This is a genomic window from Catellatospora sp. KI3, assembly GCF_029948125.1.
Classification (GTDB): Bacteria; Actinomycetota; Actinomycetes; order Mycobacteriales; family Micromonosporaceae; genus Catellatospora.
Genome location: NZ_JASAMB010000002.1, coordinates 394,589 through 452,259, shown reverse-complemented (window position 1 = coordinate 452,259; position 57,671 = coordinate 394,589). Strand labels below are relative to the sequence as shown.

Annotated in this window: 44 protein-coding genes and 1 pseudogene (2 of these 45 running past the window's edge); 19 read left to right on the top strand and 26 right to left on the bottom strand. The window is 72.1% G+C overall.

Features of this window, described 5'->3' with window-relative positions; genetic code table 11:
• Both QEZ54_RS05915 and gabT read left to right on the top strand, forming a co-directional pair.
• Positions 1-117: the 3' portion of a gamma-aminobutyraldehyde dehydrogenase gene (locus QEZ54_RS05915; RefSeq protein ID WP_281303424.1), read on the top strand. The gene continues 1,323 nt to the left of window position 1, outside the view; only the last 117 of its 1,440 coding nucleotides appear in the window; its start codon lies beyond the left edge, outside the window; its stop codon occupies positions 115-117.
• 2 nt (positions 118-119) lie between these two features.
• Entirely contained in the window at positions 120-1,397 is a 1,278-nt protein-coding gene (gene gabT / locus QEZ54_RS05910) for a 4-aminobutyrate--2-oxoglutarate transaminase (protein WP_281303423.1), read from the top strand.
• Between the two features lie 96 nt (positions 1,398-1,493).
• Here the strand turns inward: gabT and QEZ54_RS05905 are convergent, their stop codons facing one another.
• From QEZ54_RS05905 to QEZ54_RS05875, 7 genes are all read right to left on the bottom strand, one after another.
• Positions 1,494-2,756 carry a saccharopine dehydrogenase C-terminal domain-containing protein gene (locus QEZ54_RS05905; protein WP_281303422.1) on the bottom strand — a complete coding sequence of 421 codons (1,263 nt, stop codon included), beginning with the start codon at positions 2,754-2,756 and terminating at the stop codon, positions 1,494-1,496.
• A 118-nt stretch (positions 2,757-2,874) separates the two neighbouring features.
• A complete protein-coding gene (locus QEZ54_RS05900) occupies positions 2,875-4,287 on the bottom strand; it encodes an FAD-dependent oxidoreductase (protein WP_281303421.1) in 1,413 nt (470 codons plus the stop codon).
• 149 nt (positions 4,288-4,436) lie between these two features.
• Positions 4,437-5,270 carry an ABC transporter permease gene (locus QEZ54_RS05895; protein WP_281303420.1) on the bottom strand — a complete coding sequence of 278 codons (834 nt, stop codon included), beginning with the start codon at positions 5,268-5,270 and terminating at the stop codon, positions 4,437-4,439.
• Entirely contained in the window at positions 5,270-6,193 is a 924-nt protein-coding gene (locus QEZ54_RS05890) for an ABC transporter permease (RefSeq protein WP_348650513.1), read from the bottom strand. Before QEZ54_RS05890 ends, QEZ54_RS05895 begins: the two co-directional genes overlap by 1 nt.
• A 2-nt stretch (positions 6,194-6,195) precedes the next feature.
• Positions 6,196-7,281, bottom strand: a complete 1,086-nt coding sequence (locus QEZ54_RS05885; RefSeq protein WP_281303419.1) for an ABC transporter ATP-binding protein — start codon at positions 7,279-7,281, stop codon at positions 6,196-6,198.
• Between the two features lie 3 nt (positions 7,282-7,284).
• Positions 7,285-8,463, bottom strand: coding sequence for a spermidine/putrescine ABC transporter substrate-binding protein (locus QEZ54_RS05880; RefSeq protein WP_281303418.1), 1,179 nt, complete (start codon positions 8,461-8,463; stop codon positions 7,285-7,287).
• A 100-nt stretch (positions 8,464-8,563) separates the two neighbouring features.
• Positions 8,564-10,045 carry a gamma-aminobutyraldehyde dehydrogenase gene (locus QEZ54_RS05875; protein ID WP_281303417.1) on the bottom strand — a complete coding sequence of 494 codons (1,482 nt, stop codon included), beginning with the start codon at positions 10,043-10,045 and terminating at the stop codon, positions 8,564-8,566.
• A 292-nt stretch (positions 10,046-10,337) separates the two neighbouring features.
• On the opposite strand from QEZ54_RS05875, the gene QEZ54_RS05870 reads away from it, so the two are divergent.
• Positions 10,338-10,832, top strand: a complete 495-nt coding sequence (locus QEZ54_RS05870; RefSeq protein ID WP_348650512.1) for an Lrp/AsnC family transcriptional regulator — start codon at positions 10,338-10,340, stop codon at positions 10,830-10,832.
• 152 nt (positions 10,833-10,984) lie between these two features.
• Here the strand turns inward: QEZ54_RS05870 and QEZ54_RS05865 are convergent, their stop codons facing one another.
• Positions 10,985-12,211 (bottom strand): spermidine/putrescine ABC transporter substrate-binding protein, encoded by a 1,227-nt coding sequence (locus QEZ54_RS05865; RefSeq protein ID WP_281303416.1) that lies wholly within the window; start codon positions 12,209-12,211, stop codon positions 10,985-10,987.
• Positions 12,212-12,491: 280 nt separating this feature from the next.
• Here QEZ54_RS05865 and QEZ54_RS05860 point away from each other — a divergent pair, with 280 nt between their 5' ends.
• Both QEZ54_RS05860 and QEZ54_RS05855 read left to right on the top strand, forming a co-directional pair.
• Positions 12,492-13,838, top strand: a complete 1,347-nt coding sequence (locus QEZ54_RS05860) for an aspartate aminotransferase family protein (protein ID WP_281303415.1) — start codon at positions 12,492-12,494, stop codon at positions 13,836-13,838.
• A gap of 10 nt (positions 13,839-13,848) precedes the next feature.
• On the top strand, positions 13,849-15,156 hold the full coding sequence (locus tag QEZ54_RS05855; protein ID WP_281303414.1) for an FAD-dependent oxidoreductase: 1,308 nt from the start codon (positions 13,849-13,851) through the stop codon (positions 15,154-15,156).
• Positions 15,157-15,305: 149 nt separating this feature from the next.
• Here the strand turns inward: QEZ54_RS05855 and QEZ54_RS05850 are convergent, their stop codons facing one another.
• Positions 15,306-15,668 (bottom strand): DUF3499 domain-containing protein, encoded by a 363-nt coding sequence (locus QEZ54_RS05850; RefSeq protein WP_281303413.1) that lies wholly within the window; start codon positions 15,666-15,668, stop codon positions 15,306-15,308.
• A 186-nt stretch (positions 15,669-15,854) separates the two neighbouring features.
• Between QEZ54_RS05850 and QEZ54_RS05845 the strand changes: the two genes are divergently transcribed.
• Positions 15,855-16,235 carry a metallopeptidase family protein gene (locus QEZ54_RS05845; RefSeq protein WP_254548813.1) on the top strand — a complete coding sequence of 127 codons (381 nt, stop codon included), beginning with the start codon at positions 15,855-15,857 and terminating at the stop codon, positions 16,233-16,235.
• Between the two features lie 45 nt (positions 16,236-16,280).
• On the opposite strand, the gene QEZ54_RS05840 is transcribed toward QEZ54_RS05845, so the two are convergent.
• Positions 16,281-16,538 carry a WhiB family transcriptional regulator gene (locus QEZ54_RS05840; RefSeq protein ID WP_203755039.1) on the bottom strand — a complete coding sequence of 86 codons (258 nt, stop codon included), beginning with the start codon at positions 16,536-16,538 and terminating at the stop codon, positions 16,281-16,283.
• A 451-nt stretch (positions 16,539-16,989) separates the two neighbouring features.
• On the bottom strand, positions 16,990-19,524 hold the full coding sequence (locus tag QEZ54_RS05835; protein ID WP_281303412.1) for a bifunctional FO biosynthesis protein CofGH: 2,535 nt from the start codon (positions 19,522-19,524) through the stop codon (positions 16,990-16,992).
• A 103-nt stretch (positions 19,525-19,627) separates the two neighbouring features.
• Here QEZ54_RS05835 and cofD point away from each other — a divergent pair, with 103 nt between their 5' ends.
• Both cofD and QEZ54_RS05825 read left to right on the top strand, forming a co-directional pair.
• The gene (cofD, locus tag QEZ54_RS05830; protein WP_281303411.1) at positions 19,628-20,584 is read left to right on the top strand and encodes a 2-phospho-L-lactate transferase; all 957 of its coding nucleotides are present in this window, start codon (positions 19,628-19,630) and stop codon (positions 20,582-20,584) included.
• 14 nt (positions 20,585-20,598) lie between these two features.
• Positions 20,599-21,333, top strand: a pseudogene (locus tag QEZ54_RS05825) (coenzyme F420-0:L-glutamate ligase); the annotation flags it as partial.
• A gap of 67 nt (positions 21,334-21,400) precedes the next feature.
• Here QEZ54_RS05825 and QEZ54_RS05820 read toward each other — a convergent pair.
• The 4 genes from QEZ54_RS05820 to QEZ54_RS05805 all read right to left on the bottom strand — a co-directional run bounded on the left by QEZ54_RS05820 (position 21,401) and on the right by QEZ54_RS05805 (position 26,037).
• A complete protein-coding gene (locus QEZ54_RS05820; RefSeq protein ID WP_281303410.1) occupies positions 21,401-22,384 on the bottom strand; it encodes a winged helix-turn-helix domain-containing protein in 984 nt (327 codons plus the stop codon).
• Positions 22,385-22,637: 253 nt separating this feature from the next.
• A complete protein-coding gene (locus QEZ54_RS05815; protein ID WP_281303409.1) occupies positions 22,638-23,660 on the bottom strand; it encodes a hypothetical protein in 1,023 nt (340 codons plus the stop codon).
• A 61-nt stretch (positions 23,661-23,721) separates the two neighbouring features.
• Positions 23,722-24,822: a sugar phosphate nucleotidyltransferase gene (locus tag QEZ54_RS05810; RefSeq protein ID WP_281303408.1), complete on the bottom strand. Its 1,101-nt coding sequence runs from the start codon at positions 24,820-24,822 to the stop codon at positions 23,722-23,724.
• A gap of 66 nt (positions 24,823-24,888) precedes the next feature.
• Positions 24,889-26,037 carry a glycosyltransferase family 1 protein gene (locus QEZ54_RS05805; protein ID WP_281303407.1) on the bottom strand — a complete coding sequence of 383 codons (1,149 nt, stop codon included), beginning with the start codon at positions 26,035-26,037 and terminating at the stop codon, positions 24,889-24,891.
• 157 nt (positions 26,038-26,194) lie between these two features.
• Here QEZ54_RS05805 and QEZ54_RS05800 point away from each other — a divergent pair, with 157 nt between their 5' ends.
• Positions 26,195-26,911 carry a TIGR03089 family protein gene (locus QEZ54_RS05800; RefSeq protein WP_281303406.1) on the top strand — a complete coding sequence of 239 codons (717 nt, stop codon included), beginning with the start codon at positions 26,195-26,197 and terminating at the stop codon, positions 26,909-26,911.
• 186 nt (positions 26,912-27,097) lie between these two features.
• Here QEZ54_RS05800 and QEZ54_RS05795 read toward each other — a convergent pair whose 3' ends face one another.
• A complete protein-coding gene (locus tag QEZ54_RS05795) occupies positions 27,098-29,044 on the bottom strand; it encodes an acetoacetate--CoA ligase (protein ID WP_281303405.1) in 1,947 nt (648 codons plus the stop codon).
• A 144-nt stretch (positions 29,045-29,188) separates the two neighbouring features.
• Positions 29,189-29,641: a hotdog domain-containing protein gene (locus QEZ54_RS05790; RefSeq protein WP_281303558.1), complete on the bottom strand. Its 453-nt coding sequence runs from the start codon at positions 29,639-29,641 to the stop codon at positions 29,189-29,191.
• 127 nt (positions 29,642-29,768) lie between these two features.
• On the opposite strand from QEZ54_RS05790, the gene QEZ54_RS05785 reads away from it, so the two are divergent.
• Positions 29,769-30,353 carry a hypothetical protein gene (locus QEZ54_RS05785; RefSeq protein ID WP_281303404.1) on the top strand — a complete coding sequence of 195 codons (585 nt, stop codon included), beginning with the start codon at positions 29,769-29,771 and terminating at the stop codon, positions 30,351-30,353.
• A gap of 11 nt (positions 30,354-30,364) precedes the next feature.
• On the top strand, positions 30,365-31,510 hold the full coding sequence (locus QEZ54_RS05780; protein ID WP_281303403.1) for a hypothetical protein: 1,146 nt from the start codon (positions 30,365-30,367) through the stop codon (positions 31,508-31,510).
• Positions 31,511-31,585: 75 nt separating this feature from the next.
• Here QEZ54_RS05780 and QEZ54_RS05775 read toward each other — a convergent pair whose 3' ends face one another.
• Positions 31,586-31,960, bottom strand: coding sequence for a MerR family transcriptional regulator (locus tag QEZ54_RS05775; protein ID WP_281303402.1), 375 nt, complete (start codon positions 31,958-31,960; stop codon positions 31,586-31,588).
• 51 nt (positions 31,961-32,011) lie between these two features.
• Here QEZ54_RS05775 and QEZ54_RS05770 point away from each other — a divergent pair, with 51 nt between their 5' ends.
• On the top strand, positions 32,012-33,004 hold the full coding sequence (locus QEZ54_RS05770; protein WP_281303401.1) for an aldo/keto reductase: 993 nt from the start codon (positions 32,012-32,014) through the stop codon (positions 33,002-33,004).
• Between the two features lie 38 nt (positions 33,005-33,042).
• On the opposite strand, the gene hrpA is transcribed toward QEZ54_RS05770, so the two are convergent.
• On the bottom strand, positions 33,043-36,987 hold the full coding sequence (gene hrpA, locus QEZ54_RS05765; protein WP_281303400.1) for an ATP-dependent RNA helicase HrpA: 3,945 nt from the start codon (positions 36,985-36,987) through the stop codon (positions 33,043-33,045).
• A 219-nt stretch (positions 36,988-37,206) separates the two neighbouring features.
• On the opposite strand from hrpA, the gene QEZ54_RS05760 reads away from it, so the two are divergent.
• Positions 37,207-38,274: a hypothetical protein gene (locus QEZ54_RS05760; RefSeq protein ID WP_281303399.1), complete on the top strand. Its 1,068-nt coding sequence runs from the start codon at positions 37,207-37,209 to the stop codon at positions 38,272-38,274.
• 48 nt (positions 38,275-38,322) lie between these two features.
• On the opposite strand, the gene QEZ54_RS05755 is transcribed toward QEZ54_RS05760, so the two are convergent.
• From QEZ54_RS05755 to QEZ54_RS05745, 3 genes are all read right to left on the bottom strand, one after another.
• The gene (locus QEZ54_RS05755) at positions 38,323-39,738 is read right to left on the bottom strand and encodes a glycoside hydrolase family 18 protein (protein WP_281303398.1); all 1,416 of its coding nucleotides are present in this window, start codon (positions 39,736-39,738) and stop codon (positions 38,323-38,325) included.
• Between the two features lie 142 nt (positions 39,739-39,880).
• On the bottom strand, positions 39,881-40,726 hold the full coding sequence (locus QEZ54_RS05750; RefSeq protein WP_281303397.1) for an NAD(P)-dependent oxidoreductase: 846 nt from the start codon (positions 40,724-40,726) through the stop codon (positions 39,881-39,883).
• A 68-nt stretch (positions 40,727-40,794) separates the two neighbouring features.
• Positions 40,795-41,562 (bottom strand): VOC family protein, encoded by a 768-nt coding sequence (locus QEZ54_RS05745; protein ID WP_281303396.1) that lies wholly within the window; start codon positions 41,560-41,562, stop codon positions 40,795-40,797.
• A gap of 120 nt (positions 41,563-41,682) precedes the next feature.
• On the opposite strand from QEZ54_RS05745, the gene QEZ54_RS05740 reads away from it, so the two are divergent.
• The gene (locus tag QEZ54_RS05740) at positions 41,683-42,174 is read left to right on the top strand and encodes a TspO/MBR family protein (RefSeq protein ID WP_281303395.1); all 492 of its coding nucleotides are present in this window, start codon (positions 41,683-41,685) and stop codon (positions 42,172-42,174) included.
• Positions 42,175-42,233: 59 nt separating this feature from the next.
• Positions 42,234-42,824, top strand: coding sequence for a DNA starvation/stationary phase protection protein (locus tag QEZ54_RS05735; RefSeq protein ID WP_281303394.1), 591 nt, complete (start codon positions 42,234-42,236; stop codon positions 42,822-42,824).
• A 96-nt stretch (positions 42,825-42,920) separates the two neighbouring features.
• Here the strand turns inward: QEZ54_RS05735 and QEZ54_RS05730 are convergent, their stop codons facing one another.
• A complete protein-coding gene (locus QEZ54_RS05730; protein ID WP_281303557.1) occupies positions 42,921-44,771 on the bottom strand; it encodes an ABC transporter ATP-binding protein in 1,851 nt (616 codons plus the stop codon).
• A 207-nt stretch (positions 44,772-44,978) separates the two neighbouring features.
• Here QEZ54_RS05730 and QEZ54_RS05725 point away from each other — a divergent pair, with 207 nt between their 5' ends.
• Both QEZ54_RS05725 and QEZ54_RS05720 read left to right on the top strand, forming a co-directional pair.
• Positions 44,979-45,860 (top strand): MBL fold metallo-hydrolase, encoded by an 882-nt coding sequence (locus QEZ54_RS05725; RefSeq protein ID WP_281303393.1) that lies wholly within the window; start codon positions 44,979-44,981, stop codon positions 45,858-45,860.
• 169 nt (positions 45,861-46,029) lie between these two features.
• The gene (locus QEZ54_RS05720; RefSeq protein ID WP_281303392.1) at positions 46,030-49,008 is read left to right on the top strand and encodes a S8 family serine peptidase; all 2,979 of its coding nucleotides are present in this window, start codon (positions 46,030-46,032) and stop codon (positions 49,006-49,008) included.
• Between the two features lie 50 nt (positions 49,009-49,058).
• Here the strand turns inward: QEZ54_RS05720 and QEZ54_RS05715 are convergent, their stop codons facing one another.
• Together QEZ54_RS05715 and QEZ54_RS05710 are read right to left on the bottom strand one after the other, a co-directional pair.
• Positions 49,059-49,430, bottom strand: a complete 372-nt coding sequence (locus QEZ54_RS05715; protein WP_281303391.1) for a DUF1801 domain-containing protein — start codon at positions 49,428-49,430, stop codon at positions 49,059-49,061.
• 115 nt (positions 49,431-49,545) lie between these two features.
• Positions 49,546-50,700: an acyl-CoA dehydrogenase family protein gene (locus QEZ54_RS05710; RefSeq protein ID WP_281303390.1), complete on the bottom strand. Its 1,155-nt coding sequence runs from the start codon at positions 50,698-50,700 to the stop codon at positions 49,546-49,548.
• Positions 50,701-50,959: 259 nt separating this feature from the next.
• Here QEZ54_RS05710 and QEZ54_RS05705 point away from each other — a divergent pair, with 259 nt between their 5' ends.
• Both QEZ54_RS05705 and QEZ54_RS05700 read left to right on the top strand, forming a co-directional pair.
• Complete coding sequence (locus QEZ54_RS05705) at positions 50,960-52,312, top strand: UDP-glucose/GDP-mannose dehydrogenase family protein (protein WP_281303556.1); 1,353 nt, start codon at positions 50,960-50,962, stop codon at positions 52,310-52,312.
• Positions 52,313-52,627: 315 nt separating this feature from the next.
• A complete protein-coding gene (locus tag QEZ54_RS05700) occupies positions 52,628-57,511 on the top strand; it encodes a permease (protein ID WP_281303389.1) in 4,884 nt (1,627 codons plus the stop codon).
• Between the two features lie 154 nt (positions 57,512-57,665).
• Here the strand turns inward: QEZ54_RS05700 and purE are convergent, their stop codons facing one another.
• Positions 57,666-57,671, bottom strand: the 3' portion of a protein-coding gene (gene purE, locus QEZ54_RS05695) for a 5-(carboxyamino)imidazole ribonucleotide mutase (RefSeq protein WP_281303388.1). It continues 495 nt past the right edge of the window; 6 of the gene's 501 nt are visible here — the last part of the coding sequence; its start codon lies beyond the right edge, outside the window — the gene reads right to left on this strand; the stop codon is at positions 57,666-57,668.

Below are 57,671 nucleotides of genomic sequence, written 5' to 3'. Positions count from 1 at the left end.
GTCGCGGAGATGCCGCACGGCGGCTTCAAGCAGTCCGGATACGGCAAGGACCTGTCCGCGTACGGCCTGGAGGACTACACGCGGGTCAAGCACGTCATGCACAACATCGGAGAATGACCTTGAGCGCCTCTTCGGACATCCACGCCCGCCGCACCGCCGCCGTCGCCAGGGGCGTCGGCTCGACCATCACCTCCTACGTCGAGCGCGCCTCCGGTGGCACGCTGCGCGACGTCGACGGGCGGGAGTGGATCGACTTCGCGGCCGGGATCGCGGTCACCAGCGTGGGCAACAGCGCCCCGGCGGTGGTCGAGGCGGTCAAACGGCAGGTCGAGCTGTTCACCCACACCTGCTTCATGGTGGCGCCGTACGAGTCGTACGTATCGGTGTGCGAGCAGCTGAACGGGCTGACCCCGGGTACGCACGAGAAGCGGTCGGCGCTGTTCAACTCCGGTGCCGAGGCGGTCGAGAACGCCGTCAAGATCGCCCGGTACGCCACCGGGCGGCAGGCGGTCGTGGTGTTCGACCACGGCTACCACGGGCGCACCAACCTGACCATGGCACTGACGGCGAAGAGCATGCCGTACAAGCACGGGTTCGGGCCGTTCGCCCCGGAGGTCTACCGGGCGCCGATGTCGTACCCGCTGCGCGACGGCCTGACCGGCGAGCAGGCCGCCGCCCGTGCCATCGACGAGATCACCACGCAGGTGGGCGCGGCGAACGTGGCCGCGATCGTGATCGAGCCGGTGCAGGGCGAGGGCGGGTTCGTCGTGCCCGCGCCGGGGTTCCTGCCCGCACTCGCGAGCTGGGCCAGGGCCAACGGGGCGCTGTTCGTCGCCGACGAGATCCAGACCGGGTTCTGCCGTACCGGCGACTGGTTCGCCAGCGAGCACGAAGGCGTGGTGCCCGACCTGGTCACGGTCGCCAAGGGCATCGCGGGCGGGCTGCCGCTGGCCGGGGTCACCGGCCGGGCCGAGCTGATGGACGCGGTGCACGTGGGCGGGCTCGGCGGGACGTACGGCGGCAACCCGATCGCCTGCGCCGCCGCCCTGGCGTCGATCCAGACCATGCGCGAGCTGGACCTCAACGCCGCCGCCCGGCGCATCGGCGGGGTGCTCACCGACCGGCTGACGAAGCTGGCCGCCGCCCACCCCCGGATCGCCGAGGTACGCGGCCGGGGCGCCATGGTCGCCATCGAACTGGTCAAGCCCGGCACCCTGGACCCGGACCCGGTCCTGACCGGCGCGGTCAACAAGGCCTGCCACGCGGCCGGCCTGCTGACCCTCACCTGCGGTACCTGGGGGAACGTGTTCCGGTTCCTGCCGCCGCTGGTGATCTCCGACGCCGACCTCGACCGCGGCCTCTCCATCCTGGAGGAAGCCTTCACCACCACCGCCTGACCCAGGCTGCAGTTTCGGGGAAAGTGCCCGAAAAAGGCCCCGGGTTGCTGCAGTTTCGGGGAAACCGCAGCAACCCGGGGCCGCGAGCGCAGCGGGTCAGGCGGCCACCTGCTGGCGGAGCTGGTTGCCGGTGGGGCGGAAGGGCTGCTGCTCGCGCATGCCCCAGGGGGAGCCGTACTCGGTGAGCTTGGTCAGGAACGGCACCGGGTCCAGCGCCTCCGGGCCGAGCACCCCGGTGCCCTGCCAGATCCGCTCGCTGAGCAGCTCCAGCGCGACGACCGGGTTGACGGCCGTCTGCCACACCACGGCCTGGTGGCCGTACTCGCGCATGGACCACTCGTTGTCGACCACGTGGTACAGGTAGACCTCCCTGGCCTTGCCGTCCAGCCCGCGCCCGCGCACCCAGGTGCCGGCGCAGGTCTTGCCGCGCATGCGCGAGCCCAGCGTGGCCGGGTCGGGCAGCTGCGCGGCGAGCACGTCGCGCGGCGACACCATGACCGGGGACTTGCCGCCGCCGATCGCGATGGGGCGGGTGGAGTCCAGGCCGAGCTTGTGCACCGTCTTCAGGATCTCGATGAACTCGCTGCCCAGGCCGTACTTGAAGGTGACCCGCCGGGCGTCGACCCAGCGCGGGATGAGCAGGACCTCCTCGTGCTCCACGTTGACGCACTCGACCGGCCCGATGCCCTCGGGGAAGTCGAACACCTCGGGCTCGCTGAACGGGGCGGTGGTGAACCAGCCGCGCTCGCGCTCCCAGACGATCGGCGGGTTGAGGCACTCCTCGATGGTGGTCCAGATGGAGAACGACGGGGCGAAGTCGAACCCGTCCACGGTGATGTTGGACCCGTCCCGCACCCCGATCTCGTCGATCTCGGCGAACAGGTGGTCGGCGGCGTACCGGGCGAAGATGTCGGACAGGCCGGGCTCGACGCCGATGCCGACCAGGGCCAGCCGCTCCTTGGCGGCCCAGTCGACGGCCTTGGCGAACTGCTCCTCGCCGAGCATGACGCCGGTCCGGGTGTACGGGTCGGTCGGGTGCGGGCGCGACAGCGACATGGCCATGTCGAGGTAGTCGGCGCCCGCGGCGTACGCCCCGTCGAAGATCGGCATGACGAAGCGGGGGTCGACCGCGTTCAGCACGTGGGTGATGCCGTGCTCGCGGCACAGCGCGGCGACGTCGTCGACGTTGGTGGCGTCGAGCCGGGCCGCCACGAAACGGGCATCCAACCCGGAGACGGCACGCTGGGCCCGCTCCAGGGAGTAGTCCGCCACGACCATGAGCTGGAAGAAATCACGGCGTGCGGCGATGGAGGCTGCTGCACTGCCGACGCCGCCAGCGCCGACCAGCAGGATACGCATAACAGTCCCTTCAACGACGCGGCTTTCGAACCGCGTGCGGGTGGCTATTCAAAGGTGTGCCGTCCCAGCCCGCCGGCGCGTCACGCAAGGGGCTGGGGGTGCCGGTGGGGTTACCGGGTCAGGAGTCGAAACCGAGGCCGGCGTGGTCCAGGGTGCGCAGCCACAGGTTGCGCCTGCCCTGGTGCTCGTCGGCGCGCGCCAGCGACCAGCGGGTGAGCTGGATGCCGAGCGAGCGCAGCGGCTCCGGCGGCAGCGGCCAGGGCCTGCTGCGGACGAAGTCGAGCCTCGTGCGTTCGGTGTCGAGTCCGTGCAGCTGGTCGAGCATCACCTGGGCCCCGAAGCGGGTCGCGCCCACGCCGAGTCCGGTGTACCCGGCCGCGTACGCCAGCCTCCCGCCGAAGGCGGTGCCGAAGAACGCGCAGAACCGGGTGCAGGTGTCGATCACCCCGCCCCAGCTGTGGGAGAAGCGAAGCCCCTCCAACTGCGGGAACGTGGTGAAGAAGTGCTCTGCCAGCCGCTCGAAGGTGGCCTCCCGCTGCTCCAGCGTCGGCGCGATCCGGTTGCCGAAGTGGTAGATCGCGTCGTACCCGCCGAACAGGATCCGGTTGTCGGCGGTGAGCCGGTAGTAGTGGAACTGGTTGGCCGAGTCGCCCAGGCCCTGCCGGTTGCGCCAGCCCACCGCGGCCAGCTGGGCGTCGCTCAGCGGCTCGGTCATCAGGGCGTAGTCGTACACCGGGATCAGGTAGCGCTTGAGCTTGCGCACCAGCGGCCCGAAGGCGTTGGTCGCCAGCGCCACCCGGCTCGCCCGCACCTCGCCGTGCGGCGTGCGCAGGACGAGGCCGTCGCGCTGGGTGGCCACGCCGAGCACGGGTGTGCCCTCGTAGATGCGCACCCCCAGCGACAGGCACGCCTGCCGCAGGCCCCAGGCCAGCTTGGCCGGGTCGAGCATGGCGACCCGGTCGCGGTCCCACCACCCGCCCAGGTAGGTGGGCGAGTCGACCTGCGCCCGCACCTGGTCGGCGTCGAACACCTCGGCGTGGTAGCCCATGGACCGGGTCAGCTCCGCCGACTCGTGCAGCCAGTCCAGCTGGTACGCCGAGGTGGCCACCTCCAGCTCACCGGTGCGCTCGAAGTCGCAGTCGATGCCGTACCGCACCAGCGTGTCCTCGATCTGGTCGAGGTTCTCCCGGCCGAGCCGTTCCAGCTCGGTTATCTCGCCCGGGAATCGGTCCACCCCGTTGGCCAGCCCGTGGGTCAGGCTCGCGGAGCAGAAGCCACCGTTTCGTCCGGAGGCGGCGTGGCCGCACACCCCCGATTCCAGGAGCACCACGTCGGTCGACGGGTCGCGCTCCTTGGCCGCCAGCGCCGTCCACAGGCCGCTGTAGCCGCCCCCGATCACGGCCAGCTGCGCGGTGGTCGCGCTGGTCAGTGGGGGTACGGGTGCCGGCCGCTCCGGCCGGTCCGTCCAGTACGGCGTCGGCGACGCATCTGCTAGCGCCGACGCCCACAGTTTTGATCCTTTGGCCCGCATGAGCCGATCTCCTCCTTCTACCAATCCCGAGGGTTTTTGTGCCCTCTTATCCTGAGTTTTCCCCGGATAAACGTTTTGTCCGGGAATACCAAACGGCCGCCGAGCCGGTACACGCTTGACGCGTGCCGGGTCGGCGGCCGTTCAGACGATCAGCTGGTCGCGGCGCGACGGGCGGAGCGGCGACGGGTGCGCAGCTGGCCCGCGATGACGAACGCGAACGAGATCAGGAACATGGCACTGGCCACGGCGTTGACCTGCGGCGGGATGCCGCGCAGGTTCGAGCCCCAGATGAACATGGGGAACGTGTCGTAGCCGCTGGTGCCGGTCACGAAGTTCGTGATGATGAAGTCGTCGAAGCTGAGCGAGAACGCCAGCAGCGCCGCCGCCATGATCCCGGGCATGACCAGGGGCAGGATGACCAGACGGAACGCCTGCCACGGCGTCGCGTAGAGGTCCATCGCCGCCTCCTGCAGCCTCGGATCAAGTCCGGCCAGCCGTGCCTTCACGGTGACCACCACGAACGATATGCAGAACATGACATGCGCGATCAGGATCGTCAAGAAGCCCAGCGGCAACTTCGCCCCGATGAACAGTGTCAACAACGAAGTACCCATGACGATTTCCGGCGTGGCCATCGGCAGGAAGATCAGGGTGTTGGTGGCACCCCGCCCGATGAACCGGTAGCGGACCAGGGCGAACGAGATCAGAGTGCCCAGGATCGTCGAAAGCACCGTCGCGCAGAACCCGATGATGATGCTGCGCTGCAGCGAGTCGCACAGGCCCGCCGCGCCGCACATGTTCGTCCAGTTGTCCATCGTGAAGTGCAGGTCGTTGAAGTCCAGCACGTACGTGGTGTTGCGGCTGCCCGGCTGGTTGAACGACAGCAGCAGCACCACCGCGATCGGGACGAACAGGTACCCGAGCAGCATCAGCCCCAGCAGGAACACCCACTTCTCCGCGAACCAGCGCCAGAGGGAGCGCATCAGACGACCTCCTCCGTGCCCGCGGTGCTGACGTAGATCGTGACCAGCACCAGAATCGTGGCCATGAGCATCACCGACAGCGCCGACGCGATCGGGTAGTCGTTGACCACCAGGAACCGCGACTGGATCACGCTGCCGATCATCTGGGTGTTCGGCCCGCCCAGCAGCTGCGCGTTGACGTAGTCGCCGGTGGCCGGGATGAAGCAGAGCAGGGTGCCCGCCACCACGCCGGGCATGGACAGCGGCAGCGTGACGCGCAGGAAGCTGCGCACCGGCCCGTGGTACAGGTCCCGGGCGGCCTCCAGCAGCCGCACGTCCAGCTTCTCCAGGCTGGCGTACAGCGGCAGCACCATGAACGGCAGGAAGTTGTAGACCAGCCCCGCGATCACGGCGAACTCGGTCGCCAGCAGGCGGCCGTCCGGGCCCAGCACGTGGATCCACTTCAGGAACTCCACCACCGGACCGGTGTCGGCCAGGATCGCCTTCCACGAGTAGGTGCGCACCAGGTAGCTGGTGAAGAACGGCGCGATCACGCCGACCAGCATCAGGTTCTTCCAGCGCCCGCCCTTGACCGCGATCGCGTACGCCAGCGGGTAGGCCAGCAGCACGCAGACCACGGTGGTGATCAGGGCGTACCAGAGCGAGCGCAGGAACTGGACGTGGAACATGTCCCAGGCGGTGGCGTAGTTGCTCCACGACCAGGTCATGGCGTAGCCGGTCTCGACCGAGCCGTTCGGGTCCCACAGGCTCGCCGCGAACAGCTGCCACACCGGCACGATGAAGAAGGCGATCAGCCAGAGCAGACCGGGGGCGAGCAGCGCGTACGGGACCCAGCGGCGGGCGCGCATGCCCGCCGGAGGCGACGCGGGCGGGGCGTCGACCGGCGCGCCCGTGCCTCCGGCGGTGGGGAGCAGAGCCGCCACGGTCAGCTCCCCACGAGGAACGAGTGCGCCGGGGCCCAGTGCACGTGCACCTCGGCGCCGGGCAGTTGCGGCGCGGTCACACCCGAGTTGGGCACGAACACGGTCAGCTCGCTGCCCCAGGGGGCACGCACCAGGTACTGCGTGGAGACGCCGGTGAAGGAGGCGTCGGTGACGACGCCGCCGACGGCGGCGTGCCCCTGCGGGACGGCGGCCGGGTCCGCGGCCAGGTGCAGCTTCTCCGGGCGTACGCCCAGCAGGGCGCTGCCGGAGGTGACCCGGCACCGGCCCGCGGGCACCGCCAGCCGGTTGCCGTGCGCGTCGACCGTGACGTGCCCGTCGGCCTGGCCGGTGACCTGCGCCTGGATCAGGTTGGACTGGCCCAGGAAGTTGGCCACGAACGCCGAGGCGGGGAACTCGTACATCTCCGCCGGGGCGCCGAGCTGCTCGACGCGGCCCTCGTTCATCACCGCGACCGTGTCGGCCATCGTCATGGCCTCCTCCTGGTCGTGCGTGACGTGCACGAAGGTGATGCCGACCTCGGTCTGGATGCGCTTGAGCTCGATCTGCATCTGGCGGCGCAGCTTGAGGTCGAGCGCGCCCAGCGGCTCGTCCAGCAGCAGCACCTCCGGGTTGTTGACCAGGGCGCGGGCCAGCGCCACCCGCTGCTGCTGCCCGCCGGACAGCTGCGCCGGGCGGCGCGACCCGTACTGGCCGAGCTGGACCAGGTCGAGCATCTCGGCCACCCGGCCCCGGGCGTCGGCCTTGCTCACGCCCTTGCGCCGCAGCCCGAACGCCACGTTGTCGGCCACGCTCAGGTGCGGGAACAGCGCATAGCTCTGGAACACGGTGTTCACCGGCCGCTTGTACGGCCGCATCCGGGTGATGTCGAGGCCGCCGAGCGTGATCCGCCCGGCGGTCGGCTCCTCCAGCCCGGCCACCATCCGCAGCGTGGTGGTCTTGCCGCAGCCCGAGGCGCCCAGCAGCGCGAAGAACGAGCCGTCGGGGATGGTCAGGGTGAGGTCGTCGACCGCCGTGAAGCTGCCGAAGGTCTTGGTGACGCCCTCGATGCACAGGTCCTGGTCGGTCACCGACTACGCCCCGATCGCAGACTGGAACTTGCCCTCGTACTCCTTCTCCTGCGCTTCGGTGAGCGGCATGAAGAGGTGGAGCTTGGACTGTGTCTCGGCGCTGGGGAAGATGAGCTGGTTGGCGGCCAGGTCCGGGTCGATCTTCTGCATCTCCTCCTGCGCTCCGGCCACCGGGCACACGTAGTTGACGTACGCGGAGACCTCGGCGGCGACCTTCGGGTCGTAGTAGTAGTCGATCAGCGCCTGGGCGTTGGAGGCGTGCGCGGCCGTGGTCGGGATGAGCATGTTGTCCGACCAGATCATCATGCCCTCGTCCGGCGTGATGAGCTTGATCTTCGCGTTGTCGAAGCCCAGCTGGATCACGTCGCCCGACCAGGCGATGCAGGCGGCGATGTCGCCCTTGGCCAGGTCCTGCACGTAGTCGTTGCCGGTGAACTTGCGGATCTGGCCCGAGGCCACCGCGGCCTTCAGCTTGTCCAGCGCCGCGTCGTAGTCGGCGGTGGTGAAGTTGGCCGGGTCCTTGCCCATCGACAGCAGCATGAAGCCCATCGTGTCGCGCATCTCGGTCAGCGCGGTCACCTTGCCCTTGAGGTCGGCGCGGGTCAGCAGCTCGTCGACGGTGTGCACCTCCTTGGCCACGCCGGTGTTGACCGCGATGCCGGTGAGACCGGTCTGCCACGGGGCGGCGTACTCCATGTTCGGGTCGAACTGGCGGCCCTTCAGCGACGGCGACAGGTTCTTGAGGAACGTGGCCACCTTGTCCGGGCTGAACTTCTGGGCGAAGCCGTTGCGGATGAACTTTGCCGCCATCCAGTCGGTGAAGACCACGATGTCGCGCTCGATCGTCTGGCAGTTCGTGAGCTGCGTACGGATCTTGCCGTAGAAGTCGTTGTTGTCGTTGATGTCAGCGGTGTACTTGACATCGATGCCCGTCTTGGCCTTGAACGCCACGAGCGTCGGGTGGACGTCGGCGTTCTTCTCGTCCTCGTCGATGTAGGCGGGCCAGTTGGAGAAGAGCACGGTGCGCTCGGTGGCCGAGACGTCCGGCACGGAGCAGGACGGCTTGGCCGTCGGGCCGCTGCTCCCGGTGCCGGTGGTGCCGCAGGCGGCCAGCGCACCGCCGGTCACCGCGAGCGCGCCGCCGGCCAGCGCGCCCCGGAGCACGCCGCGCCGCGTCGGCATGGCCGCCAGAACCGCCTGGGCCTGCGGAGAAAGAGGAATACGACGAGGCATCGAACGTTCCTTAACAGAAGAGGGGACTACCGAACGCTGCTGTTATCAACTACTTGAAGACGGTGCGGTGCCACGGCTTGGCGGCCACCGCGGTGCGGTCGTACATGACGTGTTTGATCTGTGTGTACTCGTCGAACGAGTAGGTAGACATGTCTTTTCCGAATCCCGACCGGCGGTAGCCGCCGTGCGGCATCTCGCTGATGATCGGGATGTGGTCGTTGACCCACACGCAGCCGGCCCGCAGCTCGCGGGTGCCACGCAGGGAGCGGTACACGTCCCGGGTCCACACGCTCGCGGCCAGGCCGTACGGAGTGTCGTTGGCCAGCGCCATACCCTCATCATCGGCGTCGAAAGGCAGCACCACCAGCACCGGGCCGAACACCTCCTGCTGGACGATCTCGCTGTCCTGCGCCGCGTCGACCACCAGGGTCGGGGCGTAGTAGGCGCCGTGGGCCAGGTCGGCCGGGGTCCGGCCGCCGACGACGATCTTGGCACCCGCCGCGCGGGCCCGGTCCACGAACCCCGCCACCCGGTCGCGCTGCGCGGTGGAGATCAGCGGGCCGATGTCGGTCGCGGGGTCGAGCGGGTCGCCGGCCCGTACCCCCTCGAACAGCTCCGCCACCCGGGCCACGAAACGGTCGTAGAGCGGGCGCTGCACGTACGCGCGGGTCGCGGCGGTGCAGTCCTGGCCGCTGTTGATCAGCGAACCGGCCACCGCGCCCTGGGCGGCGGCCTCCACGTCGGCGTCGTCGAAGACCAGGAACGGCGCCTTGCCGCCCAGCTCCAGGTGCACCCGCTTCACCGCGCCCGCGGCGACCGCGCCGACCTGGCGCCCGACCCCGGTCGACCCGGTGAAGCTGACCATGTCCACGTCGGGATGAGCGACCAGAGCCGCCCCGGCTGCCACGCCCCGGCCCGTCACCACGTTGACCACGCCCGCCGGGATGCCCGCGTCCAGGCACGCCTGGGCGAACATGACACTGGTCAGCGGGGTCAGCTCGGCGGGCTTGAGCACGACGGTGTTGCCCGCCGCGATCGCGGGCAGGATCTTCCAGGCCGCCATCTGCAGCGGGTAGTTCCACGGCGAGATCGAGCCGACCACGCCGATCGCCTCCCGGCGCACCATGCTGGTGTGGTCCCCGGAGTACTCCCCCGCCGCCTTGCCCTCCAGGTTGCGCGCCGCCCCGGCGAAGAAGGCGGTGTTGTCGATCGTGCCGGGCACGTCGAACTCGATCGCCAGGCGCACCGGCTTGCCGGTCTGCGCCACCTCGGCGGCCACGAAGTCCTCGGCCCGCTCGGCCAGGACGCCCGCGAGCCGGGTCAGCGCACCGGAGCGCTCCCCGGGCGTCGCCCCCGACCAGCCGGGAAACGCCGACCGCGCGGCGGCCACCGCCGCCTCGACGTCGGCGGCGCCCGCCAGCTCGAACTCGGCCACCGTGCCGCCGTCCGCGGGGTTGGTCACGCGGAACCGCTCACCCGAGGTACCGTCGGCGCTCGCACCGCCGATCAGATTGGGCGAAAACTCGGTCATCCCGGCCCCCCGCTGTCAGATGGTTAACAAGCTGTGGCGCGACGATAGTTACATGACGTGGACCACATGACAAGGGATTCCGTGGCGTTCTTGAGCTGACTCCACGGATTCCGGGGCCGAAAGTCGCCAACAGGTGACGTTTTCGTTACAAGCGCTGGCAAGCAGTGCCGGAATCGTGGCGCGAACGGCGTTACGATTCGACCACCGGAGCCCGGCTCCGGTCCCCACCCGGCGACCCTCATCGCTCACGTCCCTCAGGAGGCCGGCATTGCCGACGCCCGCTGACTCAACGGTGCCCCGCGGATCCGTCCGCCGCCACCCGCAGCTCAACCACGCCAACCACGCACTGCTCGACGAGACCGCGAAACAGATCATCGAGCAGCTCCAGGAGGACGGCCGACGTCCGTACGCGACCATCGGCCGAGCGGTCGGCCTGAGCGAGGCGGCGGTCAGACAGCGGGTGCAGCGGCTCATCGACGCGGGCGTCATGCAGATCGTCGCCGTCACCGATCCGCTGCAGCTGGGCCTCGGCCGGCAGGCCATGATCGGGGTCAAGACGACCGGCGACCTCGACGGGATCTCCGACCGGATCGCGTCGATCGAGGAGGTCGACTACGTGGTGATCACGGCCGGGTCGTACGACCTGCTGCTGGAGGCGGTCTGCCGCAACGACGACCACCTGCTGGAGATCCTGCACGAGGTGCGGGCGGTGGACGGGGTGGTCGGCGCCGAGGTGTTCGTGTACCTGAAGCTCCGCAAACAGACGTACTCCTGGGGCACCGCCTGACCGGCAGCCCACCACCGCCCCGCCCCGCCCCGCCCCGCCCCGCCTTCAAATTGACGCTGGCCTATCTAGAGGACGATTTTCGTGAATCCGTCCTCTAGATAGGCCAGCGTCAATGCCAAGCGGGTGGCGGGTGGCGGGCGGGGTGGCGGGCGTCAGGTGCCCATGACGGCGGAGAACTTCGCCTGGTAGGCGCGTTCCTCGGCGGCGCTCAGCGACTTGAACGCGCGCACCCGGCCCAGCATCGACGCGCTCGGGAAGATCAGCTCGTTCTCGGCCAGCTCCGGGTCGATCTTGAGCATCTCCTCCTGCGCCCCGACCACCGGGCACACGTAGTTGACCCATGCCGCCAGCTCCGCGGCCACACCCGGGTCGTAGTAGTGGTCCAGCAGCTTGGCGGCGTTGGCGCCGTGCCGGGCGGTCGACGGGATCAGCGCGCAGTCGGACCAGATCAGCAGGCCCTCGTCCGGCGCGATGAACTTGACCTTCTCGTCGGCCGCGTTGAGCTGCAGCGCGTCCCCCGACCAGGCGATCGCGGCGGCGACATCGCCCTTGGCCAGGTCCTGGACGTACTCGTTGCCGCTGAAGCGGCGGATGTGGCCGGTCTGCACCGCGCGGGCAAGCTTGTCCAGCGCGGCGTCGAAGTCCTCGGGCGTGAAGTCCGCCGGGTCCTTGCACAGCGAGGCGATGAGCAGCGCCATCGTGTCGGACATCTCCATCGGCACGGTCACCCGGCCCTTGAGGTCGGGCCGGGTGAGCAGCTCGTCGACGGTGTGCACCTCGGACGCGACCCGGGTGTTGACGGCGAACCCGGTCAGCCCGGACTGCCACGGGATCGAGTACGCGAGCTCGCGGTCGTACGAGCGCAGCTTCAGCGACGGCAGCACGTTGCGGTGCACGGCGGGGATCCGGGCGGGGTCGACGGGCTGGGCCAGGCCCTGCCGGATGAACTTCGCCGCCATCCAGTCGGTGAAGACCACGAGGTCCCGCTCGATGTCCTGGCAGCCGGCGAGCTGCGGCCGGATCTTGCCGAAGAACTCGTTGTTGTCGTTGATGTCCTCGGTGTAGTCGACCTTGATCCCGGTCCGGGCGGTGAACGCGGCGAGCGTCGGGCGCCGGTCGGGATCCTGCTCATCGACGTCCACGTACTGCACCCAGTTGGAGAAGTCCACGCGCCGCTCGGCGGCGGAGCGGTCGGCGGCGGCGCAGCTCGCCGTCGCGACCCCGGTGCCCTCCAGCCCGCATCCGCCCAGCGTGGCGGCCCCGGCCGCGACGGCACCGCCCGCGAGTGCCGCGCCGAGCACCCGGCGGCGGGTGATCGGCCGGCCGACGGCCTGGAGCAGGGCACGGGCGGGCGAGGAGAGGGTGCCGGGAGCGCGCAATCGAGGTCCTCTGCAGCTGCGGGAACGACAGTCCCCTGATCGAACAACGGGCAGCCGACAATTCTGCCCAAAACGAGCCCAGCCACGCGGGGCCGCGTGCCAGAGCTCACAAATCGCCCTTGTTAGACGCAACGGTACGGCCGGACGTTCCGGCCCCGGTTAGCCGCTACGAAATCCGTGGCGTTCGAGCGATAATGGCACTGGAAGGGTTGTCTTCCCGCAAATATGTGTGCGATAACCGTAGGCAACACGGCTACGTACCTCTGAGTGGAGCCTCACCATGGGCAAGGAAACCGACCATCTCTGGATGCACTTCACCCGGATGGGTGCCTACCGCGACGGCAACGTGCCGACGATCGTGCGGGGCGAGGGCGCCTACGTCTGGGACAGCAACGGCAAGCGGTACCTCGACGGCCTCGCCGGGCTGTTCACCGTCAACGCGGGGCACGGCCGGGCGGAGCTCGCCGACGCGGCCGCCAAGCAGGCCCATGAGCTGGCGTTCTTCCCGCTCTGGTCGTACGCCCATCCGAAGGCCATCGAGCTGGCCGAGCGGATCGCCGCACTGACCCCCGGCGATCTCAACCGGGTCTTCTTCACCACGGGCGGCTCCGAGGCGGTGGAGAGCGCGTGGAAGCTCGCCCGCTCCTACTTCAAGAAGGTCGGCCAGCCGCTGCGGCACAAGGTGGTCAGCCGCTACCTGGCCTACCACGGCACCTCGCTGGGCGCCCTGTCCATCACCGGCGTGCCCGCCTTCCGGGCCGAGTTCGAGCCGCTGGTGCCCGGCGGCGTCAAGGTGCCGAATACGAACTTCTACCGGGCGCCCGAGCACGGCGACGACTACGAGGCCTTCGGCGTATGGGCCGCCGACGAGATCGCCCGCGCCATCGAGCGGGAGGGGCCGGAGACCGTCGCCGCGGTGTTCCTGGAGCCGGTGCAGAACGCGGGCGGCTGCTTCCCCGCCCCGCCCGGCTACTTCCAGCGGGTCCGCGAGATCTGCGACCGGTACGGCGTACTGCTGGTCTCCGACGAGGTCATCTGCTCCTGGGGCCGGCTCGGCGAGTACTTCGGCGCGCAGTACTACGGCTACCAGCCCGACATCATCACTACCGCCAAGGCGCTGACCTCGGGATACTCCCCGCTCGGCGCGATGATCGCCAGTGACCGGCTGATGGAGCCGTTCCTGGCCGACGGGCAGATGTTCACCCACGGCATCACCTTCGGCGGCCACCCGGTCGGCTGCGCGGTCGCCATCGCCAACCTCGACATCTTCGCCCGCGAGGACCTGGTCGGCCACGTGCGCGCCAACGCGCCCGCCTTCCGGGCCACCCTGGAGAAGCTGTACGACCTGCCGATCGTCGGCGACGTGCGCGGCGAGGGCTACTTCTACGGCATCGAGCTGGTCAAGGACAAGGCGACCCGGGAGACGTTCAACGCCGAGGAGTCGGAGAAGCTGATCCGCGGCTTCCTGTCCACCGCCCTGTTCGACGCCGGGCTGTACTGCCGCGCCGACGACCGGGGCGACCCGGTGATCCAGCTGTCGCCCGCGCTGATCTGCACCCAGACCGAGTTCGACGAGATGGAGCAGATCCTGCGCGACGTACTGACCCGGGCCTCGAACCTGCTGTGACGGTCCGGCCGTGACCTCACTGTGGCGGGACACCGCGGGCGGCGCCGCCGCGCCCCGCCCGCGGCTGCCCGGCGACCTCGACGCCGACGTGGCGATCGTCGGCGCGGGCTACACCGGTCTGTGGACGGCGTACTACCTGCGCCGGGCCGATCCGTCCCTGCGCGTGGCGATCGTCGAGGCCGAGCAGGCCGGGTTCGGCGCCTCCGGGCGCAACGGCGGCTGGTGCTCCGGCCTGCTGCCCGTCTCGCTGCCCAAGCTGGAGCAGCGGCACGGCCGGGGCGCGGCGGTCGCGTTCCAGGCCGCCATGAACGCCGCCGTCGACGAGGTCGGCCGAGTCGCCGCCGCCGAGGGCGTCGCCTGCGACTTCGCCAAGGGCGGCGCGCTGGGGCTGGCCCGCTCCGCCCGGCAGTGGCAGCAGGCGCGCGCCGAGGCGGCGGAGGCGGCCGCGTACGGGTTCGGGCTGGAGCTGCTCGGACCGGCCGAGGCACGGGCCCGCTGCGGCGCCACCGACGTGCACGGCGCGACGTGGAACCCGCACTGCGCGGCGCTGCACCCGCTGAAGCTGGCGCGCGGGCTGGCCCGCACGGTCGAGCGGCAGGGCGTGTCGATCTACGAGCGGACGCCGGCGCTGGAACTGGCGCCGGGTGCGGTGCGCACCGCGTACGGCACCGTCCGGGCACCGGTCGTGGTCCGGGCGACCGAGGGGTACACGCCGGGGCTGCCCGGTGCCCGGCGCGCGGTGGTGCCGATCTACTCGCTGATGGTGGCCACCGCGCCGCTGCCCGACTCGTTCTGGGACGGGGCGGGGCTGGCCGACCGGGCCACCTTCACCGACCTGCGCAGGCTGGTCGTCTACGGGCAGCGGACCGCCGACGGGCGGCTGGCGTTCGGCGGGCGCGGGGCGCCGTACCACTTCGGCTCGGCGGTGCGGCCGTCGTACGACCTCGAACCCCGGGTGCACCAGGCGCTGCGGCGTACGCTGCGCGAGCTGTTCCCGGCCCTGGACGGCACCGAGTTCACCCACGCTTGGGGCGGGCCGCTCGGCATCGCCCGGGACTGGCATCCGTCCGTGGGCCTGGACCGCGCCACGGGCCTGGCCTGGGCCGGGGGCTACGTGGGCGACGGCGTGGCCGCCGCCAACCTGGCCGGGCGGACCCTGGCCGACCTGGTAACCGGCCATGAGACGGAACGCACCGCGCTGCCCTGGGTCAACCACCGCTCCCCGGCCTGGGAACCGGAGCCGCTGCGCTGGCTCGGCATCAACGCGGGCCTGCGCGCGGTCGTCGCCCTCGACGCCGTCGCCCGCCTACGCCGCTGACCTCCCGCGCCGCCGGCCTCCCGCGCCGCCGACCTCCCGCGCCGCTCGCCTGCCGCGAGCCGCGCCGCCGCTCCGCGAGGTTTGGAAGGGGCCCTTCTTCGTCGTAAAGCGATAAGAAGGGGCCCTTCCTTACCGCCGGAGGCCCGCCCTCAGGCGGGCGGGATGACCCTGAGGTGGCCGCGGCGGCCGGGAGTGTGGGTGGTCGGAGCCGGCTCCGGCGGCTCCGGCGCGCGCGGGTGCGGACGGGCCGCCTCGCGCACCGCCTCGGCCAGGGCGACCAGGTCGTCGGTGGTCGGCGGCGGCGGCTCGAACTCGCCGTCGTAGCGGACCAGCTCCCAGCCCCGGGGGGCGGTCAGGTTCAGCGCGTGCGGCTCGCACAGGTCGTACGTGTGCGGCTCCTGGTGCGCGGCGAGCGGTCCGACCACCGCGGTCGACTCGGCGTAGACATAGGTCAGCGTTGCGACCGCCTGCCGGGGGCAGCCGTTACGCGAGCAACGCCGTGGAGACCTCACGGCGTGTGACGTTAGCGCCCCGCCGGGCGAGGGAACCGCGGATGGGCCGCGACACGCCGAGGGAAGGATCACTCAGGCGTGGCCCGACGGGAAACTGACCGGCGGGGATACATTGGCGAAGTGACCAGTCCCGCCCGCCGCCGCCCCACCGCCGTACGCCGACGCCGCGACCGCCACGGGCGGGGCATGCGCGGCCGACTGGTGCCCGCGAGCGTGCCGCTGGCCAGGACCAAGGCGGAGGTCTTCGACGAGCTGGTGCTGGACACGGTCGAGTCGCTGGAGGCGAAGTTCGCCACCGAGCTGGCCGGGGTCGAGTTCGCCGTCGAGGACGTCCCGCCGGACCTGAACGTGTACGACTCCGACGTGCTGGAGGACGGCCGGGTGCCACTGGCGCGGCTGCTGCCGGGACGTCCGGGGCGGCACGGGGTGCCGCCGCGGATCGTGGTCTACCGGCGCCCGCTGGAGTTCCGCGCCTCGGACCGCGACGACCTGGGCGAGCTGGTGCGGGACGTGATCGTCGAGCAGGTCGCGAACCTGCTCGGGCTGAGCCCCGAGGACCTCAGCTGAGACTTCCTCCTGCCCGGGCCCCCCGACCCGGGCAGGAGACAGGCGTCAGACCGCCCGGCGCTTGAGCTTGCGGCGCTCGCGCTCGGACAGTCCGCCCCAGATGCCGAACCGCTCGTCGTGCGAGAGCGCGTACTCCAGGCACTCCGACTTGACCTCGCAGCGCGAGCAGATGCGCTTGGCTTCGCGGGTCGATCCGCCCTTCTCAGGGAAGAACGCCTCAGGGTCGGTCTGCGAGCACAGCGCGTGCTCCTGCCACTCGGGCGCGTTGCCCAGCAGATCCGCCACGACGGGGCGACCGTCCATCTCCGCTGCCTCCTTTATGCGCGCCGGGGTCAACCGGCGCAACCCCCCACCCTGGAGAGGGCATCTGTCCACATAGGCGGTTTCGTGGCTGCCGCTTCCTCCAGGCCCCACCGGAATTACACGCGTGTCGTACGTGCACCGTCAAGCTGACTCTGGTACACGCCCGCAGGGGCCGTTCGGTGCGGCGGCATTGTCCCGCCACTGCCCTATCGATCCAGACCCGAGGGCGGTAACGGCATCCCGGGCGTGTCGTGGCGAAATTCTGCTGGCGTGTCGAGCTTGACGGCATCCGGCTGACGGCGATCCGACAGATGGCCGATGATGTCCGTCACCCTGGGCACAACGACGCGACGGCCGTCACGGTGACGCCACCACGCCGACTTGGCATCGACATTGGCCTATCTAGAGGACAAGTTTCGCGAGGTAGTCCTCTAGATAGGCCAGCGTCAATTCAAAGGCGGGGGGAGGCGTGCCGGGGCGTGACGGCGTAGGCGGTGGTGCGCTGCCGGGCGGGGCGGCCCGCGGCGGCGGCGACCGCCTCCAGCTGCGCGACGGTACGGGCCGAGCCGTGCGCCGAGCCCGCCATCCGGGAGATCGTCTCCTCCATCAGCGTGCCGCCCAGGTCGTTGCAGCCGCCGTTCAGCATCGCCACGGTGCCCTCGTCCCCGAGCTTCACCCAGGAGCACTGAATGTTGTCGATCCGGCCATGCAGCAGCAACCTGGCCATCGCGTGCACGGCCCGGTTCTCGCGCCAGGTCGCTCCGGCGCGGGACACCCCGGCGAGGTAGATCGGGGCGTTGGTGTGCACGAACGGCAGCGCCACGAACTCGGTGAAGCCGCCGGTGCGGTCCTGGATGCCGGCGAGCACCCGGAAGTGGCCCAGCCAGTGCCGGGGGTGGTCGACGTGGCCGTACATCATCGTGGAGCTGGACCGGATGCCCAGCCGGTGCGCCGTCTCGACCGTCTCCACCCAGGCCGAGGTGGGCAGTTTGCCCTTGGTGAGGACCCAGCGCACCTCGTCGTCGAGGATCTCGGCGGCCGTGCCCGGGATGGTGTCCAGGCCCGCCTCGCGCAGCCGGGACAGCCAGTCGTGCACGGACACCCCGGCCTTGGCGGCGGCCGTGACGATCTCCATCGGGCTGAAGGCGTGCACGTGCATGCCCGGTACGCGCTCCTTCACCGCGCGGACCAGGTCCGGGTAGACCGAGACGGGCAGCTGCGGGTCGATGCCGCCCTGCACGCAGATCTCGGTGGCGCCGTCGCGCCACGCCTCCTCGGCCCGGTCGGCGACCTGCGCCACGCTCAGCCGGTAGGCGTCGGCGTCGCGCTCGCGCTGGGCGAACGCGCAGAACCGGCAGCCCACGTAGCAGACGTTCGAGAAGTTGATGTTGCGGTTGACCACGTACGTCACGTCGTCGCCGACGGTGGCGGCGCGCACGTCGTCGGCGATGCGGCACAGCTCGTCCAGGGCCGGGCCGTCGGCGTGCAGCAGCGCCAGCGCCGCGTCCTCGTGCCGGGGCTCAAGCAGGTCCGCCGGGTTGTCCCGGGCCGTCCGCAGGCCTTCGGCCAGTGCCCCCAGGTGTACGGCGGGAGCCGCGCCGCGCCCGGCCGCCTCCGAGACGGCCGACCAGTCGCCGTACACGGTGTCGAAGTCGGCGCGGCGGTCGCCGGTGCGGCCGGACGTGTCGATGGTGGCGTGCAGGTCGGTGCGGCCCATGCCGCCCTCGACCTCGGGCTCCTGCCACGGGCGGCCGGTCACCGGCGCGTCGGCCACGGCCATCCCGTCGGCGTCGGCGAGGGCGGCGACGTGCGGGTGCAGGCGCGGGTCGAGCCAGCGCTCGGCGCCCCGGACGTACCCGGGGTAGATCGTGAGCCGTTCGCGCAGCTCGAAGCCGGTCGCGGCGGTCAGCGCGGCGAGTTCGTCCAGGTGCGGCCAGGGGCGCTCCGGGTTGACGTGGTCCGGGGTCAGCGGCGACACCCCGCCCCAGTCGTCGATCCCGGCCCTGACCAGCAGCTCAAACGAGGCGTCGATCAGGTTCGGCGGCGCCTGGATCCGCATCCCCGGCCCGAGCAGCAGCCGCGCGACGGCGACCGTGGCGGCCAGGTCGCGCACCGAGGCGTCCGGCACGGAGCGCATCGCGGTGTCGGGCTTGGCGCGGAAGTTCTGCACGATCACCTCCTGGAGGTGGCCGTACTCCCGGGCGCTGCGGCGGATCTCGAACAGCGCGTCGGCCCGCTCGGCGTGCGTCTCGCCGATGCCGATGAGGATTCCGGTGGTGAACGGCACCCCGACCCGGCCCGCGTCGGCCAGCACCCGCAGCCGCACCGCCGGCTCCTTGTCCGGCGAGCCGTAGTGCGGGCCGCCCGGCTCCGACCACAGCCGGGTCGCGGTCGTCTCCAGCATCATGCCCATGCTCGGCGCCACCGGGCGCAGCCGCTGCAGCTCGGCCCAGCCCAGCACGCCCGGGTTCAGGTGCGGCAGCAGGCCGGTCTCCTCCAGTACGGCGATCGCCACCGAGCGCAGGTAGTCCAGGGTGGAGGCGTACCCGCGCTCGTCCAGCCACTGCTGCGCGGCCGGCCACCGGTCCTCGGGCCGGTCGCCGAGTGTGAACAATGCCTCTTTGCAGCCGAGCGCGGCGCCCTGCCGGGCGATGGCCAGCACCTCGTCGCGGTCCAGGAACGCGGCGGGCAGCCGGTGCGGCACCGTGGCGAAGGTGCAGTAGTGGCAGCGGTCCCGGCACAGGCGGCTCAGCGGGATGAAGACCTTCTTGGAGAAGGTGATGACCCCCGGGCGCCCGGCGTCGCGCAGGCCCGCGTCGCGTACCGCGCCGGCCAGGGCGAGCAGCTCGTCGAAGGCATCGCCCTCGGCGCAGAGCAGGGCCGTCGCCTCGGCGGCGTCGAGCGCCCTGCCGGTGCTCGCCCGTTTCAGGGCCCGCGTCACCTCCGCAGCCGTGACCTGGTGCTGCGCAACCGCTTCGCCGGCCATGCTGACTCCCCTCCGCACGCTACCCCTTAGTAAGTAGCAACGCCCGCAGGCCAGGGTACGACCCTGCCCCGGGCTGACCGCCGCGGTGCGGGAGGATGTGAGCATGCGGATCGTGGTGCTGGCAGGCGGCATCGGCGGCGCGCGGTTCCTCGCGGGGGTAAGGGCGTACGCCCGTACGCGCGGCGCCGAGGTGACCGCGGTCGTCAACGTGGGTGACGACGTGTGGATGCACGGGCTGCGCATCACCCCCGACCTGGACTCGGTGATGTACACCCTGGGCGGCGGGATCGACCCCGAGCGCGGCTGGGGCCGCGCGGGCGAGACCTGGACCGTCAAGGAGGAGCTCGCGAAGTACGGTGCCGAGCCCACCTGGTTCGGCCTCGGCGACCGCGACATCGCCACCCACCTGGTCCGCACCCGGATGCTGAACGCGGGCTACCCGCTGTCGGCCGTGGTCGCCGCGCTGTGCGACCGCTGGCAGCCGGGCCTGACGCTGCTGCCCGCCACCGACGACCGGCTGGAGACCCACGTGGTCACCGAGCTCGACGGCGCGGAGCAGGCGATCCACTTCCAGGAGTGGTGGGTGCGCCACCGCGCCCAGGTGCCCGCGAAGCGGTTCGTCTTCGTCGGCGCCGACGCGGCCAAGCCCGCCGCGGGCGTGCTCGACGCGCTGCACTCGGCCGACGTGGTGCTGGTCGCGCCGAGCAACCCGGTCGTCTCGGTCGCGCCGGTGCTGGCCGTCGCCCCGCTGCGCGACGCGCTGGTCGCGGGCCGGGCGCCGGTCGTCGGCGTGTCGCCGGTCATCGGCGGCAGCCCGGTGCGCGGCATGGCGGACAGGTGCCTGGCCGCGCTGGACGTGCCGTGTACCGCCGAGGGCGTGGGACGGCTGCTCGGGGCCCGTACCGCCGGTGGGGTGCTCGACGCGTGGCTGGTCGACTCCACCGACGCGGCGACCGACGTCCCGGGCGTACGCGTGGGCGCGGCGCCGCTGTGGATGACCGACGAGGACGCGACCGCGGCGATGGTCCGCGCGGCGCTGGAACTGGGAGGACTGTCGTGATCGGCGGCTACAGCGTGCACCCGGTGCGCGGCATCGGCGACGTACGCCCCGGCGACGACCTCGCCAAGCTCATCACCGAGGCGGCGCCCTGGCTGGCCGACGGGGACATCCTCGTGGTCACCAGCAAGATCGTGTCCAAGGCCGAGGGCAACCTGGTCGACGTGCCCCAGGCCGGGCCGGAGCGGGAGGCGGCGCGCGAGCGGGTGCTGCGCGAGCAGACCGCCCGGCCGGTGGCCACCCGCGGCCACACCCGCATCGTGCAGACCCACCACGGGTTCGTGCTCGCCTCGGCCGGGATCGACGCCTCCAACGTCGACCGGTCCCAGCTGGTGCTGCTCCCGGTCGACCCGGACCGGTCGGCCCGCGACCTGCGCACCGTCATGCGCGAGCGGTACGGGCTGGACGTCGCGGTGATCATCAGCGACACGATGGGGCGGCCCTGGCGCAACGGGCTCACCGACGTGGCCCTGGGCTGCGCGGGCATCGGACCGCTGCGCGACCACCGGGGCGAGACCGACCCGTACGGCAACGAGCTGCACATCACGCAGATGGCGGTCGTGGACGAGCTGGCCGCCGCGGCGGAGCTGGTCAAGGGGAAGGTCGACGGCGTACCGGTGGCGGTGGTCCGGGGCCTGATCACGGCCACGACCGACGGCCCCGGCGCGGTCGAGACCCTGGTCCGCGACGCCGCCCACGACCTGTTCTCCATGGGCACCGCCGAAGCCATCGCCCTGGGCCGCGAACAGGCGCAGTGAGGGTTAAGAGGGGACCCTTCTACTACGGAAACCGATAAGAAGGGGCCCTTCCTTGCGCCGGTCAGCCGCCGGCGAGGAGGGCCTGGCCCAGCGGGGACAGGGTGTGCTGGACGGTGTTGCGGGTGCGGGTGCTCAGCATCAGACCCGCGTCGCGCATCACCGTCACGTGCTGGCTCACCGCCGCCGGTGACACCCCGAGCCGCCGGGACAGCTCCGTCGTGGTGCTGCCGGCCGCCGCCAGCTCCAGCACCGCCGCCCGGGTACGCCCCAGCAGCCCAGTCAGCGCCTCCCCCGGCGCCGCGACCGCCAGCCGCGCCGCCGGGTGCACCGAGTACACCAGTACCGGCGGCAGCTCCGGGTCGACCAGCGTCACCGGCTTCGTGTTCGTCTTGAAGTACGACGGCACCAGCAGCAGCCCCCGCCCGTCCAGGTGCACGTCGCGGTGCGACGGGTAACCGGCCACCGACAGCGTCCCGCCGTCGAACCGCAGCGACGGGTGCAGGTCGTTGAGCAGCCCCTCCACCCCCTGGTCGAGCATGGTGCGGGCGCGCATGCCCCGGTCGGCCTCGACGCTGGCCCGCAGCCGGGGCCACATCGGCTCGATCGCGGCCCGGTGGTACCGGCTGATCGCCGTGCCGAGTTCGGCGACGGCCGACCGGCTCCCCCGGCGCAGGTCGTCCACGGCCGGGGGCAGTGATCCGCGCGTGCCGCCCAGGACGTCGAGCTCGCGGCGCAGCCGGGGCTGGGGTGTGGACAGCACCGCGTCCAGCCCGGCGTCGATGCCCGCGGCCGCCTCGGGCGGGGTGAGGAAGTCGGGGAAGTAGCCCACCGGCGGGTTGAGCGCCAGCAGCATGGCCACCTCGGCGCGCAGCGGGCCGGCCGGGCGCAGCCGGGCCACCGTCTCGCTCTTCCACGTCGTCAGCAGCGGATCGGTACGGCGCATGCGCAGCAGGTGGATGCTGAGCGCGAGCTCCCACATCGGATCGGGCCGCAGGGCCACGCGGGTGCGGACCAGATCGGTGCCGGTGAAGTGGATCCGCAGCATGTGGACTCCGGGGTGGGGGTGACCTTGACGAGGATACCGACGGAACCGACCTCGGTCTTTAAGTCATGACTGAAAGTCGTGGACCCGACGGGGCGCGGTGCGCGATCCTGTTGTCCGGCCTGGGGAGCCGAGCGGCGCACAGCGCCGCCGACCGTACGGGGGCGTACGGGGCACGGTAGCGGCCGGCCGGGTGCCGGGGGGCAGACCGGTCGGCCGCTCCGTCACATCAGCCCGCCCGGCCGCGAATCTCCCGTCAGAGCCACAGCCCGATGCGGTGGTCCTCGTCGGTGACGTAGATCGGTCTGCCGTCCCGTTCGGACACGCCCTCCACGTGGTGCAGCGGCGCCAGGTCCGCCACCGGTTCGGCCCGCAGCAGCGCCGGGCCGGGCTGCCCGGGCAGCTCGAAGCGGACGTGGCGGCAGGTGGCGTGCCGGGCGTGCGGATGCCGTTCGAGCAGCACCGAGCCCTTGTCCAGCGCGTCGATCGAGCCGACGACCGCGTCGTAGGCGCCGTCGGGGCGGGCGGCCAGCGCGCGTACGCCCAGCGGGCCGGCGCCGGTGCCGGTCAGCGCGTACACGCCGGCGACCCGTACCGCGCCGCCGTCGAACAGCCCGGGCACGCCGGCCAGCTCGACCAGCACGGGCTCACCCGCGGCCGTGACCGGCCAGCGCAGCCCGACCAGCAGCGTGCCGCGCCCGGTGAAGGCGGCGCCCTCGATGTTCACCGGGTGGTCGCCCGCCGCGAGCTGCGCGACCCAGGCCTTGCCCCGGGCGGTGCCGCGGCGCAGCGTCTGCTCGATGAAACCGTCGTGTACGGCCGGATCGACCGCCCCCGGCGCCACCGGATGCCCGGTGGCCACCAGCTCGGCCAGCGCGTCGTTGATGGCCCGGTGCAGCGCGAACCGGTGCCGCACGATCTCCAGCTCCGGCCGGGCCGACTCGCGGAACCGGGCCACGAACGCGCGCTTGGGCCGCAGCGGACCGGCCTTGGAGCCGAAGTGGGAGCCGAGCACGTACACCCAGCCGTCGTGGCGGGCCAGCGCCTCGGCGTCCTCGGTCCGCCCCGCGTGCGCGCCCGCCTCGGCCTCGACGTGCTGGGCGTGCCACGACCCGTCCGACCGCTCGACGATCAGGGCGAGGCACCGCTCTACCGGCCCCTCGTCCAGCACCGTCCAGTACGCCCGCCGCGCCCCCAGTTCCCGCAGCAGCCCCGCGTCGACCACCCGCAGCAGGTCACTCGCCTCGTTACCCGCCGCCGCCAACTCGACCAGTTCCATGATCCCCACCCTAGGCACCCGCCGCCACGGGCCTGCCGCAGGCGCGAGCGGGCGACCGCACTCAGATGCGGGGGTCGGACCGCTCCTTCAGGTCGTCGACCAGCTTCTTCACGTCCTGGGCGCGGGCGCGGTCGCAGACCAGCACCGCGTCCGGGGTGTCGACCACGATCATGTTCTCCAGCCCCAGCGCCGCCACCAGGCGGCCCGACTGCGGCACCACGACCACGTTGCGGGAGTCGTGCAGCAGCACCTCCGGCTTGCCGCCGTCGAGCGTCGCGTCGTCGCCGACCACCACGTTGCCGTTCTCGTCGGCGGGCAGCACCTCGCCCAGGGTGTGGAAGTCGCCGATGTCGTTCCAGCCGAAGTCGCCGGGCACCGTCGCGACCAGGCCCGCGGCGGCGGCCCCCTCCATCACGGCGTAGTCGACGGAGATCTTGGTCAGGGTGGGCCAGATCTCACCCAGTACGCGGTCGCGGTCGTCGGTGTCCCAGGCGGCGGCGATGCGGACCAGGCCGTCGTGCAGGCCGGGCTGCTGGCGGGCCAGCTCGCGCAGGAACACGTCGACCCGCCACACGAACATGCCCGCGTTCCACAGGTACCGGCCCGAGGCCAGGTACTGGGCCGCGACCTCGCGCGACGGCTTCTCCTTGAACTCGTCGACGACCCGGACCGGCCCGTCGACCACGGCGCCGCACTGCAGGTAGCCGTAGCCGGTCTCCGGGTGGGTCGGGGTGATGCCGATGGTCATCAGCAGGCCCCGCTGGGCGCCGGCCTCGGCGTCGCGCAGCACCTCGGCGAAGCGGGCCGTGTCGCGCACCAGGTGGTCGGCGGCGAACGAGCCCATGACGGCCTCCGGGTCGCGCCGGGCGATCACGGCGGCGGCCAGGCCGATCGCGGCGCAGGAGTCGCGCGGGCTCGGCTCGATCAGGATGTTCGACTCGGGCAGGTCGGGCAGCTGCCGCGCGATCGCCGCCGCGTGGGCGGTGCCGGTCACGACGTACGTGTCCCCGATGGCGGCGACCGGCGCCAGGCGGGCGACGGTGGCCTGGATGAGCGTGTCGGGGGTACCGGTCAGCGGGTGCAGGAACTTCGGGTGCGTGGCGCGCGACAGCGGCCAGAGGCGCGTCCCACTCCCACCAGCGGGGATTACGGCGTGCAGCATCCGACCATTCTGCCTGACCGGGCGGAGCGGGCAACTCGCCTCGCCCGGGAGCAGGGACTCCCCCCGTCAGGCGTACTGCCGGAGGGAGCGCTGCCAGGCGCTGATGTGGGCGTCGGCGCTGGAGTTCCAGCTGAACTCCTTCGCCCGCGCCAGCCCGGCGGCGGCCAGCGCCGAGCGGCGCGCGTCGTCGTCGAGCAGGGCCGACAGGTCGCGGGCGATCGCCTCGGCATCGGCACCGGTGTAGGCGACCGCGTCCCCGCCCACCTCGGGCAGCGACAGCCGGGGCGTGGTCAGCACCGGCGCCCCGCAGGCCATCGCCTCCAGGATCGGCAGGCCGAAACCCTCACCATGGCTCGGGTACGCGCACAGCACCGCCCCGCCCAGGAACCCCGGCAGGTCCGCGTAGCGCAGGTAGCCCGGCCGCAGCAGGCGCAGGTGCGCGGGCACCTCGGCGGCCACCCGGTCGATCTCGTCGTCGTGACCCTGGCCACCGGCCAGCACCAGCGCAGGCGGGTCGACCCGGTCGCGCACCGCCTCGATCCAGCCCCGCACCAGGTTCGGCACGTTCTTGCGCGGCTCCTTGGCGCCCAGGAACGCGACGTACGACGCCTCGCCCAGGCCCAGCCGCGCCCGCACCCGCGCCTTCTCGTCCTCGCCCGGCACGTGGAACGCGGTGTGGTCCACCCCGTGGTACGCCACGTCGATGCGGGTCGGGTCGGCGTCGAGCAGCCGGATCAGCTCGTCGCGGGTCGCCTTGCTGGGCACGATCACCCGCTCGGCGCGGCGCATCGACGTCTTGATCGCCGAGCGGAAGAAGGTGCCGCGCGACTTGTCGTAGTGCTCGGGCTCGGTGAAGAACGTCGCGTCGTGCACGGTCACCGTCACCGGGCAGCCCGACCGCAGCGGGCAGGTGTAGAACGGCGAGTGCAGCACCTGCGCGCCGACCTGCTGCGCGAGCAGCGGCAGGCCGGTCTGCTCCCAGGCCAGCCGGGCCGGGCGGTGCGCCACGGCGGCCGGAGCGGCCACGACCTGCGCGTGCGGCAGCGTACGGGCGTAGCGCTCCTGGTCGGTGCGCTGGCAGACCACGACCAGGTCGACGTCGGAGCGGTCGGCCAGGGCGCCCAGCAGGCCGTCCAGGTAGCGGCCCACCCCGCCGCGGTCGGCGGGGACGCTGGTGGCATCGACCAGCACCCGGGGAGAGCGAGCGATCGTCACGGTGAACACTCCTTGTGGGGGTGTGCAGCGCAGCCCAGTCGACCGCCGCTCTGCGGTTGTGAGACTGTGCGCTGTTTCACAGCAGTCACGTCTCAGACTACGCCCGACATACCCCATGGCAAGGTCCACGACGCGGCGTTGTCGGTAGCCTGACCTCGTGTCGACTATCAGTCAGCTCTTCGCCGCCACGGTGTCGGCCGATCCGGCCCGCCCCCTCCTCACCTGGTACGACGACGCGACCGGCGAACGTACCGAACTGTCCGGCGCGACCCTGGCCAACTGGGTGTCCAAAACGGCGAACCTGCTGGTGGACGGCCTCGGGCTGGGCCCCGGCAGCGTGGCCTCGATCTCGCTGCCGCCGCACTGGCAGACCGCCGCGATCATGCTCGCCTCGTGGACCGCCGGCCTGGCCGTATCCCACTCCGCCGAGCTGCCCGCCGACGTCGCCTTCACCGGCGGCGACGCCACCGCCCCGACCGCCCCCGACACGTACGCCGTCGGCCTGCACCCGTTCGCGCTGCCGCTGCGCGGGCTGCCCGCCGGGGTGTCGGACTGGGTCAGCTCGGCCCGCGCCCACGGCGACTTCTACGGCGGCCCGCCCGCCGACCCCGGCGCGGCGGCCCTGGTCGGGCTGCCCGGGGGCGGCGGCTCGATCACCCACGCCGAGCTGGCCGAGCGGTCCGTCGCGCGGGCCAAGGAGCTGGACATCCAGCGCGGCGAGCGGGTGCTGATCGACCTGGGCGCCCACCCGCGCCCCCTGGACTGGCTGACCGCCCCCCTGGCCGCGGGCGCCACCCTCGTCCTCTCCCACCGCACCGCCCCCGGCATCCTGGACAGCCGCGCCACCACGGAACGCGCCAAGATCATCCCCTGACCCGGGCGCCGCCTGCTTTACATAGACACTGGCCTATCTAGTGGACAATTTTCGCCGATCCGTCCTCTAGATAGGCCAGCGTCGAAGTCAAGCCCGTGCGGCCAGCATGCAGTTTCGGGGAAACTGGGCGAATGCAGCACCGCGTTCGTGCAGTTTCCCCGAAACTGCACCGAACCCCGCGCGGACTCAGGCCGCGCGAGTGCGGGCGAGATCCTCGAACGCGTTGAGGGACTCCGGGTTCGCCAGCGCCCCCTTGGCCGCGGCGGACTCCACCGGGGTGCCGGTCAGGATGCGCTTGACCGGCACCTCCAGTTTCTTGCCCGACAGCGTGCGCGGCACCGCCGCCACCTGGTAGATCACATCGGGGATGTGCCTCGGCGACAGCGCCGTACGCAGCTCCCGCGCGATCTTCGCGCGCAGCGCGTCGTCCAGCTCCAGCCCCGGGGTCAGCACCACGAACAGCAGCAGCTCACCCGCGCCGCCCTCGTCGTCCTCCAGGTGCACCACGACCGAGTCGGCGACCTCGTCCATCCCCTCGACCACCGAGTAGAACTCGGCCGTGCCCAGCCGCACCCCGCCCCGGTTCAGGGTCGCGTCGGAGCGGCCGGTGATCACGCAGGTGCCCCGGTCGGTGATGGTGATCCAGTCGCCGTGGCGCCATACGCCAGGGAACACGTCGAAGTACGCCTCGCGGTACTTCTCGCCGGTGGTGTCGCCCCAGAAGGCGACCGGCATGCTGGGCATCGGCGCGCTGATGACCAGCTCACCGAGGGCGCCGTGGACCGGATGCCCGGCCCCGTCGAACGCCTCGACCTTCGCGCCGAGGCAGCGGGCCGCGATCTCGCCCGCGTAGACCGGGTTGAGCGGGGTGCCGCCGACGAAGCCGGTGCACACGTCGGTGCCGCCGGACAGGGACAGCAGCATCAGGTCGGGGTTGACGGAGTCGTACACCCACTCGAAGCCCTCGGCGGGCAGCGGCGCCCCGGTGGACCCGAGCCCGCGCAGCTTCGACAGGTCGGCGACCTCGCGCGGCACCAGCCCCTCCTTGCGGCAGGCCAGCAGGTACGGCGCGGACGTGCCGAAGTAGGTCATGCCCGCCTCTTCGGCCAGGCGCCACAGCATGCCCAGGTCGGGCGCGCCGGGGTTGCCGTCGAACAGCACGACCGCCGCGCCCACGGCCGGGCCCGAGACCAGGTAGTTCCACATCATCCAGCCGGTGGTGGAGAACCAGAAGTAGCGGTCGCCGGGGCCGAGGTCGTGGTGCAGGGCGAGCATCTTCAGGTGCTCGAGCAGGATGCCGCCGTGGCCGTGCACGATCGGCTTGGGCAGGCCGGTGGTGCCGGAGGAGTAGAGCACGTACAGCGGGTGGGCGAACGGGACCGGGGTGAAGACCAGCGGTTCGTCGGTGTCCGCGGCCAGCTCGCCCAGGCCCGCTGCCCCCTGGGTGTACGACAGCACGACGGCGTGCTCCAGCGACGGCAGCGCCGCCCGGATCGCCGCGACCTCCCCGGTCCGGTCGATCAGCTTGCCGCCGTACCGGTAGCCGTCGACGGCGACGAGGACCTTCGGCGAGATCTGCTGCCAGCGGTCGGTGACGCTGCGGGTGCCGAACTCCGGCGCGCAGGACGAGAAGATCGCGCCCAGGCTGGCCGTGGCCAGCATCAGCACCACGGTCTCCGGGATGTTAGGCAGGTACGCCGCGACCCGGTCGCCCTCGCCGACGCCGAGCCGCCGCAGCCCGGCGCGCGCCCGGCGGACCTGCTCGCGCAGCTGCGCGGCGGTGAGGATCAGCGGCTCGCGGGTCTGCGAGTAGCCGAGCACCACGGGCTCGTCGTCGCCGACGCCCGGCATGCGCAGCACGTTCTCGGCGTAGTTCAGGGTGGTGCCGGGGAACCACTTCGCGCCCGGCATGGTGGCGTCGGGCAGCACAGCCGTCGCGGGCTCATGCGCGACGACGTCGAAGTACTCCCAGATCGACGACCAGAAGCCGGCCAGGTCCTCGGTGCTCCAGCGCCACAGCTCGGCGTAGTCGGCGAAGGTCAGCCCGCGCTGCTTGTCCAGCCAGCCGAGATAGTCGCCGATGCGGGAGTTCTGCCTGACATCCGCTGGTGGGGTCCACAGCACCCTGGTCATCGTGATCTCCTCCCGCGTACGCCGTCGTACACCGCACTCGCATCCTGCCGCATGGCCCGCCCGATCATTCTCCGGGCCGGGCGGCCCGGGGACGGTGTACCCGGCGCACACCGGTCACCGGACGCGCATGTCGGCCGCCGACAGTCAGCGCAGGTCGGCGCGGTGGCTCTCGATGGCGCGGCGGCGGGCCAGCCGGTGCTCGCGGCGGATCTCGGCCTCGCGGAAGCGCCGCTCGTCCTCCTCGGTCTCCGGCAGCACCGGCGGCACCTCGCGCGGCTCGCCGTCCGGGCCGACGCCCACGAAGACGAGGTACGCCGTGGCGACGTTGACCGGCGCGCGCCCGGCCTCGTTCCAGCGCTCGGCCCACACCGAGACGCCCAGCTCCAGCGAGGTGCGGCCGGTCCAGTTGACCTGCGCCTTGGCGTGTACCAGGTCACCGACGCGTACGGGCACCATCAGCGCGATCTCGTCGATGGAGACGGTGACGGAGTTGAAGCCGCAGTGGCGGGCGGCGGCGGCCCCGGCCGCGTCGTCGACGAACTTCATGATCACGCCGCCGTGCACGGTGCCGTACAGGTTGACGTCGTGGTTGGTCATGATGCGGCTCAGCGTGACCCGCGAGAACGCGGTCGGGCGGCCCTGCTCCGGAGAGATCACGCCCTCACCGTACGGCCTGCCTCCGGCCGTGATGCCAGCGCAACCGGAAAACAGTAAGGTGCCGCACATGCGTCACGTATGGAGCCTCCTCGCCGCAATCGTGATCACACCGCTCGCCTGGGCCGCCGCCGCACAGGGCCAGGCCATGCTGGCGGTCAGCGTGTCGCCCGACGTGCCCACCGGCATGTGGGTCGGCCTCGCCGTCCTCGCCGGGGCGGGCCTGGTGCTCGGCCTCATCGGCGCGCTGCGCCAGTCGCCGGTCGGCCCCCTGTTCACCGCCCTGGTGTACCTCGGCTTCACCGCCTGGTTCCTGGCGCAGCCGGTGGCGACGCTGCAGGCGCTCGACTGGGGCTGGAAGATCGGCGGCTACCGCGCCGACCTGACCCTGCCGCTGCAGACCGGCCTGCTGGCCGCCGTCGGCGCCCTGCTGCTGGTCGCGGTGTTCAGCCCCGGCCGCTGGCGGGCCTGGCCGAAGCCGGTCCACACCATCGAGCCCGGCTGGCCGCAGCCGGTGGCACCGCAGCACTCCGCACCGCAGCACCCGGCACCGCAGCAGCTGGAGCCGACAGCCACATTGGAGCTTCCGGTGACCCCCGCGCACAGGCCTGGCGCTGATGCGCCATCCTGGAGCGCGCCGCAGGCCAACCTGTAGAACCCGGAGGCATGGTGCGCCACCTAGGATCGTTGCTGCTCACGCTGATCTTCGCTCCCGCGATCTTCCTGCTGACCGGTACCGGTCTCAGCGCGTTCAACACCACGATGGCCGCGGGCGGTGCCGCCGACGCGTTCCTCGACGCGGCCGCGGCGCTGGGCGCGCTGCTGCTCGCGGGCATCCTCTACGCCGTGCTGCTGCTGGTGCGGCTGTCGCCGGTCGGCCCGTCGCTGGGCGGACTGGCGTTCCTGGGCACCAGCGCGTGGGCGCTCGCGGACGGCAGGTCCTACCAGGACACGTTCGCGCTGATCGACATCCACCTGGCCGGTGCCGTCGGGCAGACCGGCCTGGGCGTGCTGCTGGGCGTGCCGCTGCTGGCCACCATCACCAGCCCGCGCCGGTGGCGCCGCGTCGCCGACCCGGTCCAGGCCTTCCAGCAGTACCCGCCGCAGCAGTACCGGCAGCCCGGGGCCGCCCCGGACCCCACCCGTCAGCTGACCTCGATGCCCGCCGACCCGTACGCGCTGCCCGACATCCCGGCCCCGTCGCTGCACTACCCGCGCCCGACCCCGGTCGCCGCCCCGGCCGGGCCGACGATGCCGGTGCCCCCCGGGCCCACGATGCCGGTGCCCGCGGGACCGACGGTGCCCGTGCCGCCGCAGTCCGCGCCGGTGCCGCCCCGGCAGCCGTCCGCGCCGCTCACCCCGCTTCCGGACGCGCCGCCGCTGCCCCGCCGCAACCCGAACCCGCCCCCGGCCGCGATGACGCCCTCGGCACCCTCGGCCCCCGCGCCGTCGGCGCCCGTGTCCCCCGCCCCGTCGGCGCCCGCTGCCGCAGCACCGGAGGCAGGCGTGACCGTGCCGGTCCCGGGCGTGACCGTGCCCGTCGCGGGCGTGACCGTGCCGGTCGCCGGTATCACTCAGCCGGTGTCCCCGGCGGTGCCGACAGCGCCGCCCGCCGCGTCCGCGCCGTCGCCCACCGCGCCGTCGCCCACCGCGCCGACGGCACCCGCAGCCGGACCGGACGCGGGCGTAACCGTCCCGGTCCCCCCGGCCGCGCCGCCTGCCGCGAGCCCGGCCGCGCCGCCGCCGCTGCCCGACGAGTCGACCGTCATGCTCGCCCGCCCCGCCGACCAGCAGACCGTCAAGCGGGACTGACGACAGTTTCGGGGAAACTGCACGAATAGCGTTCAAGATTCGCGCAGTTTCCCCGAAACTGCACCATCGCCCCCGTCAGCAGACGTCGGGGGCGAGGATCGCGCGGTAGTGGGCGATCTTCTCGCGGAGGTGGCCGTGCTGGCGCAGCAGGAGTTCCAGCTGGGCCTCGACCGCCACGCTGTGCTGCTCGAGCAGCTCCACCCGGTCGGCGACGGTCTCGTCGCCCTGCCTGGTCAGCTCGGCGAACCGGCACATCACGTTGATGGGCATGCCGGTGTCGCGCAGGCAGCGCAGCAGGCCGAGCCAGCCCAGGTCGTCATCGGAGAAGACCCGCCGGCCGCCGGTTGTCCGGTCGACGTGCTCAAGCAGGCCGATGCGCTCGTAGTACCGCAGCGTGTCGAGGCTGAAGCCGCTGCGCTGCACCGTTTCGGCGGGGGTGTAGCGAATCACCGCAATATCGTAGTTGACCTGGAGCGCACTCCAGGTGTCAGGCTGATTGCCATGACGACACGGAAACTGGGCCGCAGCGGCATCGAGGTCAGCGCACTTGGCCTGGGCTGCTGGGCCATCGGCGGCCCGCTGTGGGACGCGGACGGACAGCCGTGGGGCTGGGGCGAGGTCGACGACGACGAGTCGGTCCGCGCCGTGCACCGGGCTCTGGACCTCGGAGTCACCTTCTTCGACACCGCCAGCAACTACGGGGCCGGGCACAGCGAGCGGGTGCTCGGCCGTGCCCTGGGCGGCCGGCGCGACAGTGTGGTCGTCGCCAGCAAGTTCGGGTTCACCTTCGACGAGTCCAAGCGCCTGGCCATCGGCGTGGACAGCACCCCGGAGTACCTGGTGAGCTGCCTGGACGGCATCCTCGACCGCCTCGGCACCGACTACCTGGACCTCTACCAGCTCCACCTGGGCTTCCTGCCGCCGGAGCAGGCGCTGGACCTGGTGGACCCGCTGGAGAAGCTGGTCTCCCAGGGACGCATCCGGGCGTACGGCTGGAGCACCGACGATCCGCAGAGCGCCGCCGCCTTCGCCGAGGCGGGACCGAACTGCGCGGCGGTCCAGTACGACCACTCGGTGCTGCACGACAACGCGGCCATGGTCGACGTGCTGGCCCGCCACGAGCTGGCCGGGATCAACCGGGGACCGCTGGCGATGGGCCTGCTGACCGGCAAGTACCACGGCGCCGCGGGCACGATCGGCGGCGACGACATCCGCGGCAAGTCGCCGGAGTGGCTGCAGTACTTCACCGACGGCGTGCCGACCCCGCAGTGGGCCGACCTGGTGGACCGGGTGCGGCAGGCGCTGACCGCCGACGGTCGGACGCTGACCCAGGGCGCCCTGGGCTGGCTGCTGGCCCGCAGCCCGTGGACGCTGCCGATCCCGGGCGTGCGCACGGTCGCCCAGGCGGAGGAGAACTTCGCCACCCTGGCCCTGGGCCCGCTGCCCGAGGCCCAGTTCGCCGAGGTCGAGAAGCTGCTGGCCGAGCTGCGCTGACCCGCGGACGCGGGCGCCTCGACGGCGCCCGCGCCCGGTCAGCTCGCCGGTACGGTGGCCAGCGCCCGGTAGATCCGCTTGTCGGAGACCGGGTATGGCGTGCCGAGGGTCTGCGCGAAGTAGCTGACCCGCAGCTCCTCGATCATCCAGCGCACCTCGACGACCGTGTCCCAGCCCGGGGCGCCCGGCCGCGTGGACGCCTTCGCCGCGTCGTACTCGTGCAGGACGTCCTCGAGCAGCAGCAGCTTCTCGCGGTCGCGCTGCGGCTGCTCGGCCAGTTTGGCCAGGCGCTGCTCGATCGCGCGCAGGTAGCGGGTCAGGTCCGGCAGGCGGCGCAGCCCGGTCCCGGCCACGAAGCCGGGGAAGACCAGCCCGGTCAGCTGCGCCCGGATGTCGGAGACCGAGCGCACCAGCAGCACGTTGGTGATCGACTTGAGCTTGCGGTCGATCTCGTACCAGCTGGCCAGGATCGGTTCCAGCTGCTGCAGGATCTCCAGGACGGCCGGCGGCAGCTCGGCGCGGGCCTTGGCGGCCAGCTTCGCGAACGCGTCGGCGTCCCAGGCCGGGCCGCCCGCCTCGATGATGACCTTGTCGACCGCGGCGGTGACCACGTCCTCCAGCAGCGGCGCGACCCCGCCGTGCGGATTGCGGGACAGCGCCAGCTTGGCCTGGTTGGACAGTCGGCCCTGGATCGACTTCAGCGGCGGCGGGGCCGCGAGCAGCACCAGCCGCCGGGTGCCGCGCCACATCGCGTTCCACTGCTCGCCGGTCGAGTCGAAGACCTTGACGCCGACCGTCGCACCCTCGTCGACCAGCGCCGGGTAGCCCTTGACGTCGTACCCGCCGCGCTTGCGCTCGACGGTGCGGGCCAGCGGGCCGATGGTCCAGCTCGTCAGGCCGTGCATCTCCAGGTCGTCGGCGGCCGCGGCGACGGCCTGCTGCGCCTTGTCGCGCAGGCGCCGTTTCAGGTCGGGCAGGTCCTTGCCCTCGGCGAGGGTCTTGCCCTGCTCGTCCTCGACGCGGTACGTCATCCGCAGGTGGTCGGGCACCTTGTCCGGCTCCCAGCTGTCGCGGGAGATGACCACGCCGGTCATCGCGCGCAGCTGCCGCTCCAGCACCGCCAGCAGCGGCTCCTCGCTCTGCTTGACCCCGGCCAGCGCCTCGCGGACGTAGTCGGGCACCGGCACGAAGTTGCGGCGGTCGGCCTTGGGCAGCGAGCGCACCAGCGCGATCGCCAGCTCCTCGCGCAGGCCGGGGATCTGCCAGTCGAACCCGGCCGAGCTGATCTGGTTGAGCAGCGGCAGCGGAATGTGCACGGTCACGCCGTCGGCGTCCGCCCCCGGCTCGAACTGGTAGGTCAGCGGCAACTCGAACCGCCCCTGCTGCCACGTGTCCGGGTAGTCCTCCTCCTCGACCCCGCCCGCGGCGGCGTTGACCAGCATCGACTTCTCGAAGCTGAGCAGGTCGGGGGTCTTGCGCCGGGCCGCCTTCCACCAGGTGTCGAAGTGCTGGCCGGAGACGACGTCGGCGGGCAGCCGGTTGTCGTAGAAGGAGAACAGGGTCTCGTCGTCGACCAGGATGTCGCGGCGGCGGACCCGGTGCTCCAGCTCCTCGACCTCGGCCAGCAGGTCGCGGTTGGCGTGGAAGAAGTCGTGGTGGGTCTCCCAGTCGCCCTCGACCAGCGCGTGCCGGATGAACAGCTCCCGGGACAGCACCGGGTCGATGCGGCCGAAGTTCACCTTGCGCTTGGCGACGATGGGCAGGCCGTAGAGCAGGACCTTCTCGTACGCGACGACGGCAGCCTGCTTCTTCTCCCAGTGCGGTTCGCTGTACTGCCGCTTGACCAGGTGCGGCGCCAGCGTCTCGGCCCACTCGGGTTCGATCTTCGCGGCGACCCGGCCCCACAGCCGGGACGTCTCAACCAGCTCGGCCGCCATCACCCAGCGCGGCGACTTCTTGAACAGCGCCGAGCCCGGGAACAGCGAGAAGCGGGCTCCTCGGGCGCCGAGGAAGTCCCGCTTCTCCGCGTCGTAGAAGCCGAGGTGCGACAGCAGGCCGGACAGCAGCGCCTGGTGTACGGCGGCGGGCGCGGCCGGGACGGTGTTGAGCACCGCGCCGAGCTGCTTGGCCACCTGGCGCAGCTGCGACTCCAGGTCCTGCCACTCGCGGATGCGCAGGTAGTGCAGGAACTCGGTCTTGCACAGGCGGCGGAACTGGTTGGACGACAGCTCCCGCTGCTGCTCCCGTACGTAGTTCCAGAGGTTGAGGAAGGCCATGAAGTCCGAGGAGCCCTCGTCGGCGAACCGGGCGTGCTTCTCGGCGGCGGCCTGCTGGCGGTCGGCGGGGCGCTCGCGCGGGTCCTGGATGGACAGCGCGGCCGTGATGATCAGAACTTCCTTCAGGCAGCCGTTCTTCTCGGCCTCCAGCACCATCCGGCCCAGGCGCGGGTCGACCGGCAGCTGCGCCAGGCGGCGGCCGAGCGGCGTGAGCCGGCCCGGCTCGCCGCGCATCGGCGCCTCCAGGGCGCCCAGCTCGTGCAGCAGGTCCATGCCGTCGGCGATGTGGCGCCGGTCCGGCGGGTCGATGAACGGGAACGCGGCGATGTCGCCCAGGCCCAGCGAGATCATCTGCAGGATGACCGAGGCGAGGTTGGTACGCAGGATCTCCGGCTCGGTGAACTCGGGCCGGTTGACGAAGTCCAGCTCGTCGTAGAGCCGGATGCAGATGCCGTCCGAGGTGCGGCCGCAGCGGCCCTTGCGCTGGTTGGCCGAGGCCTGCGACACCGCCTCGATCGGCAGCCGCTGCACCTTCAGCCGGTTGCTGTACCGGGAGATGCGGGCCGTGCCCGGGTCGACGACGTACTTGATGCCCGGGACGGTCAGCGAGGTCTCGGCGACGTTGGTGGCGAGCACGATGCGCCGCCCGGTGTGCGGCTGGAAGACGCGGTGCTGCTCGGCGGTGGACAGCCGGGCGTACAGCGGCAGGATCTCGGTGTGGCGCAGGTTGCGTTTGCGCAGCGCCTCGGCGGTGTCGCGGATCTCCCGCTCGCCGCTGAGGAACACCAGCACGTCACCGGCCTTCTCCGTGGCCAACTCGTCGACGGCGTCGGAGATCGCCTGGATCTGGTCGCGCTCGGAGTCGCCGTCCTCCTCATCGCCCTCGACCACCAGCGGCCGGTAGCGGACCTCGACCGGGTACGTCCGGCCGGAGACCTCGATGATCGGCGCGGGACCGTCCGGCCCGGCGAAGTGGGCGGCGAAGCGCTCCGGGTCGATCGTCGCCGAGGTGATGACCACCTTGAGGTCCGGCCGCTTGGGCAGCAGCTGCTTGAGGTACCCGAGGATGAAGTCGATGTTGAGGCTGCGCTCGTGCGCCTCGTCGATGATCAGCGTGTCGTACTGCGACAGGGTGCGGTCGTGCTGGATCTCGGCGAGCAGGATGCCGTCGGTCATCAGCTTGACCATGGTCTGGTCGCCGACCTGGTCGGTGAAGCGCACCTTCCAGCCGACCGTGCCGCCCAGCGGCACGCCGACCTCCTCGGCGATGCGCTCGGCGACCGTGCGGGCGGCCAGCCGCCGGGGCTGGGTGTGCCCGATCAGGCCGCGCACGCCCCGGCCCAGTTCGAGGCAGATCTTCGGCAGCTGCGTGGTCTTGCCGGAGCCGGTCTCACCGGCGACGATCACGACCTGGTGGTCGCGGATCGCGGCGGCGATGTCCGCGCGCTTCTGGCTGACCGGCAGCTCGTCCGGGTACGTGATCGGCGGCACCGCCGCGGCCCGCGCCGCGAGCTTCTGCTCCGCCTGCGCCACCGCCTCGGTGATCTGCGTCACGGCGGCGTCCAGCGCCTCGCCGGGACGGACCTTGCGTACGCCGTCGAGGCGCCGGGCGAGCCGGCGCCGGTCGGCCGGCATCAGCTGGTCGACGCGTCGCCGCAGCTCGACGAGCGGGCTGGCGGGCTGGGGAGGGCGGGACTGAGGTGTCATGACGCCCGCAAGGATATGCCGTCACCCGGGCAGACCGACCAGCGGTTTTCCGCCTCCCGTCGGCCACCTGGCTACGTTGAGTGTCCTCACGTGAACGTTCGGTTGGTTTCAGGTCCGGAAACCTTGCCAGCGACCGACACGATGGAGTGCAATCAATCGATTGACTTGAGCCCGCGTGCAGCGTCGACCGGGCCGGACACGCCAGTGGCAGGGAGAAGCATGGCGCATCCGCGCGAGACCGTCGTACGCATGCCGATCAAGATCCTCATCAGCCTCGCGCTGTTCTCGACCACGTTCCTGGCCAGCCTGGCGTTCGAGAAGCTGCAGGCGAACGAGCCGCTGCTGCTCAGCTTCGGCGTGTCCCTGTTCGTCGCCGGGCTGGCCTTCGTCGTCCAGTTCCTCTACGACGTGGAGAAGCGCCTCGGCCGGGTCGAGGACGAGGTGGAGGAGGATCTCGCCAAGGTGGCCAGCGAGGTGGACCGCAGGCTGACCCGGATGGCGGCCGACCTCGACCAGCACGCGGCCGACAGCGAGCTGCGCCTGCGCCGCAGCTTCGAGCGGATCAGCGAGGCCACCCGCCTCTACGGCGCCGTCGACGCCGCGGCGCTGAACACCGACGCGATCACCACGCTGGTCAAGCACGCCCGCCGGATCAAGTCCCAGCCCCCGCTGATCTTCGACCTAGCGCGGGCCGAGATCGAGCGCCTCTCGGAGATGCTGCAGACGCTGGCCGACTCCAGCGACCTCACCTACGACGGCGAGGACCGGGACTGGCTGCTCGGCCTGACCAAGCACGCGGGCAAGAGCCTCGACGCGATCAGCACCACGCTCGACGTCGGCGGTCAGGACTACTTCGACGGCAGCCTGTGGCAGAGCGACCTGGGCCAGCGCTACCTGGAGGCGCAGCGGGAGGCGATCGCGCGCAACGTACGGGTGCGCCGGCTGTTCGTGCTCGACCGGCCGGGCCTGTGGCACGACGAGAAGTTCCACCAGGTGCTGGCGATGCACACCGACCTCAGCATCGAGGTCCGGGCGCTGGATCCGACCCGCTCGGCCAACGGGTTCATCCCGCCGATCTTCGACTTCATCGTCTTCGACGACGTCATCAGCTACCAGTCGTCGCCGTCCGCCCCGGTCAACGACGTCAACCGCACCAACATCGCCAGCACCCAGCTGGTCACCAACCAGGCGAAGGTGCGGCGCAACATCGCGCGGTTCCGGGAGCTGTGGCGCATCGCCACCCCGATCGCCCCGAGGGACGGGGCGCTGCTGCCCGAGGACGAGTGATCCCGGTCGGCGGGCGTGTGGCACGCGCGCCGACCGGGACCGAGTGGATCAGTTCAGGACCGGGCCCAGCGCGCTGATCAGCGCGTGGTCGTTCGAGTCCTGGCTGAGCTCCCACGCCATGGCGCCGCGCAGGCCCAGCAGCTTGATCAGTGCGGTGCGCTCGCCGATCGACTTCGGGTCCGAGTAGACGATCGTGGTGGGCGCGGTGACGGACTGACCGGCCAGCGTGTGCACCGCGGCCGGGTTCACCAGGTACGGCTCACCCGCGAACACGTTCCACTTGCGGGTGTACCCGCCCTGCCCGACGCCGTCGGCGGTGAGGACCCCCGCCACGTCGACCAGGTCGTGGTAGGACGGCTGCGGCTTGGCGTCCCAGTTCGCCGCCTCCGGGTCCAGCCCGGCGTTGTCGAACGGGCCGTACAGGCCGCCGGGGTTGCGGACGTACTGCACGCCGTAGAAGGGCACGCCGACCACGATCTTGTTGGCGGGCACGCCGTTGAGCAGGTACCACGCGACCGTGCCGGTGGTGTTCCAGGTCAGGTCGTCCGCGTTCGGGTCGCGCGGGTCCCGGCCGAACAGGGTGCTCGGACCGGCCACGGACCCGCCGGGCACGTTGAAGTCGTACGTCATGATGTTCACCCAGTCCATGGACTTGGCGAACTCACGCAGCTCGTAGTACTTCGTGGAGCTCTTGGCCGCCGGGAGGGCGGCCGTGAGCAGGTAGTGCTTGCCGTCGGCGGCGCCCTGCGCGTCGAGCTGGCGGCGGAACTCCTGCGCCAGCAGCGTCGCGTTGCGGCGGTCGGCCGGGCCGTAGTCGACGTTGCTGTCGGCCTTCTGGGTCGGGTACTCCCAGTCCAGGTCGATGCCGTCGAAGATGCCCGCGGCCGCGCCGATGCCGCCCGCGTTCTCCGGCCAGCCGCCGGTGGGCAGGTTGCCCTTGATGAAGGTGTCGATGCACGCCGCGACGAACGCCTGGCGGCGCTCGGCGGTGGCCGCGACCGAGGAGAACCACGTGGACTTGGTCCAGCCGCCCAGCGAGATCTCGATCTTCAGGTGCGGGTTGGCCGCCTTAAGCTTGCGCAGCTGGTTGAAGTTGCCGTAGAGCCGCTGGTCGGGGTAGCTGTCGGCGACCCCGTCCACGGTGTTCTCCGGGCCCCAGTAGACCTGCTGGAAGTCGGCCCACGGGTCGAGCACGCCGCAGCCGACCGCGCCGGTGGCCTGGTCGAACGTCGGCACGCCGAACGCGTACTGGATGACGTTGAGCTTGTCGGCGGGGATGTCCTTGACGAAGTAGCCCCGGCCGTAGACGTCCCAGTCGGCGAAGTACGCCGAGATGACCTTCTTCGGCGCCTTGTCGGCCGCGGTGGTGCCGGCCGCCTGCGCGGGCACGGCCGCCATCAGGCCAGCCCCCAGGGTGAGGGCGAGCGCCCCGACGAGCCCCGGACGGTGCAGAGTACGGAACATATGAACTCCCATCGTTGCCTCCCGGTGACCTTCTCCCGGCGGCAACGATCAGTCAAGAGTCCTTACAGTTAGTCTTCCTTCCAGATTCGGGCATCGGCATGCGTGCGAGCTGGGCGAATGTGTCGCATCACGACGGATCGGGTCAACGCCAGCCGTAGCGGGGTTCGTAGCCCAGCAGGCGGCGCGCCTTGTCGATGGAGAGCAGCGTCTCGTTCCCCGCGACCGGCCGCTTCCACGGCACCTGCGGGAACAGCTCCCCCGCCAGCTCCGCCGACGGCCGGTGCATCACCGAGTCCGCGTTGGCGATGATGAACACCTCCAGCCCCGGCACCTGGTACTCCAGCGCCAGCCGGGCCGCCCGCGCCCCGTCGCGGCAGTCGATGTAGGACCACAGGTTCCAGCTGCGCAGCTTCGGATCGTCCTGGTAGGACGGGAAGGCGGCGTAGTCGCCGGGCTCCATCACGTTGGAGAAGCGCAGCCCGATCATCTTCAGCTCGGGCTCCCAGCGGCAGAACTGGGCCGCCATCTCCTCGTCGAGCCGCTTGGCCAGCGCGTACGCCGTCTCCGGGCGGGTCTCGTACTCCTCGTCCACGGGCAGGTACGGCGGCGGGGTGTCGAACGGCAGCCCGAGCAGCGTCTCGCTGGACGCCCAGACGACGTTGCGGATGCCCGCGGCACGCGCTGCGGCGAACACGTTGTAGCTGACCGTCACGTTGTTGGCGAAGGTCGCCGCGTTGCCGGTGACGCCCGGCCCGGGGATCGCGGCCAGGTGCACCACCGCGTCGACCCGGCGGTAGCGGCTGTCGATCGCGGTGAACGCCTCGACCGCCTGCCCGTAGTCGGTGAAGTCGATCCGGGTGTACGGGCAGAGCTGCTCCCGCGGGGCGGCCAGGTCCAGGTTCACCACGTCGTACCCGTGCGCCAGCAACTCGCGCACCACCGCCCGGCCCAGCTTGCCGCTGCCCCCGGTCACCGCCACCAGCGTCATCGCGCCCGCACCCTCGTTCGACCCGACGGCCGGGCCTGCCCGACCGGGATCAACGTACCGAGCGCGGCTCAGATGCTGAAGTCCGGGTTGCTGCGGATGATCGAGAACCCGGCCCCCTGCGGGTCGCTCAGGATCGCGAACCGGCCGGCGGGCGAGTTCTCCGGCGGCATGACCTTGTTCGCGCCCAGCTCCAGCGCCTGCGCGAACGACGAGTCGCAGTCGTCCACCTCGAAGTAGACCGACCAGTGCGAGGACATCGGCCGCCACGCCGGATCGATCGGCATCGCCCCGGCCACGGCGCGTCCGCCCACCTCCAGCAGCGTGTACGTCATCCCCTCGGCCATCGACACGTCGCGCTCGTCGAGGCCGAACACCTCCTGGTAGAACACCTTGCTCGCGTCGAGGTCGGAGGTCATCAGCTCGCTCCAGGCGACGCTGCCGGGCTCGTTGGCCAGCTCGAACCCCTCGTGCCGGGCCGGCTGCCAGCCGCTGAAGAAGGCGCCGGTCGGGTCCAGGAAGACCGCCATCCGACCCTGGTCCATCACGTCCATCGCCGGGGCCACCACCCGGCCGCCGTGCTCCTCCACCTTGCGGGCGACGTCGTCGAGGTCGCCGGTGGCGAAGTACGTCGACCAGGACGAGCCCCGCTCGGGGTCGGTGGCCGGGCCGAGCCCGGCGACCTGCCTGCCGTCCTTGCGGAAGATCCGGTAACCGCCCGCCTGCGGGCCCAGCTCGTCGGCGGTCCAGCCGAACAGGCGGCCGTAGAAGGCGGCCGAGCCGTCGACGTCGGTGCTGCCCAGATCGACCCAGTTGGGCGTGCCCTGTGCGTACCTCATGCGGCCATCGTCGCCCGAGGGCCGAGCGGGTGCCCCGCCATCGGCGAAAATCGGCGGGGCGAATCGACGCATTTGTGGAAACCGCGTTTCCCTAACGCGGATCTCGGATATGCCACAGGTATGACAGAGAACCTGGTACGGCAGCCGCCGGCGCGGCAGTGGTGGGTCCTGGCGGGGTTCGCCGCCGCGGTGACCGTGGTCGCGGTGGTCGGCGGACTGGCCGTGGCCCAGCCCGCCGACGACTACGCGGCCCTGGCCCGGCCCGGCTGGGCGCCGCCGTCGTGGCTGTTCGGCCCCGTCTGGACGGTGCTCTACGCGATGATCGCGCTGTCCGGCTGGCTGGTCTGGCGGGCGGTGGGCTGGGGACCGCAGCTGGTGCCGTACGCGGTGCAGCTGGTGCTCAACGCGGTCTGGACCCCGCTGTTCTTCGGCGCGGGGCAGCGCGGTGCCGCGCTGGTCGACATCGTGGCGCTGTGGCTGGCCATCGGCGCGACCGTGCTGGCCTTCCGGAAGGTCTCCGCCCCGGCCACCTGGCTGCTGGTGCCGTACTGGCTGTGGGTGAGCTTCGCGACGGCCCTCAACTTCAGCATCTGGCAGCTCAACCAGGGCTGACTCTGGTTGACTCGGACACGGCACGCCGCTGCCGTCCGACGAGGTGAAGGAGACGTTCGATGGTTTCGAAGACTCCGGCCAAGAGCTCCGCCCGGGGCGGCAGCCAGCCGAACCTGCACCAGAAGGGGGTGCAGATCCAGGAGTTCGGGACCGTGCGCCAGCTTCCGGTCGGGCTGTCCCACGACGCCCGGATGTACTCCTGCGAGCGGCTCAACCAGACGCTGGCCGACAGCCAGATCCTCTACAGCCTCTACAAGAAGCACCACTGGCTCATGCGCGGCCCGACCTTCTACCAGCTCCACCTGCTGCTGGACAAGCACGCGGGCGAGCAGCTGGAGCTGATCGACACCATCGCCGAGCGCATCCAGAGCCTCGGCGGCGTCGCCATCGGCGACCCGCGCCACATCGCGGAGATCACCGTGATCAAGCGGCCGCCGGACGGGGTCGAGGAGGTCCCGGCGATGATCTCCCGGCTGCTGGAGGCGCACGAGTCGATCCTGATCGCCGCGCACGACGCCGCCTCGCGCGCCGCCGAGATGGGCGACGACGGCACCAACGACCTGCTGGTCTCCGACGTCATCCGCACCGGCGAGATGCAGGCCTGGTTCCTGGCCGAGCACCTCGTCGACACCCCGCTCACGGAGGCCTGACGCGCGCCGTGCCCAGTCGTGCAGTTCCGGGGAGAGTGCGGGAATCGAACTCGAAATTCGCGCGCTCTCCCCGGAACCGTCGGCTCGCCGAGGGGGTCAGGCCTGGTAACCGGCGGCCTGGAGGGTGAAGAGGTCGGCGTAGCGGGCGGGGGCGGCCATGAGTTCGGCGTGGGTGCCGGACTCGATCAGGACGCCCTCGTGCATGACGAAGATGCGGTCGGCGTGGCGGACGTTGGCCAGGCGGTGCGTGATCAGGATGGTGGTGCGCCGGCCCTGGCGGTCGCGCAGGGCCTGGAACAGGGCGTCCTCGGCCCGGGGGTCCAGCGCGGAGGACGGCTCGTCCATGATCAGCAGTTCGGCGTCGCGGAGGAAGCCGCGGGCGGCGGTGATCCGCTGCCACTGGCCGCCGGACAGGTCCTGGCCCTGGGCGAAGGTGCGGTCCAGCAGCGTCTCGTACCCGTTCGGCAGCGCCACGATCATCTCGTGGGCCGCGGCGCGCGCGGCCGCCGACTCGATGCGGGCCCGCTTCGGCAGCCCGGCGATGTCGCCGAGGGCGATGTTGGTGGCCGCCGTGAACGGCCACTTGTGGTAGTCCTGGGTGACGACGGCGATCCGGCCGCGCAGCGCGGCCGCATCCAGCTCGCCGAGCGGGACCCCGTTCCAGGTGAGCACGCCGCCGCTCGGGACGCGGAGTCCGGCGATCATGGCGGCGAGGGTGGACTTGCCCGATCCGTTCTCCCCCACGAACGCCACCGTCTGACCTGCCTTGATCTCCAGCGAGACCGCGTCCACGGCGCGGGTCTCGCGGTCGGGGTAGACCAGGCTGACCGCCTCGGCGCGCAGCTCCCGCAGCGGCGGCGGCGCGACCGTGCCGGAGGTGTCGGGCAGGTGGTCGGCGGCGCGGCGCAGCAGCGCGGTGTAGTCGCCGAAGTGCCGCCCGTCGGTGTAGAGCCGGTCCACGTGGATGGTGACCGTCGACAGCGCCCGGGACGCCGCCTGGAGCGCCACCACGCAGGTCGCCGCGGCCGCCAGCGGGATCGAGCCGTTCAGCAGCAGCCAGCCGAGCAGCGCGTACACGGCGCCGCTGGCGACGCCGCCGATCAGCGAGCCGACGGTCGTGGTGGTGGTGACCTTGCGGGCCAGGTCGAGCTGGATCCGGGTCTCCACCTCCATCACCTGGTCGTACTGGCCGAGCAGGAACTGGCGCAGGTCGTAGCTGCGCAGCTCGGCGGCGGTCTGCCGGTCCGCCATCAGCCGGTGCAGGATCCACAGCCGCCGGCGGCGCACCGAGCCCGCCACGTACGTCTGGTAGCGCTGGTGGCCGGCCTTGAGCGCGGCCCACGCGTTGGGCACCGTGGCCACCAGCAGCGCGAGCAGCAGCAGCGGGTGGATCAGGATCACGGCGACCGTGACGGCAAGCAGCGACACCACGCCCGCGAGCAGGTTCATGGTGCCCTGCACCAGGCCCATCGCGGCGTCGGTGCCCCGGCTGGCGCGCTCGACGTCGTCGGCGAAGGCGTCCTGGTCGAACGCGTCCAGGCGGACCGCGGTGGTGGTCTCGAAGAGCTTGCGCTCCACCACCCGGTCCACCCGGGGCGTGAGCCCGTTCTGGGCGTACCCGCTGGCGATGCCGAGCCCGGCGCGGGCCGCGGTCGCCAGCGCCAGCGCGATCAGCGCGGGCAGCGCGGCGCTGACCCGGTCGGGCGTCGGCCCGGCCGAGAACAGTCCGACCAGGACCCGCTGCGTCGCCAGCAGCCCGAACGTGGCCATCGCACCCGCGGCGACGGTGGCCGCGCCGACGACGACGGTGCGGGTCCGGTCGGCGTTCCAGCTGATGCCCACGGCGGTGGAGACCAGCCGGGGCAGTTCGGTGAAGACGGCGAACAGGCCCGCGTCGGCGCGGGCGCGCATGCCGGTCTCCCACCACATGGCCCGCAGTTCGGGCAGCGCGGGCTCGTACGCGGGCGGGGCTGAGTCGGGGTCCTCGGTCGAGGTGGTGGCGCCGGTGGCGGTCGCGGTCACGTGGTGTCCTCCCTGGTCGGTGAGGTATCAGTCTTTCGCGCGGGACCGCCGCGCAACGAGCGATTTCGATCGACGTCAGCCGGTAGAGTGGTGAATGATCATCCACGGCCGGGGTCACGAGGAGCGTCGCGCATGTCCGAGCAGGTCGAGCCCATCGCGTTCGCCACGCGTCCGCCCGCCGCCCGGCCGCTGGACGTGGCTTGGATCCACGGCTCGCCGGCGGCCAAGTACAACACCGACCCCGACCTCCAGGTGTACGCGCACGACGAGCACACCTACCTGCTGCGCCAGAACAAGGCGGTGCACTACGAGGCGCCGTTCCTGTTCCTGCTGTTCGGCGCCGACCGGGCGGTGCTGATCGACACCGGCGCCACCGCGGACCCGGCGCACATGCCGCTGCGCACCGTCGTCGACGGGCTGATCGCCGACTGGCTGGCCCGGCACCCGCGCCCCGGCTACCGGCTGCTGGTCCTGCACACCCACTCCCACGGCGACCACACCGCCGGGGACGGCCAGTTCGCCGACCGGCCCGACACCGAGCTGATCGGCGCGAAGCGCGAACCGGCGTACGCCTTCTTCGGCTTCGACGCCGACCCCGACCGCACCGCCCTGGTCGACCTCGGCGGCCGGGTGCTGGAGTGCCTGGCCATCCCCGGCCACCACGACGCCTCGGTCAGCTTCTACGACCCGCACACCGGCTTCCTGCTCACCGGCGACACCGTCTACCCCGGACGGCTGTACGTGAACGACTGGGCCGCCTTCGGGCGCAGCATCGACCGGCTGGTGGAGTTCGCCGGACGGCGGCCGGTCACGCACGTGCTGGGCTGCCACATCGAGATGAGCACCACGCCGGGGCAGGACTACCCGGTGGGCTGGAGCTACCAGCCGGACGAGCCGCCGCTGGAGCTGACGGTCGAGCAGCTGCGGCAGCTGCAGCGGGCGGTGGCGGAAGTCGGCGACCGGCGCGGGCGGCACCCGTACCCGGACTTCGTCATCGACCGCACGAACGGCTGACCGGCGCAGATCACTCAGCGTCAGTCCTTTGTGGAACCAACAGCAGCTCAGGCAGGGCTGCTGGACCAAATTCGAGCCATAGGGCTGATACGACTCGACCGATCGAGCGACATACCTTCAACCCGCGCGGGCACGCGGACGTGCCCGCCGGAGCAGGAGGTTACCCCTCGTGAGAATCCAGCGACTGACCCGCAACCGCGCGGTCACGCTCGCGCTCGCCACCGTGACCGTAGCCTTCGTGGCCGGTGCCGGTGTCCAGGGCGCCCAGGCCGCGCCGTCCAGCGGCGGCCAGACGAAGCTCTACATCGTCCAGACCGACAGCGCCCCCGCCGGCGTGTACGAGGGCGACATCGCCGGCTACCAGGCGACCAGGCCCGCCGAGGGCGAGCGCTTCGACTCCTCGACCGCCGCCGCGAAGGCGTACACCAAGCTGCTCACCTCGCGCCACGACAACGTGCTGCGCAAGGTGGGCGCTGCCGGCAAGAAGCACTCGGACCTGTCCACCGTGTTCGACGGCTTCATCGCCGAGCTGACCGAGTCGCAGGCCGCGCAGCTGTCCAAGACCGCCGGTGTGGTGCGGGTCTGGGAGAACAAGGTCTACACCGTCGACACGACGACCACCCCGAAGTTCCTGGGGATGTCCGGCGACACCGGCGTGTGGCAGCAGCGGTTCGGCGGCGCCGAGAAGGCCGGCCAGGGCATCATCATCGGCGACATCGACTCCGGCATCTGGCCGGAGAACCCGGCGTTCGCCGCCCTGCCGACCCCGCGCCCGGACCAGTGGATCATCAACCACAAGTGGCGCGGCGTCTGCGACGCGGGCACCGAGGAGCCGATCGCCTGCAACAACAAGCTCATCGGCGCGCGCTACTACGCCGGCTTCGGCAACACGGTGACCGAGGACGAGTTCCTCAGCCCGCGTGACCTGAGCAGCCACGGCACGCACACCGCGTCGACCGCGGCGGGCAACTACAACGTGCCGGCGACGATCAACGGCGGCTCGGTCGGCTCGATCAGCGGCATGGCCCCGGCCGCCCGCATCGCCGTGTACAAGGCGCTGTGGGAGAAGGCCGACGGCTCCGGCGCCAGCGGCACCACCGCCGGCCTGGTCCAGGCCATCAACGACGCGGTCGCCGACGGCGTGGACATCATCAACTACTCGATCTCCGGCTCGACCGACTCCGTGGTGGGCCCCGACGAGGTGGCGTTCCGCAACGCCGCCGCGGCGGGCGTGTTCATCTCCACCTCGGCCGGCAACAGCGGCGACTCGGGCCCGTCGACGGTGGCGCACAACTCGCCGTGGACGATCACCGTCGCGGCGAGCACCCACGACCGGGGCAACCAGAAGAGCGTCGTGCTGGGCAACGGCGCGAGCTACACCGGCGTCGGCGTCGTGCCGGCCGCGGTGGCCTCGACCGGCCTGGTGAACGCCAAGGACATCGCGCTCGCCGGACAGGACCCGGCCATGGCCGAGCTCTGCATGCCGGGCACCCTCGACCCGGCGCTGGCCGCCGGGAAGATCGTGATCTGCACCCGGGGCATCAACGCCCGCGTCGAGAAGAGCGCGGTCGCCGCGGCCGCCGGTGCGGTGGGCGTGGTGCTGGCGAACTCGTCGGCGGCGCAGACCGGTGTCGGCGACTTCCACGCCGTGCCGACCGTGCACGTCAGCTTCGCCGACGGCGTGGCGATCAAGGCGTACGTCGCGGGCGCGGGCGCCGGTGCGACCGCGAGCCTGACCGAGACCGACCCGACCCCCGTCCAGGCGCCGGTCATGGCCGGCTTCTCCTCGTACGGTCCGGCCCTGGCCGGTGGCGGCGACCTGCTCAAGCCCGACATCACCGCGCCGGGCGTGGACATCATCGCGGCGACCTCGCCGGTGACCGACGGCAACGACTTCAACGCGCTGTCGGGCACCTCGATGTCGGCTCCGCACATCTCCGGCCTGGCCGCCCTGATCCTGGCCAAGCACCCGCTGTGGCCGCCGATGTGGGTCAAGTCGGCGATCATGACGACCGCGTACCAGACCGACAACACGGGTGGCCCGATCCAGACCGTGGACGGCGACGCGACCCCGCTGAACTACGGCGCGGGCCACGTCGACCCGGCCAGGATGTTCGAGCCCGGCCTGGTGTACGGGTCGAAGCCGCGCGACTGGGACGCGTACGCGTGCTCGATCGGGCAGACCCCGGAGAAGGGCTGCGCGAAGGTCGCCAAGATCGACCCGAGCGACCTGAACTACCCGTCGATCGCCGTCGGCGACATCACCGGTGAGCAGGTCATCAAGCGCACGGTCACCAACACGGCCCTGTCCAGCGCGACGTACAAGGCGACCGTCACGGCTCCGGCCGGGTTCACGGCGACCGTCAGCCCGAGCAGCCTCACCCTCGGGCCGCTGCAGTCCAAGAGCTTCACCGTCAAGATCACGCGTACCACCGCGGCGCAGAACGTCTGGGCCTTCGGTTCGCTGACCTGGACGCACAGCTCGAAGGGCAAGACGCTGCACAGCGTCCGCAGCCCGATCGCGGTCCGGCCGGTGCCGGTCGCGGTCCCGCCGAACCTGAGCGCCACCGGCTCGGGCACCACGGTCAAGGTCAAGGGCGGCTACACCGGCACCCTGACCAGCACCGTGTCCGGCCTGGTCCCGGCCGGCGTCACCGGTGACGCCCTCGACCCGGACGGCCCTGAGTTCAACTCCGGCCTCCCGGCCGCGTCGACCCGTACCGCGAAGATCACGTTCACCGTGCCGGACGGCGGCTTCGGCCGGGTCCAGACCTTCGACGCCGACTACGCGATGGGCACCGACATCGACGTCTTCGCGTACGTGGCGGGCACCGCGAACGAGGTGGGCGAGAGCGCCGGCGGCACCGCGGCCGAGGTCATCGATCTGGGTCCGGGTACCTACGACGTCTACTACACCCTGTTCGACGCGGCGGCCGTGACCACGGTCAAGGGCCACTCGTGGGCGGTCCCGGCGACCGCGGCGGGCAACTTCACCGCCACCCCGGCCAGCCAGGCGATCACCGTCAACGGCACGGCCACCGTGACCCTGTCGTGGAGCGGCCTGGTCGCGGGCACCCGCTACCTCGGCGTCGTGACGTACGGCGACGGCACCGCCGTGGTCGGCCAGACGGTCGTCACCGTCAGCTGACCCGAGCACAGCGGAAGGGGCCCGGCGGTGATCCGCCGGGCCCCTTCTCGTCACATCCACAGGACGCCGCGCTCCTCGTGCTCCCGGACGCGATAGGTGATCATGCGGCGCAGGAGGTCGGTCGGCGCGGGGCGGTCGTAGGGGATCCGGACCGTGTGGCGGCCGGTCTCCATACCGACGAGTTCGGTCTCGAAGGCGTCCCGGGTGCTGGGCGTGAACGCGAAGTTCGCGTGCCTGGTGTGGCCCCGGACCGCGAACAGGATCGTGCCCGACGGGTGCACCCAGGTGGGGTAACCCCACTTGATGGCCTCGCTCGCGCCGGGCACCGTCTCCCGGGCCAGCGCGTGCAACTGCCGGAGCAGCTCGCGCCCCTGCCCCGCGAACCCTCGTATGTACTCGTCGATCGTCTGCGGCTTATCCACGGACATCAGTCTGGCAAGGCTGCAGTTTCGGGGAAAGTGCCGGAATCCTGACTCCGAATCCAGCACTTTCCCCGAAATTGCAGCTAGCGACGCGAGCGTGCGCGCCACGTACCCGTCAGATGACGCCCTTGAGGAGCTGGCGGGCCATGACGATGCGCTGGACCTGGTTGGTGCCCTCGTAGATCTGGGTGATCTTGGCGTCGCGCATCATGCGCTCCAGCGGGAAGTCCTTCGTGTACCCGTACCCGCCGAGCAGCTGCACCGCGTCCGTGGTGATCGCCATGGCGACGTCGGAGGCGAAGCACTTGGCCGCCGCGCCGAAGTAGGTCAGGTCGGCGTCGCCGCGCTCGGACCGGGCCGCCGCCGCGTAGGTCAGCTCCCGGGCGGCGGTCAGCCGCATGCCCATGTCGGCGAGCATGAACTGCACGCCCTGGAAGTCGGCGATCGGCTTGCCGAACTGCTTGCGCTCCTTGACGTACGCCAGCGCCGCGTCCAGGGCCCCCTGGGCGATGCCGACGGCCTGGGCGGCGATGGTGACACGGGTGTGGTCCAGGGTGCGCATCGCGGAGGCGAAGCCGGTGCCGGGCTCGCCGATCATGCGGTCGGCGGGGATGCGTACCTGGTCGAGGTAGACCTCGCGGGTCGGCGAGCCCTTGATGCCGAGCTTCTTCTCGGGCGCGCCGAAGCTGACGCCGGGGTCGCTCTTCTCGACGACGAACGCGGAGATGCCTTTGGCGCCGATGCCGGGCTCGGTGACGGCGAAGACGGTGTAGAAGTCGCTCACCCCGGCGTTGGTGATCCACCTCTTGACGCCGTTGAGCACATAGTGACCATTGTCATAGATCGCCCGAGTGGTCATGGCGGCGGCGTCGCTGCCCGCTTCGGGCTCGCTCAGGCAGTACGAGAACATGCCCTCGCCGGAGGCCACCCGGGGCAGGTAGCGCTGCTTGAGGTCGGCCGAGCCCGCCAGCAGCAGGGGCATGGTGCCGAGCTTGTTGACGGCCGGGATGAGCGAGCTGGAGGCGCAGGCGCGGGCGACCTCCTCGATCACGATCGCCGTCGCGAGCGCGTCGGCACCGGCGCCGCCGTACTCCTCGGGGATGTGCGGAGCGTGGAAGTCGGAAGCGCGCAGCGCGTCGAAGCTGGCCTGCGGGAACTCGCTGCTCTCGTCCGCCTCGGCGGCGTTGGGGGCGACCTTGGCGTCGCACACCTCGCGGACCGCCTCGCGGATCGCGACGTGCTCTTCCGAGAGCTGGTAGAGGTCGAACATCTCCGCTTCCTCCCACGCATAAACAGGCGTACCGGCGGGTAGCTTAACGCTCGATAAGAATGTGCTGTCCAGCGGCTCCGGTAAACTTTCCTCGGCGTCAGTACAGGGCGTAGGCTCTGCACCTGCTCAACCACCGGCCCCTTACGGCGCTCCTCAGCTGAATGCGCGCGCCACTGCAGAATCTAGGAGAAAACGCGTGACTCTCCCGTACGCGAGCCCGGCCCCCGTCACCCCGCCGTCCGGCGCGGCCCGCCCCCGCCTGACGTTCCTCGGCACCGGCTACCTGGGCGCCACCTACGCCATCTGCTACGCGGAGCTCGGTTACGAGGTCATCGGCTTCGACGTGGACGTTGACAAGATCGAGAAGCTGAGCCGCGGCGAGGTGCCGTTCCACGAGCCCGGACTCGACGAGATGCTGCGCCGCAACCTGGCCGCCGGCCGGCTGCGCTTCTCCACGTCGTACCAGGAGACCGCCGACTTCGGCGACGTCCACTTCATCTGCGTGGGCACCCCGCAGCGCGCCAACGGCCTGGGCGCCGACCTGCAGTACGTAGAGGCGTCGGTGAGCAACCTCGCCCAGCACCTCACCCGCAAGGCCCTGATCGTGGGCAAGTCGACCGTGCCGGTCGGCACCGCCGAGTGGGTGGAGACCCTGGTCGCCAAGCACGCCCGCCCGGAGCTGGGCGTCGAGGTCGCGTGGAGCCCCGAGTTCCTGCAGGAGGGCTTCGCCGTCGACGACGTCATGCGCCCGAACCGCATCGTGGTGGCCACCAAGACCGACTGGGCCAACTCGCTGCTGCACGCCGCGCACAAGGGCGTCTTCGACCTGGCCTCGGTCGAGGACCGCGAGGTGCCGGTCGTCGCGACCGACTTCGCCACCGCCGAGCTGGTCAAGGTCGCCGCGAACTCGTTCCTGGCCACCAAGATCTCCTTCATCAACGCCATGGCCGAGGTGTGCGAGGTCGCGGGCGGCGACATCACGCAGCTGGCCCGCGCGCTGGGCTACGACCCGCGTATCGGCAACCGCTTCCTGCAGTCGGGCGTCGGCTTCGGCGGCGGCTGCCTGCCCAAGGACATCCGCGCGTTCCAGGCCCGCGCGCAGGAGCTGGGCGCCGGGGAGGCGCTGCGCTTCCTGCACGAGGTCGACCTGATCAACCTGCGCCGCCGCCAGCGCGTGCTGAACCTGGCCGCGGGCCTGCTCAACCGCCGCTTCGGCCCGGCCGGCCCGGACCTGTCCGGCGCCCGCATCGCCGTGCTGGGCGCGACCTTCAAGCCCAACTCCGATGACGTACGGGACGCGCCCGCGCTCGCCGTCGCCGGCATGCTGGCCCGCGCGGGCGCCGACGTCCGCGTCTACGACCCGCAGGGTATGGAGAACGCCAAGCGCGCCCTGCCCGACGTGGCGTACGAGAAGTCGCTGGTCGAGGCCGTCACCGAGGCGGACCTGGTCTGCGTGCTGACCGAGTGGGCCGAGTTCCGCAACGCCGACCCGGTCGCGCTGGGCGAGGTGGCCGCGAACAAGCTCGTCATCGACGGCCGCAACTGCCTCGACGCCACCGCCTGGAAGTCGGCCGGCTGGACCGTCCGCGCCCTGGGCCGCCCCACGGTCTGACCCGCCCGCAGAGCATCACCCGAGGCCCGTCCCGCACCACGCGGGGCGGGCCTCGCCGCGTTCCCGCCCACTCTCGCCACCCCGTCCGCACCCGCCTACCCGAAGAGCCACGTTGATCATGAAGTTGTGGCCGGGACACGCCGTCGAACCTTGCCATAAGTTCATGATCAACCCGGAAAGGGGCTTGGTGGGGTGGGTGGGGGGCGGTGGGGGGAATGGGGGTTTTCAAGGGGTGGGGGGATTCGGCATGCTGCGGGGGTAGCGATCCATACTCGTCGTCGCCGGATGGTGACGGGGGGCTAGTCGGAGGTTGCCATGGCAGCGGACAGCGAATGCTCGATGTGCGGCCGCCTGCGCGATCCCGCGCAGCGGTGCCCGCACTGCGGCAACACCCCTGAGGTGCTCGGCGACGAGGTGGCACGGCTGAGCAAGGCCATCGCCGACATGAACGCCGAGGACGTGCGCCTGTCGAGCGAGCGCAAGAAGCTGTCCGGCAAGCTCCAGGCGGCCATCTACCAGCGCGACATCCTCATGCACGAGGAGGCGGAGCGGCAGAAGAGGGCCGCGCCCAAGCAGCGCCGCTGGATTCCGCGCCCGCCCGGAGTGAAGGCGCCGACCGCCGCGACCGAGCCGGGGCGGGCCGAACCGGCGACCGTGCCGTCCGGGGCGGGGCAGGCCGCGCAGGCCGGTGCTCCGCCGACGGTGCCGCAGCAGCCGGTGGGCGCGGCCGGGCGGGGATCGGGCGGGCCGCCCGGAGGGCCGACCCGGCCCCGGGTGGCGCCGTTGAGCCAGCCGCCAGGGCCGTCGGGGCCGCCGCCGGAGGCGTCGCCGCGCGAGGTCCAGAACGTGATGCTGGTGCTCGGCTCGCTGCTGCTGGGCATCGCGGCCGTGGTGTTCGCGGTGGTGGCGCTGAGCAACGTGGCCCCGCAGCTGCGCCTGGGCGTGCTCGCGCTGGCCACGCTGGCGCTGCTGGGCACCGCGCCGCAGCTGGTGCGAGCGCGGCTGACCTCCACCGCCGAGTCGCTGGCCGCGGTGGGCCTGGCCCTGCTGCCGATCGACGGGTACCTGCTGGTGCAGGTCGTCAACCGGGGTGAGGCCGGGCCGCTGGTCGCGGGACTCGTCTTCGCGGTGACCGCCGCGGTCGCCCTCGGCTACCACCGCCTGACCCGGCTCACCACGCCCCGGTACGTGGTGGTGCTGGCGGCGCAGCCGGTGCTGCCGCTGCTGGCGTACGGCATGGTCAAGGGTCCGGCGGGGTGGGCCGTGGTGCTCACCGGCGTCGCCGCGCAGAACGCGGTGATGGCCCGCGCGGTCGAGCTGTCCAAGGTGCCCGAGCGCAACCCGATCGGCTGGTCGGCGTACTGGCTGCGCGAGCTGACCTGGGTGCTGCACGGGCTGGCCGTCGGCGGGGCGCTCGTCTACGGCGTCGCCGCACTGCTCACCGCCGACACCGTGCCGTCGGTGCTGCTGGCCGGACTGGCCCTGCTGGCTGCCGCGGCGGTGGGGCTGACCGGGGCGCTGATGCTGCGGCGGCAGCCGCTGAGCGAGGTCGCCGCCGCCGCGATGGTGCTGGCCGTGATCGGCTCGGCGGCCCGGGTGGCCGTGGTGACCCTGCCCGGCCGGGCGCTGGTGGTGATCGCGGCCGTGGTCGCGCTGACCGGCCTGGCCGTACGCGCGGTGCCCGCCTCGATCCGGCGCGGGCCGCAGCTGGCCGCCACCGTCGCGCTCGGCGTGCTCGCGCTGTTCACCGTGGGTGCCGCGCTGCGCGCCGCGCTGGCCCTGCCCGTCGCGGCCCGCCCGGTGTGGCACGCCGACACCGCCGCGTTCACCGCCGAGGTGGTCCGGCGGGCCGGGTCCCCGGGCTGGTCACTGGCGGCCACGGCGGCCCTGCTGGCGATCGCCGCCGCACTCGCCCTGCCCCCGGCGTACCGGCGGGAGGCGGCCGTGGCCGCGGCGGCGCTGGCGGCACTGTCGGCGCCCGCCTCGTTCGGGTTGGGCTGGGCGGCCAGCCAGTGGCTGCTGACGGCCGCGGCCGTCGCGGTCCTCGCGGTCGGCATCGGCGCCGGGGCCGTGGTGCTGATCCGCACCACGACCGGCCCGAACACCCCGGACGCCGAGCCGTGGGGCGCGAGCACGCAGCGCTCGGCGCGGGCCTACCTGGTCGCGGCGGTGACCCTGGCCGCGGCCGCGCTCTGCGTGGCCCTGGCCGACCAGGGGGCGACCGCGGCGGTGCTGGCCGTGCTCACGGTGGCGGGTGTGCTGCTGGCGATGGGTCCGCGCGTGGTGGTCGCGCCGCCGGAGGCGGCCGTGCTCGGTGACACCGCCGCCGGTATCGCCGCGTTCAGCGCCCCCGGCGCGATCGGCATCGGCGTGCTCACCCTGTTCCCGCTCGCCGGTCAGGCCGCCGCGCTGGCCTGCGCCCAGCTCGCCTGCGCCGCCACCCTCGGCCTGGTCGCGGCGCGGCTGGTCGCGCAGCGCCGGATCGGGCCGCCGCTGGCGATCGGGGCCGTGTCCGGCACGCTGCTCGTCGCGGGCGCCGGGTTCGTCGCCGCCGAGGCGACCACACTCGACGCCGCCGTCGGGGCGCTGCTGCTGTTCGCCGCGATCCTGCTCGCGCTGGCGCCGTCGATCGACTCGGGCCGCCGGGCCGACCGGCTGCTCGACGGGGCCGACATCGCCTCGGGCGCGGTCACCGTGGCGCTGATCGCCGCGCTGGGGCGCATCGCGTACCAGGTGGTGCCGTTGGCGTGGCTGGTGGTCGCGGCGGCGATCGTGCTGGTGGTGGCGATGGCCGTACGGTCGCTGCCGGAGGAGCTGCGCCGGGGCCCGGCCGCGGGCACCGGGGTCGCCGGGGCGGTGCTCATCGTCGTGGCCGGCTACCCGGCGCTGGCCGGGGGCGTCCGGGCGCTGGCCAGGCCGGGCGAGCTGTGGTCGGCCGAGCTCGCCCAGGCCGATGCCGCCGTCGGTTTCGGCTGGCAGGGGCCGGTGGCGCTGCTTGTGCTCGCCGCTGCGGCGGCGGTCGTGCTGCCCGCGCCCCGCAACTACCACGTCGCCGCGGTCGCGGTGGTGCTGGCGACCGTCGGCACCCCGGCCGCGCTGGGCTGGCCCTGGTGGGCACCGATCGTGCTCGGCCTGGCCATCGCCACCGGGTACGCCATCGCGGCGGTGATCGCCGAGGACGCCCGGGCCGGCTACACCCGGCTCGCGGTGGCCGTGGCCGTGTCCCTGCACGCGCTCGGGGCGAGCCTGGTCCGGCCGTGGACCACCACGGCTGCGCTGGCCATGGTGGCGCTGGTCTCGGCGGCACTGGTGCTGATGTCGGTGCTGGTCACCCGGCGGGCAGCCGCGGACGGGACGCAGCCGCCCGGCCACGTCGAGGTGATGGGCGGCACCGGTACGGCCGGGGTGCTGCTGGCCGCCCCGGCGGCCCTGGCCGCGCTCGCGGCGACCGCGGGCAACGGCTCCGAGATCATCCTGACCGCCGCGCTGGGCGGGGTCAGCATCGCGCTGGCGGCGTTCGCGGCGGCCCGCCGGCACGTCGCGGCGTACCTCGGGTGGTGCACCGTGGGCGTGGCGGTGTCGAGCACGGTGGTGGCGCTGTTCGCGCTGCCGACCGGCCACCCCGCCGGGCTGTACGCGGCCGCGGCGGTGCTGCTCGTCGTGCTCGCCGAACTGCTGCGCACCACCACCCGCGCCCAGCTCGGCCTGGCGCCCGCGGCACCGCGCCAGTGGCGTCGGCGCGGCGAGGCCACCGGGCCGCAGCGCTGGAAGATCAACTTCGAGGGCGGCGCACAGCTGCTCGAGCGGACCCGCAACTGGCCGTCGTACCCCGGGGCCATGGCCCTGGCCGCGTCGGTCGCGCCCGCCGCGATCGCGCTGGTGTCGCTGGCCCCGGCGCTGCAGGCGGCGCTCATCCGGCCGTACCAGAGCCTCGGCGCGATCTGGCAGGGCCCGCCGCCGCCCGCCCCCAGCACCGTCGACGTCGCCGCCGCCCTCACCGCGCTGCTGCTCACCATCGCCGCCGCGATCGCCGCGATCGGGTTCGGCGGCGGACCGACCCGCGCCGTCTCCGTGGTCGTGCCCGGCGCCGCGATCACCCTGCTGATCACCCCGGTCAGCCTGGACCTGGCCTGGCCCGCCGGGGTGCTCGCGGCCCTGGCCGTGTTCACGGTGTGCATGCTCAGCGTCGCCCTGACCGATCCGCCGTCCAGCGACGACAGCGACCGGGCGGTCCGCGCCGCACGGGTCGCGGTGCTGGTCATCGGCCTCGTCGCGGGCGGGGCCGGACTCGCGGGCGCCCTGGCCACCCCGGCGCTGACCATCTTCACCTTCGGCGGCGCGATCGCGGTCGGCGCGGCCGCCGCGCTCGGCGGCCAGTCGCAGCCCGCCCGCATCCTCGGCTGGCTGGGCGGCGCGCTGGCCGCCGAGCTCTTCGTGCTGACGGTGAGCCTGGAGATCGGGGCGCGGCCGGAGTGGTCGGCGTTCGGGGTGCTGGCGGTCGGCGCCGTGCTGATCGTGGGCACCGCGCTGCACCCGCGCTTCCAGCGGACCGAGGCGCTGCGCGAGGCGAGTGCCGTCGAGTGGGCCGGGTACGCCGCCGGCGCGATCGGCCTGGCGCTGGCCTCCCGGTCGACCACGCACGCCGCGGCGCTGCTGGTCGGCTGGGGTGCGGTGCTCGGCATCGCGGCCACCCGGGCGCAGCGGCCGCAACTGGAGCGGCGCATCCTGTTCTGGGCCGCGGCGGCCAGCGAGATCGCCGCCTGGTGGCTGATCATGCGAACCGCATCGGTGGCGCTGCCGGAGGCGTACACGCTGCCGTTCGCGCTGCTCGCGCTCGGCGTGGGGCTGCTGGAGCTGCGGCAGCGGCCGCAGTTGGGCAGCTGGGCGGCGTACGGCCCGGCGCTGGTCGCGGCGTTCGGGCCGACGGTGATCGTGGTGCTGGTGACCGACACGAACCCGATCCGGGAGGTCGGGCTGCTGGTCGCGGGCATCCTGACGCTGATCCTGGGCTCGCAGCGGCGGCAGCAGGCGCCGGTGGCGATCGGCGCGGCGGTCACGGTGATCACCGCGCTGCACGCGCTGACGCTGGTGGGCTACACGTGGCTCGGCGTCCTCATCGGCGGCATCGTGCTGATCATCCTCGGCGCCAACAACGAACGCCGCCGCCAAGCCACCGACCGCTACAACCAGATGCGCTGACCCCCAGCCCCGCCCCGCCCCGCCCCGTCCCGCCTTTTTGTCGACGCTGGCCTATCTAGAAGACGATTTTCGGAAATCCGTCCTCTAGATAGGCCAGCGTCAATGCTAAGACGGGTGGGCAGGCAGCCCGGCCGAGGTCACCGGCCGGGTCGGGTCAGAG

What these genes read in the sequence shown, in the direction of transcription:
- QEZ54_RS05770 (WP_281303401.1), top strand. Translation starts at nt 32,012, where the DNA reads ATGACGACACGGAAACTGGGCCGCAGCGGCATCGAGGTCAGCGCACTT.
- QEZ54_RS05750 (WP_281303397.1), bottom strand. Translation starts at nt 40,726, where the DNA reads ATGACGCTGGTGGCGGTGACCGGGGGCAGCGGCAAGCTGGGCCGGGCG.
- QEZ54_RS05780 (WP_281303403.1), top strand. Translation starts at nt 30,365, where the DNA reads ATGGTGCGCCACCTAGGATCGTTGCTGCTCACGCTGATCTTCGCTCCC.
- QEZ54_RS05840 (WP_203755039.1), bottom strand. Translation starts at nt 16,538, where the DNA reads ATGGACGGTCGCCCCGTCGTGGCGGATCTGCTGGGCAACGCGCCCGAG.
- QEZ54_RS05895 (WP_281303420.1), bottom strand. Translation starts at nt 5,270, where the DNA reads ATGCGCTCCCTCTGGCGCTGGTTCGCGGAGAAGTGGGTGTTCCTGCTG.
- QEZ54_RS05810 (WP_281303408.1), bottom strand. Translation starts at nt 24,822, where the DNA reads ATGCTGCACGCCGTAATCCCCGCTGGTGGGAGTGGGACGCGCCTCTGG.
- QEZ54_RS05900 (WP_281303421.1), bottom strand. Translation starts at nt 4,287, where the DNA reads ATGCGGGCCAAAGGATCAAAACTGTGGGCGTCGGCGCTAGCAGATGCG.
- QEZ54_RS05835 (WP_281303412.1), bottom strand. Translation starts at nt 19,524, where the DNA reads ATGGCCGGCGAAGCGGTTGCGCAGCACCAGGTCACGGCTGCGGAGGTG.
- QEZ54_RS05735 (WP_281303394.1), top strand. Translation starts at nt 42,234, where the DNA reads ATGGTTTCGAAGACTCCGGCCAAGAGCTCCGCCCGGGGCGGCAGCCAG.
- QEZ54_RS05905 (WP_281303422.1), bottom strand. Translation starts at nt 2,756, where the DNA reads ATGCGTATCCTGCTGGTCGGCGCTGGCGGCGTCGGCAGTGCAGCAGCC.
- QEZ54_RS05745 (WP_281303396.1), bottom strand. Translation starts at nt 41,562, where the DNA reads ATGAGGTACGCACAGGGCACGCCCAACTGGGTCGATCTGGGCAGCACC.
- QEZ54_RS05740 (WP_281303395.1), top strand. Translation starts at nt 41,683, where the DNA reads ATGACAGAGAACCTGGTACGGCAGCCGCCGGCGCGGCAGTGGTGGGTC.
- QEZ54_RS05845 (WP_254548813.1), top strand. Translation starts at nt 15,855, where the DNA reads ATGCGCGGCCGACTGGTGCCCGCGAGCGTGCCGCTGGCCAGGACCAAG.
- QEZ54_RS05710 (WP_281303390.1), bottom strand. Translation starts at nt 50,700, where the DNA reads ATGTTCGACCTCTACCAGCTCTCGGAAGAGCACGTCGCGATCCGCGAG.
- QEZ54_RS05815 (WP_281303409.1), bottom strand. Translation starts at nt 23,660, where the DNA reads ATGGAACTGGTCGAGTTGGCGGCGGCGGGTAACGAGGCGAGTGACCTG.
- QEZ54_RS05820 (WP_281303410.1), bottom strand. Translation starts at nt 22,384, where the DNA reads ATGCTGCGGATCCACTTCACCGGCACCGATCTGGTCCGCACCCGCGTG.
- QEZ54_RS05725 (WP_281303393.1), top strand. Translation starts at nt 44,979, where the DNA reads ATGTCCGAGCAGGTCGAGCCCATCGCGTTCGCCACGCGTCCGCCCGCC.
- QEZ54_RS05700 (WP_281303389.1), top strand. Translation starts at nt 52,628, where the DNA reads ATGGCAGCGGACAGCGAATGCTCGATGTGCGGCCGCCTGCGCGATCCC.
- QEZ54_RS05795 (WP_281303405.1), bottom strand. Translation starts at nt 29,044, where the DNA reads ATGACCAGGGTGCTGTGGACCCCACCAGCGGATGTCAGGCAGAACTCC.
- QEZ54_RS05785 (WP_281303404.1), top strand. Translation starts at nt 29,769, where the DNA reads ATGCGTCACGTATGGAGCCTCCTCGCCGCAATCGTGATCACACCGCTC.
- QEZ54_RS05790 (WP_281303558.1), bottom strand. Translation starts at nt 29,641, where the DNA reads ATGACCAACCACGACGTCAACCTGTACGGCACCGTGCACGGCGGCGTG.
- QEZ54_RS05880 (WP_281303418.1), bottom strand. Translation starts at nt 8,463, where the DNA reads ATGCCGACGCGGCGCGGCGTGCTCCGGGGCGCGCTGGCCGGCGGCGCG.
- QEZ54_RS05875 (WP_281303417.1), bottom strand. Translation starts at nt 10,045, where the DNA reads ATGACCGAGTTTTCGCCCAATCTGATCGGCGGTGCGAGCGCCGACGGT.
- QEZ54_RS05860 (WP_281303415.1), top strand. Translation starts at nt 12,492, where the DNA reads ATGGGCAAGGAAACCGACCATCTCTGGATGCACTTCACCCGGATGGGT.
- hrpA (WP_281303400.1), bottom strand. Translation starts at nt 36,987, where the DNA reads ATGACACCTCAGTCCCGCCCTCCCCAGCCCGCCAGCCCGCTCGTCGAG.
- cofD (WP_281303411.1), top strand. Translation starts at nt 19,628, where the DNA reads ATGCGGATCGTGGTGCTGGCAGGCGGCATCGGCGGCGCGCGGTTCCTC.
- QEZ54_RS05760 (WP_281303399.1), top strand. Translation starts at nt 37,207, where the DNA reads ATGGCGCATCCGCGCGAGACCGTCGTACGCATGCCGATCAAGATCCTC.
- QEZ54_RS05755 (WP_281303398.1), bottom strand. Translation starts at nt 39,738, where the DNA reads ATGTTCCGTACTCTGCACCGTCCGGGGCTCGTCGGGGCGCTCGCCCTC.